At 64.0% G+C, this 53,472-nt stretch carries 51 protein-coding genes and 1 other RNA gene (1 of these 52 only partly in view); 26 read left to right on the top strand and 26 right to left on the bottom strand.

All coding sequences use genetic code 11. The annotated features are described in order from the left end of the window. Positions 1 to 702: 702 nt before the first annotated feature. The 4 genes from MRBLSP13_RS20755 to MRBLSP13_RS20740 all read left to right on the top strand — a co-directional run bounded on the left by MRBLSP13_RS20755 (position 703) and on the right by MRBLSP13_RS20740 (position 1,925). The gene (locus MRBLSP13_RS20755; protein WP_363736967.1) at positions 703 to 906 is read left to right on the top strand and encodes a hypothetical protein; all 204 of its coding nucleotides are present in this window, start codon (positions 703 to 705) and stop codon (positions 904 to 906) included. Continuing rightward, a complete protein-coding gene (locus tag MRBLSP13_RS20750; RefSeq protein WP_363736968.1) occupies positions 896 to 1,123 on the top strand; it encodes a hypothetical protein in 228 nt (75 codons plus the stop codon). Before MRBLSP13_RS20755 ends, MRBLSP13_RS20750 begins: the two co-directional genes overlap by 11 nt. 60 nt (positions 1,124 to 1,183) lie before the next feature. After that, positions 1,184 to 1,498: a hypothetical protein gene (locus tag MRBLSP13_RS20745; RefSeq protein ID WP_363736969.1), complete on the top strand. Its 315-nt coding sequence runs from the start codon at positions 1,184 to 1,186 to the stop codon at positions 1,496 to 1,498. Between the two features lie 76 nt (positions 1,499 to 1,574). Continuing rightward, entirely contained in the window at positions 1,575 to 1,925 is a 351-nt protein-coding gene (locus MRBLSP13_RS20740; RefSeq protein WP_363736971.1) for a glycine zipper domain-containing protein, read from the top strand. A 141-nt stretch (positions 1,926 to 2,066) separates the two neighbouring features. Here MRBLSP13_RS20740 and MRBLSP13_RS20735 read toward each other — a convergent pair whose 3' ends face one another. Next, a complete protein-coding gene (locus MRBLSP13_RS20735) occupies positions 2,067 to 4,367 on the bottom strand; it encodes an arylsulfatase (protein WP_363756419.1) in 2,301 nt (766 codons plus the stop codon). 119 nt (positions 4,368 to 4,486) lie between these two features. On the opposite strand from MRBLSP13_RS20735, the gene MRBLSP13_RS20730 reads away from it, so the two are divergent. Together MRBLSP13_RS20730 and MRBLSP13_RS20725 are read left to right on the top strand one after the other, a co-directional pair. Further along, positions 4,487 to 5,173: a TetR/AcrR family transcriptional regulator gene (locus tag MRBLSP13_RS20730; protein ID WP_363736975.1), complete on the top strand. Its 687-nt coding sequence runs from the start codon at positions 4,487 to 4,489 to the stop codon at positions 5,171 to 5,173. Positions 5,174 to 5,342: 169 nt separating this feature from the next. Beyond that, on the top strand, positions 5,343 to 6,023 hold the full coding sequence (locus tag MRBLSP13_RS20725; RefSeq protein WP_363756417.1) for a peptidylprolyl isomerase: 681 nt from the start codon (positions 5,343 to 5,345) through the stop codon (positions 6,021 to 6,023). A gap of 57 nt (positions 6,024 to 6,080) precedes the next feature. On the opposite strand, the gene MRBLSP13_RS20720 is transcribed toward MRBLSP13_RS20725, so the two are convergent. Continuing rightward, positions 6,081 to 6,776: a hypothetical protein gene (locus MRBLSP13_RS20720; RefSeq protein ID WP_363736978.1), complete on the bottom strand. Its 696-nt coding sequence runs from the start codon at positions 6,774 to 6,776 to the stop codon at positions 6,081 to 6,083. 160 nt (positions 6,777 to 6,936) lie between these two features. Here MRBLSP13_RS20720 and MRBLSP13_RS20715 point away from each other — a divergent pair, with 160 nt between their 5' ends. Together MRBLSP13_RS20715 and rarD are read left to right on the top strand one after the other, a co-directional pair. Beyond that, entirely contained in the window at positions 6,937 to 7,158 is a 222-nt protein-coding gene (locus MRBLSP13_RS20715) for a hypothetical protein (RefSeq protein WP_363736980.1), read from the top strand. Positions 7,159 to 7,184: 26 nt separating this feature from the next. Continuing rightward, entirely contained in the window at positions 7,185 to 8,066 is an 882-nt protein-coding gene (gene rarD / locus MRBLSP13_RS20710) for an EamA family transporter RarD (protein WP_363736982.1), read from the top strand. Here the strand turns inward: rarD and MRBLSP13_RS20705 are convergent. After that, a complete protein-coding gene (locus tag MRBLSP13_RS20705; RefSeq protein ID WP_363736984.1) occupies positions 8,063 to 9,388 on the bottom strand; it encodes a dihydroorotase in 1,326 nt (441 codons plus the stop codon). The two genes, rarD and MRBLSP13_RS20705, sit on opposite strands and share 4 nt — an antisense overlap. A gap of 61 nt (positions 9,389 to 9,449) precedes the next feature. On the opposite strand from MRBLSP13_RS20705, the gene MRBLSP13_RS20700 reads away from it, so the two are divergent. Together MRBLSP13_RS20700 and MRBLSP13_RS20695 are read left to right on the top strand one after the other, a co-directional pair. Then, a complete protein-coding gene (locus tag MRBLSP13_RS20700) occupies positions 9,450 to 10,187 on the top strand; it encodes a YgfZ/GcvT domain-containing protein (protein ID WP_363737429.1) in 738 nt (245 codons plus the stop codon). Then, positions 10,184 to 10,930: a glutaminyl-peptide cyclotransferase gene (locus MRBLSP13_RS20695; RefSeq protein ID WP_363736985.1), complete on the top strand. Its 747-nt coding sequence runs from the start codon at positions 10,184 to 10,186 to the stop codon at positions 10,928 to 10,930. The genes MRBLSP13_RS20700 and MRBLSP13_RS20695 overlap by 4 nt, the downstream gene beginning before the upstream one ends. A 150-nt stretch (positions 10,931 to 11,080) precedes the next feature. Here MRBLSP13_RS20695 and ssrA read toward each other — a convergent pair. Next, positions 11,081 to 11,424: a transfer-messenger RNA gene (ssrA, locus tag MRBLSP13_RS20690) on the bottom strand. Between the two features lie 87 nt (positions 11,425 to 11,511). On the opposite strand from ssrA, the gene MRBLSP13_RS20685 reads away from it, so the two are divergent. From MRBLSP13_RS20685 to glp, 5 genes are all read left to right on the top strand, one after another. Beyond that, entirely contained in the window at positions 11,512 to 12,102 is a 591-nt protein-coding gene (locus MRBLSP13_RS20685) for an anthranilate synthase component II (protein ID WP_363756415.1), read from the top strand. 195 nt (positions 12,103 to 12,297) lie between these two features. Further along, positions 12,298 to 13,290 (top strand): anthranilate phosphoribosyltransferase, encoded by a 993-nt coding sequence (trpD, locus tag MRBLSP13_RS20680; protein WP_363756413.1) that lies wholly within the window; start codon positions 12,298 to 12,300, stop codon positions 13,288 to 13,290. Continuing rightward, positions 13,287 to 14,078: an indole-3-glycerol phosphate synthase TrpC gene (gene trpC / locus MRBLSP13_RS20675; RefSeq protein ID WP_363756411.1), complete on the top strand. Its 792-nt coding sequence runs from the start codon at positions 13,287 to 13,289 to the stop codon at positions 14,076 to 14,078. The genes trpD and trpC overlap by 4 nt, the downstream gene beginning before the upstream one ends. Next, positions 14,075 to 14,560, top strand: a complete 486-nt coding sequence (gene moaC / locus MRBLSP13_RS20670) for a cyclic pyranopterin monophosphate synthase MoaC (protein WP_363756409.1) — start codon at positions 14,075 to 14,077, stop codon at positions 14,558 to 14,560. Before trpC ends, moaC begins: the two co-directional genes overlap by 4 nt. Then, a complete protein-coding gene (gene glp, locus MRBLSP13_RS20665) occupies positions 14,557 to 15,738 on the top strand; it encodes a gephyrin-like molybdotransferase Glp (protein ID WP_363756407.1) in 1,182 nt (393 codons plus the stop codon). The genes moaC and glp overlap by 4 nt, the downstream gene beginning before the upstream one ends. 61 nt (positions 15,739 to 15,799) lie before the next feature. Here glp and MRBLSP13_RS20660 read toward each other — a convergent pair whose 3' ends face one another. Next, positions 15,800 to 15,958 (bottom strand): hypothetical protein, encoded by a 159-nt coding sequence (locus tag MRBLSP13_RS20660; protein ID WP_363736997.1) that lies wholly within the window; start codon positions 15,956 to 15,958, stop codon positions 15,800 to 15,802. Positions 15,959 to 16,112: 154 nt separating this feature from the next. On the opposite strand from MRBLSP13_RS20660, the gene lexA reads away from it, so the two are divergent. Continuing rightward, positions 16,113 to 16,799, top strand: a complete 687-nt coding sequence (gene lexA, locus MRBLSP13_RS20655) for a transcriptional repressor LexA (RefSeq protein WP_133654116.1) — start codon at positions 16,113 to 16,115, stop codon at positions 16,797 to 16,799. On the opposite strand, the gene MRBLSP13_RS20650 is transcribed toward lexA, so the two are convergent. Beyond that, the gene (locus MRBLSP13_RS20650) at positions 16,790 to 18,880 is read right to left on the bottom strand and encodes a ComEC/Rec2 family competence protein (RefSeq protein ID WP_363737000.1); all 2,091 of its coding nucleotides are present in this window, start codon (positions 18,878 to 18,880) and stop codon (positions 16,790 to 16,792) included. The genes lexA and MRBLSP13_RS20650 overlap by 10 nt on opposite strands. 99 nt (positions 18,881 to 18,979) lie before the next feature. Here MRBLSP13_RS20650 and gltX point away from each other — a divergent pair, with 99 nt between their 5' ends. The 4 genes from gltX to MRBLSP13_RS20630 all read left to right on the top strand — a co-directional run bounded on the left by gltX (position 18,980) and on the right by MRBLSP13_RS20630 (position 23,238). Then, complete coding sequence (gltX, locus tag MRBLSP13_RS20645; RefSeq protein WP_363756405.1) at positions 18,980 to 20,434, top strand: glutamate--tRNA ligase; 1,455 nt, start codon at positions 18,980 to 18,982, stop codon at positions 20,432 to 20,434. A gap of 17 nt (positions 20,435 to 20,451) precedes the next feature. Next, the gene (locus MRBLSP13_RS20640) at positions 20,452 to 21,738 is read left to right on the top strand and encodes a citrate synthase (RefSeq protein ID WP_133654114.1); all 1,287 of its coding nucleotides are present in this window, start codon (positions 20,452 to 20,454) and stop codon (positions 21,736 to 21,738) included. A gap of 184 nt (positions 21,739 to 21,922) precedes the next feature. Beyond that, positions 21,923 to 22,378, top strand: a complete 456-nt coding sequence (locus MRBLSP13_RS20635) for a carboxymuconolactone decarboxylase family protein (protein ID WP_363756403.1) — start codon at positions 21,923 to 21,925, stop codon at positions 22,376 to 22,378. Next, complete coding sequence (locus MRBLSP13_RS20630; protein ID WP_363756401.1) at positions 22,378 to 23,238, top strand: sigma-70 family RNA polymerase sigma factor; 861 nt, start codon at positions 22,378 to 22,380, stop codon at positions 23,236 to 23,238. The genes MRBLSP13_RS20635 and MRBLSP13_RS20630 overlap by 1 nt, the downstream gene beginning before the upstream one ends. A gap of 12 nt (positions 23,239 to 23,250) precedes the next feature. On the opposite strand, the gene MRBLSP13_RS20625 is transcribed toward MRBLSP13_RS20630, so the two are convergent. Next, a complete protein-coding gene (locus MRBLSP13_RS20625) occupies positions 23,251 to 24,213 on the bottom strand; it encodes an acyltransferase family protein (RefSeq protein ID WP_363756399.1) in 963 nt (320 codons plus the stop codon). Between the two features lie 68 nt (positions 24,214 to 24,281). Here MRBLSP13_RS20625 and MRBLSP13_RS20620 point away from each other — a divergent pair, with 68 nt between their 5' ends. From MRBLSP13_RS20620 to MRBLSP13_RS20605, 4 genes are all read left to right on the top strand, one after another. Next, positions 24,282 to 24,959 carry an RluA family pseudouridine synthase gene (locus tag MRBLSP13_RS20620; RefSeq protein ID WP_363756397.1) on the top strand — a complete coding sequence of 226 codons (678 nt, stop codon included), beginning with the start codon at positions 24,282 to 24,284 and terminating at the stop codon, positions 24,957 to 24,959. A gap of 5 nt (positions 24,960 to 24,964) precedes the next feature. Further along, complete coding sequence (arfB, locus tag MRBLSP13_RS20615) at positions 24,965 to 25,390, top strand: alternative ribosome rescue aminoacyl-tRNA hydrolase ArfB (protein ID WP_363737011.1); 426 nt, start codon at positions 24,965 to 24,967, stop codon at positions 25,388 to 25,390. 41 nt (positions 25,391 to 25,431) lie between these two features. Then, complete coding sequence (locus MRBLSP13_RS20610) at positions 25,432 to 25,917, top strand: GAF domain-containing protein (protein WP_363737012.1); 486 nt, start codon at positions 25,432 to 25,434, stop codon at positions 25,915 to 25,917. Between the two features lie 216 nt (positions 25,918 to 26,133). Then, complete coding sequence (locus tag MRBLSP13_RS20605) at positions 26,134 to 26,841, top strand: RcnB family protein (RefSeq protein WP_363756395.1); 708 nt, start codon at positions 26,134 to 26,136, stop codon at positions 26,839 to 26,841. Positions 26,842 to 26,972: 131 nt separating this feature from the next. Here the strand turns inward: MRBLSP13_RS20605 and MRBLSP13_RS20600 are convergent, their stop codons facing one another. The 3 genes from MRBLSP13_RS20600 to MRBLSP13_RS20590 form a co-directional block, all read right to left on the bottom strand. After that, on the bottom strand, positions 26,973 to 29,495 hold the full coding sequence (locus MRBLSP13_RS20600) for a sensor domain-containing protein (RefSeq protein WP_363756393.1): 2,523 nt from the start codon (positions 29,493 to 29,495) through the stop codon (positions 26,973 to 26,975). A 172-nt stretch (positions 29,496 to 29,667) separates the two neighbouring features. After that, positions 29,668 to 30,486 carry an arginyltransferase gene (locus MRBLSP13_RS20595; RefSeq protein ID WP_133654106.1) on the bottom strand — a complete coding sequence of 273 codons (819 nt, stop codon included), beginning with the start codon at positions 30,484 to 30,486 and terminating at the stop codon, positions 29,668 to 29,670. A gap of 160 nt (positions 30,487 to 30,646) precedes the next feature. Continuing rightward, on the bottom strand, positions 30,647 to 31,894 hold the full coding sequence (locus tag MRBLSP13_RS20590; RefSeq protein ID WP_363737017.1) for a threonine ammonia-lyase: 1,248 nt from the start codon (positions 31,892 to 31,894) through the stop codon (positions 30,647 to 30,649). A gap of 97 nt (positions 31,895 to 31,991) precedes the next feature. Here MRBLSP13_RS20590 and MRBLSP13_RS20585 point away from each other — a divergent pair, with 97 nt between their 5' ends. Then, on the top strand, positions 31,992 to 32,861 hold the full coding sequence (locus MRBLSP13_RS20585; protein WP_363737019.1) for an NAD(P)-dependent oxidoreductase: 870 nt from the start codon (positions 31,992 to 31,994) through the stop codon (positions 32,859 to 32,861). After that, positions 32,858 to 34,615 (top strand): amidohydrolase, encoded by a 1,758-nt coding sequence (locus tag MRBLSP13_RS20580; protein WP_363737020.1) that lies wholly within the window; start codon positions 32,858 to 32,860, stop codon positions 34,613 to 34,615. Before MRBLSP13_RS20585 ends, MRBLSP13_RS20580 begins: the two co-directional genes overlap by 4 nt. Positions 34,616 to 34,660: 45 nt before the next feature. On the opposite strand, the gene MRBLSP13_RS20575 is transcribed toward MRBLSP13_RS20580, so the two are convergent. From MRBLSP13_RS20575 to MRBLSP13_RS20500, 16 genes are all read right to left on the bottom strand, one after another. After that, positions 34,661 to 36,400, bottom strand: coding sequence for an MFS transporter (locus tag MRBLSP13_RS20575; RefSeq protein WP_363756391.1), 1,740 nt, complete (start codon positions 36,398 to 36,400; stop codon positions 34,661 to 34,663). After that, positions 36,400 to 37,152 carry an FkbM family methyltransferase gene (locus tag MRBLSP13_RS20570; RefSeq protein ID WP_363737024.1) on the bottom strand — a complete coding sequence of 251 codons (753 nt, stop codon included), beginning with the start codon at positions 37,150 to 37,152 and terminating at the stop codon, positions 36,400 to 36,402. The genes MRBLSP13_RS20575 and MRBLSP13_RS20570 overlap by 1 nt, the downstream gene beginning before the upstream one ends. Continuing rightward, a complete protein-coding gene (locus MRBLSP13_RS20565; protein WP_363737026.1) occupies positions 37,149 to 38,288 on the bottom strand; it encodes a glycosyltransferase family 4 protein in 1,140 nt (379 codons plus the stop codon). The genes MRBLSP13_RS20570 and MRBLSP13_RS20565 overlap by 4 nt, the downstream gene beginning before the upstream one ends. Then, complete coding sequence (locus MRBLSP13_RS20560; RefSeq protein ID WP_363737430.1) at positions 38,285 to 39,598, bottom strand: hypothetical protein; 1,314 nt, start codon at positions 39,596 to 39,598, stop codon at positions 38,285 to 38,287. The genes MRBLSP13_RS20565 and MRBLSP13_RS20560 overlap by 4 nt, the downstream gene beginning before the upstream one ends. A 2-nt stretch (positions 39,599 to 39,600) precedes the next feature. Continuing rightward, on the bottom strand, positions 39,601 to 40,353 hold the full coding sequence (locus MRBLSP13_RS20555) for a class I SAM-dependent methyltransferase (RefSeq protein ID WP_363756389.1): 753 nt from the start codon (positions 40,351 to 40,353) through the stop codon (positions 39,601 to 39,603). Between the two features lie 134 nt (positions 40,354 to 40,487). Continuing rightward, a complete protein-coding gene (locus tag MRBLSP13_RS20550) occupies positions 40,488 to 41,621 on the bottom strand; it encodes a glycosyltransferase (RefSeq protein ID WP_363756387.1) in 1,134 nt (377 codons plus the stop codon). Positions 41,622 to 41,636: 15 nt separating this feature from the next. Then, complete coding sequence (locus tag MRBLSP13_RS20545; protein WP_414714734.1) at positions 41,637 to 42,926, bottom strand: sugar transferase; 1,290 nt, start codon at positions 42,924 to 42,926, stop codon at positions 41,637 to 41,639. Positions 42,927 to 43,101: 175 nt separating this feature from the next. Continuing rightward, a complete protein-coding gene (locus tag MRBLSP13_RS20540; protein ID WP_363737032.1) occupies positions 43,102 to 44,997 on the bottom strand; it encodes an XrtA/PEP-CTERM system amidotransferase in 1,896 nt (631 codons plus the stop codon). Positions 44,998 to 45,007: 10 nt separating this feature from the next. Continuing rightward, positions 45,008 to 46,528 (bottom strand): exosortase A, encoded by a 1,521-nt coding sequence (gene xrtA, locus MRBLSP13_RS20535; RefSeq protein ID WP_363756385.1) that lies wholly within the window; start codon positions 46,526 to 46,528, stop codon positions 45,008 to 45,010. Beyond that, the gene (locus MRBLSP13_RS20530) at positions 46,528 to 47,757 is read right to left on the bottom strand and encodes a TIGR03087 family PEP-CTERM/XrtA system glycosyltransferase (protein ID WP_363737034.1); all 1,230 of its coding nucleotides are present in this window, start codon (positions 47,755 to 47,757) and stop codon (positions 46,528 to 46,530) included. Before MRBLSP13_RS20530 ends, xrtA begins: the two co-directional genes overlap by 1 nt. Next, on the bottom strand, positions 47,754 to 48,815 hold the full coding sequence (locus MRBLSP13_RS20525; protein WP_363737035.1) for a FemAB family XrtA/PEP-CTERM system-associated protein: 1,062 nt from the start codon (positions 48,813 to 48,815) through the stop codon (positions 47,754 to 47,756). Before MRBLSP13_RS20525 ends, MRBLSP13_RS20530 begins: the two co-directional genes overlap by 4 nt. Next, on the bottom strand, positions 48,812 to 49,657 hold the full coding sequence (locus MRBLSP13_RS20520) for an XrtA system polysaccharide deacetylase (RefSeq protein WP_363737036.1): 846 nt from the start codon (positions 49,655 to 49,657) through the stop codon (positions 48,812 to 48,814). The genes MRBLSP13_RS20525 and MRBLSP13_RS20520 overlap by 4 nt, the downstream gene beginning before the upstream one ends. Before the next feature lie 8 nt (positions 49,658 to 49,665). After that, positions 49,666 to 50,901 carry an XrtA/PEP-CTERM system-associated ATPase gene (locus MRBLSP13_RS20515; RefSeq protein WP_363756383.1) on the bottom strand — a complete coding sequence of 412 codons (1,236 nt, stop codon included), beginning with the start codon at positions 50,899 to 50,901 and terminating at the stop codon, positions 49,666 to 49,668. Positions 50,902 to 50,931: 30 nt separating this feature from the next. Then, positions 50,932 to 52,518, bottom strand: coding sequence for a hypothetical protein (locus tag MRBLSP13_RS20510; RefSeq protein ID WP_363756381.1), 1,587 nt, complete (start codon positions 52,516 to 52,518; stop codon positions 50,932 to 50,934). After that, on the bottom strand, positions 52,515 to 53,450 hold the full coding sequence (locus tag MRBLSP13_RS20505; protein WP_363756379.1) for a P-loop NTPase: 936 nt from the start codon (positions 53,448 to 53,450) through the stop codon (positions 52,515 to 52,517). The genes MRBLSP13_RS20510 and MRBLSP13_RS20505 overlap by 4 nt, the downstream gene beginning before the upstream one ends. A 13-nt stretch (positions 53,451 to 53,463) precedes the next feature. Then, positions 53,464 to 53,472, bottom strand: partial view of an XrtA system polysaccharide chain length determinant gene (locus MRBLSP13_RS20500; protein WP_363737040.1) — the 3' end only. The gene runs 1,503 nt beyond the window's last position; the window shows 9 of its 1,512 coding nt (coding positions 1,504–1,512); the start codon falls outside the window, past its right edge; the stop codon is at positions 53,464 to 53,466.

Genomic DNA, 53,472 nt, shown 5'->3' with positions numbered 1-53,472 from the left:
TTGATGTCCGATCCTATCCCAGGAGGAATAATCCCAAGATAGAACCGCTCATTTCTAGGAGCCATTCCTGCACAAATCTTACATGGTGTGTAAGGACATTGTGAGTAATGGCTTGCTTTAACCGAATATCCGACGCCCAGAAGCCGCCAGAACCCGGAGCCGCCGCCCACATGTCCCTTCATCAATCTACAATGTCAAAGAACCTCACAACATAAACCGGACAGCTATCCCACCCCGTTCCTTGCGTTCCGGGGGACCAGCGTCCGTCTATGTCGGCGACCGCCGCTTCCGCCGTCCCAGTGGGGCAGCGCCGCGTCGGTGAAGGGGCATCTAGGTGGGCCAGCAGATTCAGGCAACCCTAAAAATGACAGTTTCGAGAAATTTCTGGATTTTTTTGTTTAAAGGTCTGGAAAATATGTGTTTTCTGTTTCCAATGCCCGGACACACGGGCCTTTTCGCCTGATGAGGGACCACGAACCCTCCGACCCAAAGCGAAGGCCCAACTCCGATCCCGGGCTGGATAGCCGCCAGTATCAGACGCCATAAAGCAAGGTAGCCTTCGCACTGCGCTCCCGCTCTGCTTCACGACAAAGCGAAAGCGCGCTTTCCCCCGGCCCTTGAGACGCTGAGCTTCCCGCACTTCGGAGTTGTTGAAAGCCGGCATGGCTGCTTCTATCAGCGATCCATGCGGCGGCGATCTTCATGACGGGCGGTATCCGGGACATTCTCGCCCGTCTGCGCGCGCCCAGCGACAATGTCGTGGCGCGAGCCAGACGCATGGTGGAGGCGCATGTGCCGGAAGAACGGCGCGGCCCAGGATGGGACCGGCATTGGCGGGAGCTGGAGGCCTATCTGGAACTGCCCGGACAATGGCCCTGCGCCGAGGGGAAAGAAAATGACGACTGACAAACTTGTCGACATGATCATTGCCCGGATGGTCCGCGATCATGGACGCAGCAAGCATCACTGGCGCAGGCTGGTAGGGCCGATCCGCCTCTATAGCCGTACCACGCACCCTCATTGCAACTGGTCTGCCGCGCCGACCGGCACATTCCAGGAGATCGCCGCGATCGAGGCCTTGCTGGATGATTGGCGCATGCGTTACCCGCTGCTTTCCAGTTGATCGTGGCTTGAGAAACAGCAAGCGATAAGGCTGCTTCCGTCCCTTCGACGAGCTCCCGGCTTGGATATTGACCGGTGGTGCCAAGGGATTGGCGTCGTCATCCTCGGCCTTCTCTATGCGCTCCAGGGTTCCACCGTCGGCGCGATCCTCATCGCCGCCGGGAAAACCTCTTTCCGGCGGCGTTACGTCGTCGCGTCCTTCCGCCGGATCCTGGGACGATTCGCTGCGCTGTCCGTTCTGCGTGCCGACCTCCTCTATTTGAAGACGGCAAGGTGGGATTTCCGGTCCATATCCATTCCGAAAGGCCGCGGCGCGTTCGCGCTTAACCTGCTTTATCGACACGGCACGGCCAGTTCCGTTCAGCTTAACCGTTGATAACAAAGCGGTTCAGGATCGACGCATGTGCCGCGTGGAATAAGCGGGTCAACGACAAGGTAAGAGGAGACCAGTCATGACCATTCGCAAAACCATGCTCGCCATCGCTGCTGCTGCCGCGACGCTTTCCGCAGCGGTTCCGGCAACGTCCTTCGCCCGCGACGACGGCTGGCATCGCTATGACCGTCACGAGCGGGTCCGCTATTCCGACCGCCGCGATTATCGCGACTACCGCTCCTATCGCGATGACCGCGGCTATCGTTGCCGCAAGTCGGGCGGGACGACGGGCCTGCTGCTGGGCGGTGTCGCCGGGGCTTTGCTGGGCCGCGCGGTCGACACCCACGGTGATCGGGCTCCCGGCACCATCATCGGCGCTGGCGCAGGCGCCCTGGCCGGCCGCGCCATCGACCGCAATTCAAGCTGCTAAGCAGGAATCAGGAAAGGCGGCGGCGATGAAGCTGCCGCCTTTCTTTTGCTGCTTCAATTTTCTGTTTTACTGCTCCTGCCGAGCCGACTGATTCTCTCCATCAGAGTAGAAAACGCCCTCGCCGCGTCCGAAAACCCGGCATCAGCGCAGGTCGATCCGAACATCGCTCAACATCCCGGTGAAGTCGGATGGAAACGGATAGTCGCCGACAGGCGATCCATAATCCGTCCCCACGTCGAGACCTTCATTAAGCGAGAAAATCCCCGGAAGTGTCCGGGGGAGATGGCCGGTCGCCACGACCTGCCCGTCGGCGAGCAGGGTCAGTACGCCCCCGCCACCCCTGACCTGCGGGGCGCCCTCATAATCAAACCGCGCCACCAGCGACTTCGTACCTGCCGCAATCGGAGATTGCGCGACGATGCGGTAATGCGCCGCCAATCCAAGATTATAATCGAAAGCGGGCCGTCCATCGCGCAGATAGAAGGCCCAGCCCCCCGTCATGCCTCCCTGGGTGATGAGCATGCCGTTGTCACGCGCAGTGAAGCTGCCGTCCGCCGCGATGGTCCATGACCGGTTGCGGATATTGGGCGCGATCGTTTCGGGAATGCCGATCGTACCGGGATACAGTTCGAAATGGGTCCGCGAGTCCGGCGGGCGGTTAGCGAGCCTTTCCCCTGCCCGCCAGTCGAGCGGCAGCACATTGTTGCGCTTCGCTTCCTCCCACCACAGTTTCTTGTACTGCTCGAGCCGTTCGGGACAGCGAGCGGCAAGATCATGGGCCTGGGTAAAGTCATGATCCAGATCGTAAAGTTCCCAATGAACCTTATCGGGATCCAACATGGCACGGTTGGCTTCCCACGGGTTTGCGAGCCGGGCCGATGCCATCCAGCCGTGATCATAGATGGCGCGATTGCCGAACACCTCGAAATATTGGCGCTGCCGCACCTCGGGCGCATGGGGCTCCGTCGCCACGGGGAGCAGGTTGACGCCGTCCAGCGGCTTCTGCGCAACGCCGTCGACGCTGGTTGGCGCCGTAACGCCTGCAGCGGCAAGAAGCGTCGGCGCAATGTCCGTCACATCGGTGAACTGGCTTCTGAGCGCACCCTTGTCGGCAATGTGCGCGGGCCACGACATGACCATGGGATTGCGCACCGCGCCAAGATGCGACACCACCTGTTTGTAATAGCGAAAAGGCGTATTGACCGCCCACGCCCAGCCGGCGGGATAATTGTTGTTATAGGCCGGACCGCCCAGGTCCGCCAGTTCGGCGGTCGTCACCTTCTCTTCCAACCCGTTTGCCGGCCCCAGTTCGTTCAGCGTACCATTCGCCCCGCCCTCCGCGCTCGCGCCATTGTCGCCCGCAATATAGACGATCAGCGTGTTCTCACCCCCTGGCATCGCATGGACGGCATCGATCAGCCGGCCCACCTCCGCATCGGTATGGGCGGCAAATCCGGCGAACACCTCCATCTGACGAGCGAAGATGCGCTGCGTTTCAGGTGGCAGGCTGTCCCATGCAGGAATTTCCGCCGGACGCGGGGTCAGCTCGGCATCCTTCGGCACCACGCCAAGCGCCTTCTGCCTTGCAAAGGCGGCGGTCCGATACGCGTCCCAGCCTTTGTCGAACTGACCCTTGAAGCGATCGATCCATGCCTTCGGCGCATGGTGCGGCGCATGCGTCGCACCGGGAGCAAGATAGAGGAAATAGGGCCGGTCGGGGCTGGCGGCCTTCACGCTCCTGATCCAGCCGATGGCGCGATCCGCAAGATCATGGGTGAGGTGATAGTCCGGGTCGCGCACAGGCGGCACGGGCCGGTTATTCTCGAACAGCAACGGCTGATGCTGACTGGTGCCCCAGGCGTTGAAGCCGTAGAAGTAATCGAAGCCAAAGCCGCCCGGCCAGTGATTGAAGGGCCCCGCAGGCCCGGCCTCGGCAGGCGGCGTGTTGTGGTTCTTTCCGAACATGGCGGTGGCATAGCCATTGTCGCGAAGAATGCGGGCAACAGGCACGGTACTCTGCGGAATGATGCCCGTATAGCCGTCATAGCCGGTCGCAAGTTCGGTGACGATACCGACCCCCGCGTTATGCGGATTGCGCCCCGTCAGGAGCGCGGCGCGCGTGGGCGAGCAGATACCGGCCGTATGGAAGCGATTGAAGCGCAAGCCCTCGGCCGCCAGCCGATCCATCGCAGGCGAAGGCACCGCGCCGCCAAAAGTCGCATATTGGCCGAAGCCGGCATCGTCGAGCATGATGACGACGATATTGGGTGCCCCTTTGGGCGCCGCGACAGGCTTGGGAAGCGATGCGGATGACGATTCCCGGAACGTCCGCCCGACCGTGCCGGTGAATGTCCTGTCCGGAAGCGGAAGCGTTGTGCGCGGCTCAGCAGCCAGGGCGGACGCGGCAAGCGACAGAACCAATGATGTGAACACCAATTTCATGCGGCACCTCCCGTGAATTTTTTCGAACCAGCAGATGCGGCATTGCCAACCGTCTCACCAGAATTATAACATGTGTATTAAACTGGACGTGGGCGCGCAAGCGGATATGGTGAAATGCCATGAGCCCTGCCGCTGTCCCCGTGAAACGACCCAAGTCGCGCGCCGTTATCGTCGATGTGGCGGAGCGTTTATGGGGCGAGCGCGGCCTCGACGCCGTGTCGCTTCGAGAGATCAGCGCCGCGGCTGGCTTGTCGAATCCGGCCTCGGTTCAATATCATTTCGGCGGACGCGACGGGTTGGTGAACGCGATCTATACAGGGCGGCTGCCGGCAATCGATGCGCGTCGCAGCGCCCTGCTGGCAGCGGCGCGCGTCAAAGGCAAGGAAGCGGATCTGCGCACTCTGCTCGATTGCCTGTTTCGCCCCCTTCTCGAACAGCAGGACGAGCGGGGCCAACACAGCTACGCCTCCTTCCTGCGGCAGGTCCTGCAATTCGAACCCGCCATTGCCCTGCGCGGCCAGGCCATGAGCTTGACGCCCGTGACGGTCGAGCTTCTCCTGCTGATCGAAAGAGCCATGCCGGACGTTCCACCGCAACTGGTGCAGCATCGGCTCATCGCAACGAACCTATTGATGCTTGACGTGCTGATCAGACACGACCGCGATCCCGAAGCGGAATTGCTGGTGGAAGAGATTTATGCCGATACGCTCGACATACTGGTGGCGGGCATCGCCGCATGCCCGACGACGGGAAATCCGAATGTGCGGCATGCGGCAAAGACGGACGGGGACTCCAACGAAATCTGATTACCTGTTCTGCATGGCCAGGATCGCTTGCGCCGAATGAACTGACTCATGGCGGCGCCTTCTTCTGCGAAGAAGTGTGTGGAACGGGTGCTTGTCACCCGGTTGCGCCGGGCCTGCACAGGCTCTAGCCTGGGGCGGAACTCCTTTCATTGAGCGTGCTTTCCTGTCGATGATCCCTGCTGTCCTGCGCTTTGCCCTCCTGTCGCTTGTCCTGCTTCTTGGCACCCTGCCTTCCGGTTCCGCCCTCGCGCTACCCGCGAACCGGCCCACCCCCGGCCATACCCGCGTAGCGATAGAGACCTCCGTGGGCACCATCGTGGTCGCGACCGACGATCGACGGGCGCCGATAACCTCCACCAATTTCCTTACCTATGTCGATGACGGGCGCTTCGACGGCGTGACCTTCTATCGCGCGGCGCGGCGCAAGAGCGATCCAGGGCTGGGGCTGATCCAGGGCGGGATCGACACCGACGCCCGCCGTTCGCTGCCGCCCATCAGGCATGAGCCGACGACGCAGACCGGGATCAGGCATCTAGACGCCACGCTTTCCATGGCGAGGCCCGACCGCGCCAATTCCGCCATGGGCAATTTCTTCATCACCGTGGGGCCGACGCCGAACATGGACGCGCGGGGCGATTATATCGGCTATGCCGCTTTCGGCCACGTCGTTGGCGGCATGGATGTGGTGAAGCGAATCCTTGCCGTACCGACCTGCTGCGGATCGGGACCGATGCGGGGGCAGATGATCATCAAGCCGATCCGTATCATCCGCGCAAGGCGGCTTGACGGCACGCCTCATCCGACGCGCGGGGTAAAGCCGTGGTTGTTGGGCCTCAGGCGCGAGCCGTGAAATCGGGCGGACGGCCGCTGCGATGCGCAGCTGACCAGTGCGCGGTGCCTCGCGGTCCTACCGGCCGTTATCCGCCAACAGGTCGACGCTCGTCTTGCCGCCCGGCACCTGGGTGAACAGCAGCAGGAAGGCGCTGCCGTCATCCTTGCGCGATCCGCCTAGCACATGGTCGCCGCCCATCACCCTGTGTTCGGCATCAAAGCCCGCGCGGCGAGCCTGGGTATAATAGAAGTCCATCACGCTTTGCCACGGCACCGGCGTGACGAATGTCGCCGCCCGCAGCGTGCAACCGTCCTTTTCCGCGCCCGCAGCTTCCATGAGTTGCGCGCCGGGATAAACGGCAAAGGGTTCAGGCAGGCGGCTGGCCCATTGCGCGCCATGGATCAGTTGCTCACGGCAAAGGGCATTGCCCCCCGGCTTCTTCTGTTCGGCGGCCACGGCAGCCAGCGCGGATTCGGACTCCTTTGCCTCCCCCAGAGCGGGCGCGGGCGTAGCAAGCAGCGACCCGCCAGCCAGCTTCACGGAGGCCGCCAGCGCCGTCGCGGCCTCTCCCTTCAACGCCGGCAGTTTTGCGGCCGCATTGGAGCTGCCTGCAAGCCGGGGATCGACCACGATCTGGTTGGCGAGCGCATCGACCGCATTGTTGGTGAGCTGGGCATCGAGCGCGTTCAGATCATCCTTTTTCTTGCCGCAACCCGCCAGAGGCAGGGCGACAAGCATCGCCAGAACACAGAAAGATCGAACAGGCGTCATCGCTTCACTCCTTCGTAAACAAGGGATGAAGAGTAGAGGTTAATTTTCCGTTAGGGATTTTGGTGAATCGCGAATTTTTTCCGGACGCCGGGCCAGTCTGCATCAACTGGCCCGGCATCTTGCCTTGTTTCGGCCGTTCTCACTCGCCATTTGTGCGGCCATGTTCAACATCCTGTCAGCCCTGATTGGCCTCATCACCCTGATTCTGATGATCCCGGCGGTTTTTCCGCTGCTGGGGGCACTGAACTGGCTGCTGGTGCCCATGGCATTGTTCGGCGCCTTTGTCGGCATGTTCTCCACGAAAAACGGGGGGCGTAATTTTTGCCTGATCGTGGCGGCGTTCGGCGCCCTGCGGCTGTTCATGGGCGGAGGCGTCCTCTGAATAATTTCCACCCATCCGAACAGGCGGTGCGGCAAGGCCTGCTCGCGGCCGTGGCGGCCTATGGCACCTGGGGACTGCTGCCGATCTATTTCAAGCTGCTGCATCATGTGGATGCGGTGGAGATCGTCTGCCAGCGCATTCTGTGGTCGCTGCTGTTGATCCTGACGCTATTGCTGGCGCGACGGAGCCTCCGCGAAGTGGGAGCGATATTGCGCGACCGGCGGCTCCTTTTCGCCCTTTCCGGATCGGCCCTCATGATCGGCATCAACTGGCTGACCTATGTCTGGGCGGTGAACGCGGGGCATGTCATCGCCGCCAGCCTGGGTTATTTCCTCAATCCGCTCGTCAACGTCGGGCTGGGCATGCTGCTGCTCGGCGAGCGGCTGAGGCTGGGACAACTGGCGGCGGTGGCGATCGCCGCAGTCGGCGTCGCCATCATGGCCGCAACGGCGCTGACGACGCTCTGGATCAGCGTGGCGCTGGCATTTTCCTTCGGCTTTTATGGACTGATTCGGAAAATGACGCCGGTTGCCCCCATGGTCGGACTGGGTGTCGAGACCTTTCTGCTGATGCCGCCGGCCATAGCCTATCTGTTCTGGCTGTCGATGCACGGCGGCGCCAGCTTTGGACAGGATGTGCCCACCACCACCCTGCTGATCGCAGCCGGCGCAGTTACGACCTTTCCTTTGGTCCTGTTTGCGATCGCCGCGCATCGATTGCCCATGGCGACGCTTGGCCTGTTGCAATATCTGGCGCCATCCATCCAGTTCCTGTGCGCTATCCTGCTGTTCGGCGAAAAGCTTACGATGGGACAGATGGCGAGCTTCGGATTGATCTGGCTCAGCCTTGTCGTGTTCGCGGCGGACGGCCTGAGCGCCGCCCGCCGCAACCACCTGGCAGCGGTTTAGGCGAACTCGGTCGCTTCGAAACGGACAGACTCACCCACTGCCTCATTCGCCAGTGCATCTTCCCACATGACGCGATGGCCGCGGATGATGGTGCCGACAGCCTTGCCGGTCAGGTCCATCCCCTCAAAAGGCGACCAGTTGCAGCGGGAGGACAGCCAGTCGCCACCCACCGTCCAGCGCTTCTTCAGGTCGACTACGGTGAAATCGGCGTCATAACCGATCGCGATGCGGCCCTTGCCCACCAGGCCGAAGACGCGCTGCGGCCCCGAAGAAGTCAGTTCGATGAAGCGACGGAGCGACAACCGCCCCTCCGCCACGTGATTGAGCAGCAGCGGGACCAGCGTCTGCACGCCCGGCATGCCGCTGGGCGAGGCGGGATAGGATTTCGCCTTCTCCTCGATCGTATGTGGCGCGTGATCGCTGCCCAGAACGTCGGGCACCCCCTGGTTCAGCCAGTGCCACAGCCCGTCGCGATGCGCGCCGGAGCGGATCGGGGGGTTCATCTGCGCATATGTGCCAAGACGCGGATAGGCATCCTCCGCCGCCAGGGTGAGATGCTGGGGCGTGACTTCACAGGTCGCGATATCCTTGTTCCGGCCGATATACTCCAGTTCGGCGGGCGTCGTCACATGCAGGATGTGGATGCGCCGGCGCGCCTTGCGGGCAAGATCGATGATCCGCCTGGTGGCGATCATCGCGCTTTCATCGTCACGCCACACGGGGTGAGACGACGGATCGCCTTCCACCCGCAGATCCTTGCGCGCGTTCATCCGTGCCTCATCCTCGGCATGGATGGCGACGCGGCGGGTGCCGCTGGCGAGGACACGGGACAATGCGTCGTCATCGTCGACCAGCAGGCTGCCGGTGGAGGCACCCATGAAGATCTTGACCCCCGAGGTGCCGGGTATCCGCTCCAGTTCCTTCAACTGCTCGGCATTGTCCGCGGTGGCGCCGACATAGAAGGCATGGTCGCACCACATACGATGATGGGCGCGTTTCAACTTGTCCCGTACCCGCTCGGCGGTGTCGGTGTTGGGATTTGTGTTCGGCATCTCGAACACGGCGGTGATGCCGCCCAGCACGGCGGCGCGGCTGCCCGATTCCAGATCTTCCTTATGCTCCAGCCCGGGCTCGCGAAAATGGACCTGGCTGTCTATGCAGCCCGGCAGCACGTCCAGGCCCGCGCAGTCGATCACTTCGCCCGCATCGCCCAGGGATGCGCCGATGGCGACGATCCTGCCGCCGCTCACGCCCACATCCACACTTTCCGCGCCGCCAGGGGTGTGCACGGTTCCGTTCTTCAGGAGGAGGTCGAAAGTCATGTCGGTCTCGCCAGCTTGGGGTGGGCTTGGATATGATGGGCGTTTGTCCTACCTAAAGCCGATGACCGGCACCACCCTTACCGACCGCGCGCTCCTCAGAATTTCCGGCGAGGATGCGAAAAGCTTCCTGCAGGGCCTGCTCACCCGCGACGTCCTGAAGCTGAAGGAGGGGGAGCCGCGCTGGACCGCGCTGCTGACGCCGCAGGGCAAGGTGCTGTTCGATTTCATCCTCTGGGCAGGGGGTGACGATGTGCTCATCGATTGCGAGGGCGCTCAGGCGGATGCCCTGATGAAGCGACTTACGATCTACCGGCTGCGGCGCAAGGTGGCGATCATGCGGGAGGATGTGCTGGCGGTGCATTGGGCTCTCGAAGCGCCCGGCAAGCCGTTCGATCCGCGCTTGTCGGAACTCGGCCACCGCTGGATCGCAACGCAGGATGAAGGCGATGCATCCGCGGCATTCCGGGCGCACAGATTGTCGCTCGGCATATTCGAAGGCGCGGGCGAACTCGGTCAGGACCAGCTCCTCTGGCTGGAAACCAATGCCGGCGAACTGAGTGGCGTGGATTATGACAAGGGATGCTATGTGGGGCAGGAAAACACCGCGCGCATGCATTATCGCAACAAGGTGAGCCGGCGCCTGGTCGCGGTGCCGATGGCACAGGCCGACGAGAAGCGGCAGAAGGCTGCGCTGACTGATCTTGGCCTCTCCATCGAATTGCGGCGGATGGAGGATATGGATCCCGCCGCCCTGCCAGGCTGGCTTGCCGCGGCCATGGCGGACCAGGCCGCCGAATGAGGCACGTCTTCGTCGCGCTGCTGGGCGCGTGGCTGCTGATCCTTCCCGCGCAGGCGGAGACGCGCTGGAAACTCGTCCGAAGCTATCCGCACGACCCCGGCGCCTTTACCGAGGGGCTCTTCTACCATGATGGCGCCCTGTATGAGAGCACGGGCCTGGAGGGCGAGTCGGAGATTCGGAAGGTCGATCTCAAGAGCGGCAAGGCGCTGGCCCACCGGATCATTCCCCGCCCCTATTTCGGAGAGGGCATCGTCAACTGGAAGGACCGGTTGATCAGCCTGACCTGGCGGCACCGGCAGGGCTTCGTGTGGAAGCTGAACGATTTTTCCCCGGTTTCCCAGTTCCGCTATGAGGGCGAAGGCTGGGGGCTGACGCAGGACGGGCACAGCCTCATCATGAGCGACGGCACTGCGCAGCTTCGCTTTCTGGACCCCGAAAGGCTGACCGAGGAACGCCGGATCACCGTGACGTGGAATGGCCGTCCTGTGGACCGCCTCAATGAACTGGAATATGTGAAGGGCGAAATATGGGCCAATATCTGGTACGATACCCATATCGCCCGGATTGATCCGCGCACCGGCGCGGTGATCGACTGGCTCGACATCGCCCCTCTCCTGCAGGCAAGCGGCGCCAGGGACAGCGAGGCGGTCGCCAATGGCATAGCCTATGACGCGAGGACCGACCGTCTGTTCGTCACGGGGAAGAATTGGGCCAGATTGTTCGAGATAAAGGTCGAGAAATAGGTCGGGCCAGTGAACTTCAGCGCCAGAAGCGCAATTCGCCGGAACCCGCCATGGCAGGGACAACGTCCCTCTCTCAGCGCCCGGAGCATGCCAAATGGATGGGGAGAAAAGGTCCGGAGGGTTCTGTTGCCCGGCCCCTCCGGAGGCCGCTGAATTCCCTTCTGTTGCCCGGTGGGTTCAACCGCGTTCTTTTTGAGTAATGTCAGGCCGTGAGGCCATCAATTACGCAGCAAGAGCAAGAGCCTCGTTATCGTTGGCACTTGTGAGTTTTGAACCTTTTTACGGCGTACTCAGGCCGGGTAAAGGCACCGCTTTTCAACACACGTCGATCCTAGTTCGGCCCCGTCACGCGCCCCGAAAACCGGGGAATGTGGTGGAGCCGCCGGGTACCGCCCCCGGGTCCGCTGCGCCTATTGCACGATACGATTTATCACCATAGCCGGGCGAACCCGGCACCGCCCTATATGGAGAGGCGCATCCGGTTTATCAAGCCGTCGCCGTTCGCAGGTCCAGGACAGTTCTCCCGTCGATCCGGAATCCCGACTCTTCCCCTGCCTCCGATCCGGCGCTAAAGCCGCGGCATGATCCTCGTCATCGACAATTATGACAGCTTCACCTGGAACCTCGTCCATTACCTCATGGAACTGGGCGCGCAGGTTGAGGTCGTCCGCAACGACGCCATTTCCGCCGGCCAGGCCCTTTCCACCGGCGCGCAGGCATTTCTGCTCTCGCCGGGCCCCTGCACACCCAACGAAGCGGGCGTCAGCCTTGATCTCGTCGCCGCCTGCGCCGATGCCGGCGCGCCGCTGTTGGGCGTGTGCCTCGGCCATCAGTCGATCGGCCAGCATTTCGGCGGTCAGGTCGTGCGCGGCGGGCTGATGCACGGAAAGACATCGCCGGTCACGCATGATGGCACCGGGCTGTTCCAGGGGCTGCCTTCGCCCTTTACGGCCACCCGCTATCATTCGCTGATCGTCGAGAACATTCCCGAAAGCCTTGTCGTCAACGCCACCAGCGAAGACGGTTCGGTCATGGGATTCCGGCACCGTGACCTGCCGATTCATTCGGTGCAGTTCCACCCGGAAAGCATCGCCACGGAACATGGCCACGACATGCTGGCGAATTTCATGCGGATCGCCGGCATTCCGGTCCGCGAACGTGTGGCGGGCTGAACCGCTTTCCCCGGCAGTCCGGCCGCCTGTCCTCCTGCTTCCTCAACGCCGGAAAATTGATCACCGTCAGTCCTGCGAATCCGGAAGTAGACGGCGCGATATGGCACCGCCCAGTACCACGCTGTTGCACATCCATAGCGACTTTCGCGTATCCCATCTCGACTCTGGCACCTTCCCATGATTAAGGCAGCGACCATGACCCGCCTGCCCGACCCCTGCCAGCCTCTCGACGCGCAACAGGCCGCAATAGCTTTCGATATGCTGTTCGATGCCGAGTTGCCGGAGGAGGAAATCGCCGGTTTCCTTGTCGCCATGGCCCGGCGGGGCGAGACGGCAACGGAAATCGCCGCCGCTGCCCGCGCCATGCGCAAGCGCATGATCCCGGTCACGGCGCCTGCGGGGACGATCGATGTCTGCGGCACGGGCGGCGACGGGCATCACACCCTCAATGTTTCGACCGCGGTGTCGCTGGTCGTCGCCGCTGCCGGCGTCCCCGTGGCCAAGCACGGCAACCGTGCCGCCTCCTCCAAGGCGGGCGCGGCCGATACGCTGGAGGCGCTCGGCCTGGACCTGGCTCGAGCAGCCGCGACAGCAGAAGCAACGCTGGCCGATCTTGGCATCTGCTTCCTTTTTGCGCAGAATTATCATCCCGCGCTCAAACGGCTTGGTCCCATTCGCAGGGCGATCGGGGAACGCACCATCTTCAACCTGATGGGGCCGCTCGCCAATCCCGCAGGGGTGCGCCGCCAGCTGGTCGGCATCGCCCGCCCTGACTATGTCCCCGTCTATGCGGAGGCGCTGGCGGAACTCGGCGTCGATCACGCGATGATCGTTTCCGGCGACGAGGGACTGGATGAATTGTCGCTGGCCGGCGGCAACGAACTGGCGGAGGTGAAAGGCAGCAGCCTTGTCGCGATGCGTCGCCTGACCGCTGCGGAACTCGGGCTTTCCACCCATCCGGTCGATGCGATCAGAGGGGGCGACCCCGCCTATAACGCTGCCGCCCTGCGCGCCCTGTTGCAGGGCGAAGCTGGTCCCTATCGCGATGCGGTACTGCTGAACGCTGCTGCCGCCCTTGTCGTGGCGGATGCCGTATCCGATTTTCGCGAAGGCGTGGGGGAAGCCGCCGAAACCATCGATCGCGGCCTTGCCAATGCACTCCTCAATTGCTGGATTGCCTATAAATGACGAACAAGCTGATCGAAATCTGCAATATGAAGCGAGAAGAGGTCGCCAGCCGAAAGGTGGCAACCGCCATTTCCGCGCTGCACGCCCGCGCCGCCGAGCAGACGCCGCCGCGCGGCTTTCGCAAGGCGCTGGACGACGCAGCCCGCTCCGGATTCGGCCTGATCGCCGAGGTCAAGAAGGCCAGCCCGTCCAAGGGCCTGATCCGCCCGGACTTTGATCCCCCCGCACATGCCCGCGCCTATGCGGCTGGCGGCGCGGCCTGTCTGTCGGTGCTGACCGACGCACCCTTTTTCCAGGGGCATGACGACTATCTGGTCGCGGCCCGCGCCGCCTGCGCCCTGCCGGTGCTGCGCAAGGATTTCATGATCGATCCCTGGCAGGTGCTGGAAAGCCGCGCATTGGGGGCCGACGCGATCCTGATCATCGTCGCGGCGCTCGATGACAATCAGATGGCGGAGATAGAGGACGCCGCGCTCGGCCTGGGCATGGACGCGCTGGTCGAAGTGCATGACGCGCAGGAACTGGAGCGGGCGATGAAACTCCGCTCACGCCTGATTGGCGTCAACAATCGTGACCTTAGAGACTTCACGGTCGATTTCGCCCGGACATATGAATTGGTCGGCCATGCTCCGGAAGGCTGCACCTTCGTCGCGGAAAGTGGCATAGGCAGCCATGACGACCTGATCGCCATGGCGGATCATGGCGTCCGCTGCTTCCTGGTGGGGGAAACGTTGATGAGACAGGCGGACGTCGAAACGGCCACATGCAAGCTGCTGACCGGCCAATGAGCAAGCTCACCCATCTGGACGAGGAGGGATCGGCCCATATGGTCGATGTTTCCGCCAAGGCGACAACCGCGCGCAAGGCCGTCGCGAGCGGCCGCATCAGCATGAGCGCCGAAGCGGCGGCGGCCATCGCGCAAGGGTTGGTGAAGAAGGGCGATGTGCTGGCCGTCGCCCGCGTCGCCGGTATCATGGCGGCCAAGCGGACCTCCGACCTGATCCCGCTCTGCCACCCCATTGCGCTCAGTTCCGTCAGCGTCGACCTCGACCTGGACGGCACCGGCGTGTCCGTGACGGCGACTGCGAAGACGGCCGGACAGACCGGCGTGGAAATGGAGGCGCTGACCGCCGCCTCGGTCGCGCTGCTGACGGTCTATGACATGGCGAAGGCGCTGGACAAGGGCATGATCATCAGCAACGTGCGGCTGCTGGCCAAGAGCGGCGGCAAGTCCGGCGACTGGACAGCTGGGGAAGAGGGCGCGGCATGAGCCTGCTTCCCGTCGCGGAAGCGCAGAGCCGCCTGATGGCGCTGGCAAGGCCGCTGCCGACGGATCATGCGCCTGTAGCCGCCTGCGCCGGGCGCTGGCTGACGGAAGATGTCGCAGCACTGCGCGAGCAGCCCTGGGCCGACCTTTCCGCGATGGACGGCTATGCCGTTCGCGCCACCGAATCGCCGGGGCCATGGCAGGTGGTTGCCGAAAGCGCGGCGGGTGGGGCGCTTCCTCCGCCGCTCGAGCCCGGCCAGGCTTGCCGCATCTTCACCGGAGCGCCCCTGCCGCCGGGCGCAGACGCCATATTGATCCAGGAAAATGCTGCCCGCGAAGGAAATGAGCTGCGCGGGCTCGAAGAGGCGCTGGCTGCGGGCCGCCATGTCCGCTCGGCCGGCTCCGATTTCCGCAAGGACGATCTCCTGCTGACGGCCGGCAGCGCGCTTGGCCCCGCGCAGATCGCGCTTGCCGTAGTGGCGGGGCATGGCGCACTGCCCGTTTCCCGCCGGGCGCGGGTCGCGTTGATCTCCACCGGCAATGAACTGGTGCCGCCCGGCGCGTCGACGCAGCCAGGCCAGCTTCCGTCATCTAACGCACCCATGCTGGCGGCCCTGCTTGCCAGCCTCCCCTGCGACATCATCGACCTGGGGATCGTGCGAGATGACCTGCCCGGCATGGCCCAGGCCTTTGCCCGCGCCGCCGATGCCGACATCATCGTTTCGACCGGCGGCGCGTCGGTCGGCGACCATGATGTGGTCCGTCCAGCCTTCGCCCAGGCTGGCGGCTCGCTCGATTTCTGGAAAATTCGCATGCGGCCGGGCAAGCCGCTGATGGCGGGGACATTGGATTCCGCCATCTTCCTGGGCCTGCCGGGCAATCCGGTATCGGCCTTCGTAACCGCGACGCTGTTCCTGCTGCCGCTAGTCCGCCACATGATGGGCGCGGCGTCGCCCCTGCCGCGCACCGCGGTCGCGACATTGGCAGCGCAGCTACCCGCCACGGGGGAACGGGACGACTATCTTCGCGCCTTCCGCACCGAAGCCGGCATCGTTTCGGTGACGTCGCAGGACAGTGCCGCCACCGCCGCCCTGGCCATGGCAGACTGCCTCATCCTGCGTCCCGGAGGCTCCGCTCCGGTGGCGGCAGGCGATCCCGTCACGGTGCTTCCCCTAATATAAGGGCCTTGCATAAGGAAAGGGGTCGCCATGCGACCCCTTCCAGTGCGAAGCTGATGAATGTTCAGCGCTGCTGCTTGCCGGGCGACTTGTCCTGACGGCGCTCATCACCCATTTGGCCCTGCCGGTCTTCCTGCTGTTGCTGGCGTCCACCCTGATTGGCACGGTCGCCGCCCTGCTGATCGCGACGTTGATCGCCGCCCTGGTTGTTCTGGTTGGCCATCTTACTCTCCTATTCACCTTCTTCGGCGAAGGCAGGCTTGAAAACGGCCCGGCGGCCGGCACGTTCCCTTAAACGCGGCGAACCGTTAGGCGCTTGACTTGCCCCGTTCCGTTTCCTATGCGTTCCCTATCCGTTCCAAAGAAGGGCAGGCGAAATGTTGACACCCAAGCAACAGGAATTGCTGAGCTTCATTCAGATCCGGCTGGAAGAGGGAGGCGTATCTCCTTCTTTCGAGGAGATGAAGGAAGCGCTGGACCTGCGGTCGAAATCCGGCATCCATCGCCTGATCAATGCGCTGGAGGAGCGCGGCTTCATCCGCCGCCTGCCCAATCGTGCCCGCGCTCTTGAAGTGCTCAAGCTGCCCGATGCCATGCATCGCGCGCCCAGGCTGGTCGTGCCTGCCAAGGCGCCGGTGACAACTGCTCCTGCCTTGAGCAAACCACCGATCGTCGCCAATGACATATTGGAGATTCCCCTGCATGGCCGCATCGCGGCCGGTGTTCCGATAGAGGCATTGGAGGGACAGAATATGCTCTCCGTACCCGCGGCGCTGCTTGGGACCGGGGATCATTATGCGCTGGAAGTCGCAGGGGACTCCATGGTCGAGGCAGGCATACTCGACGGCGATTTCGCGCTTATCCAGCGTACCGAAGTCGCGCGGGAGGGGCAGATTGTCGTCGCTCTGATCGATGAAAATGAAGCGACGCTCAAATATTTCCGGCGAGAGGGGCCCAAAGTCAGACTCGATCCTGCCAATAGTGCCTATGAACCGCAGATCTACGACCCGCGTCAGGTTCGCATTCAGGGCAAGTTGGCCGGGCTGCTGCGACGCTATAACTGACCGCCTCCGGATCGGCGCGGCCAAACGGAAGGTCGCGCAATCCACGGATGCCCGTCGTTCCGCATTTTCGCGCTGCGCACGGTACCATGGTCCAGATCGATGGCCAGCCCCCCGGTCTGAGCGAGGAATCGCCTATCCACCTTCAGCCAGCGAGGACGGCAGGCACCTGGCAGTCTACGGTCGCTGACGACGATATCGGCATTGGCGCAATCCCGCGCCAATATCGCATGGTCGATATTTACATTGCTCCGAGTGAGCAAAAGGTTCCACTTACGTCCCCCGCCCACCAGGCGGACGGCGCAGAGATCAAGCGAACAATGTGCCTGGGGCAACGTCGGCAGTGCTTCCAACGCGCCACCGTAACCAGCGCTTTCCGCCAGCATGTCGCGTGTGTAACTTCCGGCCCGTGCCCGCAGTATCGCCATGCCACTTGCGGTGCGAACCGCGACGTGGCGGCCATCGCTGCTGATCAATATGCCAGGCATCGGGGTCGCGAGGATCATGGTTACGCCTGCGGCAACGGGCATCAGGCCAGCCCAGCGCCAGTGACTCCGCCATAGGAGGCACCACAGCATGCCGAGCATCACGAGGCCGAAAACAGCGCCGGATTGGGCGGGCGTCAACATCACTGCCCAAGGGCTGGATGCTACGCCATGGGCCACCAGCAGCAGCAGATCCAACGCCCGCGCAGCAAGCCACCAGAAGGGCGCGCCCCACCCGCCCAGATCGAACAGCAAGGCCAGCGCTTCCAGCGGCATGACGACCAGAGTGGTAAGAGGTATCGCGACCAGATTGGCGACCGATCCCATCATGCCCGCCTTGTGGAAATGGAACAGAGCGATCGGCGCGAGCACCAGTTCGACCACCAGACCCGTAAGCAACATGCCCGCAAGACTGCGCCCCAGCCGGCGCCATGCCGCCTCGTCGCGCCCGGCTGCAAAGCGTCGGAAAGCGGGATGCTCGCCCAGTGAAACCAGAGCGACCACGGCGGCGAAGCTCATCTGGAAACTCGGTCCCATCAATGCTTCGGGCCATATGGCGAGCACGACCAGCGCCCCGGCCGCGACCAGGCGGAGGGTGATCGCATCCCGCCCCATCGCCAGTCCTCCGAGCACCAGCAGGGCAGCGATGCAGGACCGCACGGTCGGCACTTCGGCGCCGGTCAGGATCGTATAGCCGAGGCCGGCCAAAGCCCCACCGCCCGCCGCAAGGAGCATCAGCGGCCAATCGAGCGCTGCCCGGCGGCTGAGCGCCATCAGCCGCATCAGCAAAAAGATCACCACACCGATCAGTGCCGTCACATGCAGGCCGCTGATCGACAGGAGATGCGCAAGGCCGCTCCGCCGCATCGCCTCCGCATCGGCTTGCATGATCGCGCCCTGATCACCCGTGGCCAGGGCAGCGGCAATGCCGGCCCCCTGGCCGGGAACGCGCGTCAGAATGTGCTCGAACAAACGCGTTCTCAGGCGCGGACCTGTGGTGGCGGGCCGCAGGATCGTGATGGGCGGCAGCGCACGGCCCGTTGCGCCGATACCATCGAAATAGGCCCGGCGCGCAAAATCATAGCCACCCGGCAAGCTGGGCGGCGCTGGCGGCATCAGCCTGGTACGGACGGCCACGACGGCCCCCTCACCCAGTCCAGCCGGCGTCGAGGACTCGTCAAGATTGATGCGTACCAGGGCGGGCAGCGCCGGCATGCCGATCGGCCGGATCAAAAGCCGACTCATGTGCTGAGCAGGCAATCTATGAACGGATTGGACTTCTCCCTTCAGCGTGAGGACGACAGGGCGGGCCAGAGGAGGCGATCCCACCACCATGGCCTTGCCCCAGACCAGCAGGCAACCAGCGCAGGCCAGCAGGCTGCCAGCGACGAGCGCCTGACGCGTCCGGCCACCCGGTGGCAAAAGCAGCGCAGTGAAGGCGACTCCCAGCATCACGCAGCAGAAAGCAAGCCAATCCAGCCGGTTGGACAGAACGAACCAGGCGGCTATGCCCGCCGCCAATGCCACGGGGACCCAAAGCGGCAACCGCTCGCGCTCTTCCTCCAGCCACAGTTCCAGCGGGCGCCAGAGCGGCGCCATCCTCCCTCCAACCCAAGTGGCAACGGAGGTTTGTCGTGGCTCGAAAGCCATGCTAGGGGGCGTCGCGATCATGGATAGGTCGGGTGGATATCTGGGCAAATGTCAGGGAATGAAGCGGTGAGTGCTACGGGATTGAACAAGCAGGTAGTAACCCGTTTTGCGCCTTCGCCCACAGGTTTTCTTCACATTGGCGGCGCGCGCACCGCGCTGTTCAACTGGCTGTTCGCCCGCCACCACGGCGGCAAGTTCCTGCTGCGGATAGAGGATACCGACCGGACCCGTTCGACGGAGGAAGCGGTCGCCGCGATCTTCGATGGCCTGGAATGGCTCGGCCTGAGCGGGGATGAACCAGCAGTCTTCCAATTCGAACGCGCGCCGCGCCATGCCGAAGTGGCGAACCAGATGCTTGCGGCAGGCCATGCCTATCGCTGCTATGCGACGGCCGAGGAATTGGCCGAGCTGCGCGAACAGCAGCGTGCCGCCAGGCAGCCGATGCGCTATGACGGGCGCTGGCGTGACCGCGATCCTTCGGAAGCGCCCGAAGGTGCGCCCTTCGTCATCCGCCTGAAGGCGCCCCGCGAAGGCGAGACGGTGATCGAGGATGCCGTGCAGGGCCGCGTCGTCGTACAGAATGCGGAACTGGACGACATGATCCTGCTACGGTCGGACGGGACGCCCACCTATATGCTGGCCGTCGTGGTCGACGATCATGATATGGGCGTCACCCACGTCATTCGCGGCGACGATCACCTCAACAATGCATTCCGCCAGCTAGGCATCATAAAGGCGATGAATTGGGAAGAACCCGTCTACGCCCATATCCCGCTGATCCACGGTTCCGACGGCGCAAAGCTGTCGAAGCGACATGGTGCGCTGGGCGTGGACGCCTATCGCGACGAGATGGGCATGCTCCCCGAGGCGGTGCTCAACTATCTGCTGAGACTGGGCTGGGGCCATGGCGACGAGGAGATCATCTCCCGCCAACGCGCCGTGGAACTCTTTGATATCACAGGCGTCGGCCGCTCGCCCTCTCGCTTCGACATCAAGAAGCTCGAAAATCTGAACGGCCATTATCTGCGTGAGGCGGACGATGCGCGCCTTGCCGCGCTGGTTGCTCCCAGGGTCGCGGCGAGGCTGAACATGGCTCTGCCCGAGAGCGGAGAGAAGCTGCTCACAGAGGCCATGCCCTCGCTCAAGCCGCGTGCCAGGACGCTTAACGAAATTGCCGAAGGCGCCGAGTTCCTGTTCAAGAATGGCCCGCTGGATTTTGACGAGAAGGCGCTTGCTCTGCTAGACGATTCTGCGCGCGTGCTGCTGGGACAGACAGCCGACGCTCTTGCACCCGTCCAGTCCTGGACGGTCGAAGCGATCGAAGAAGCCATTCGCCGCGTGGCAGAGGATGCCGGCCTCGGGCTTGGAAAGGTCGCGCAGCCATTGCGCGCGGCGCTGACCGGTCGCACGGTTTCGCCGGGAATTTTCGACGTCCTTTTCCTTCTGGGAAAGGCGGAGAGCTTGGAACGATTGGCCGCTGCAAGGCACGCATCGGCCAATTGAAGTATCAGGAGAACACCATGTCGGATAACAATGCCACTTTGAGCGTCGGCGGCGATGCAAAGGACTATGCCATTCTGAACGGCACGGTCGGACCGCAGGTGATCGACGTTCGCAAGCTCTACGCCAACACCGGCATGTTCACCTATGATCCCGGCTTCACCTCGACCGCGAGCTGCGATTCAGGGCTGACCTATATTGACGGCGATGCCGGCGTGCTGCTCCATCGCGGCTATCCGATCGATCAGCTCGCCGAACAGTCGAGCTTCATGGAAGTGTCCTACCTCCTGCTCAACGGCGAACTGCCGTCGAAGAAGACGCTGGAGGATTTCACCCGCACCATCACACGCCACACAATGGTGCATGAACAGCTCACCACCTTCTACCGCGGTTTCCGCCGCGATGCGCACCCCATGGCGATCATGTGCGGCGTGGTGGGTGCGCTGTCGGCCTTCTACCACGATTCGACGGACATCAACGATCCGGAACAGCGCAAGATCGCGAGCCATCGCCTGATCGCCAAGATGCCGACGATCGCGGCCATGGCCTATAAATATTCGGTTGGTCAGCCCTTCGTCTATCCGCGCAACGACCTCAGCTACACCGCCAACTTCCTCAACATGACCTTCTCGGTCCCGGCGGAAGAATATGTGATCGATCCGGTCGTCGTCGACGCGATGGACAAGATCTTCACACTGCACGCCGATCACGAACAGAATGCGTCGACATCGACCGTGCGCCTCGCCGGTTCGTCGGGCGCCAACCCCTTCGCATGCATCGCGGCCGGCATCGCCTGCCTGTGGGGCCCGGCGCATGGCGGTGCGAACGAGGCCGCGCTCAACATGCTGCGCGAGATCGGCACTGTGGATCGCATTCCGGAATATATCGCCCGCGCCAAGAACAAGGACGATCCGTTCCGCCTGATGGGCTTTGGTCACCGGGTCTACAAGAATTACGATCCGCGCGCGACGGTGATGCAGAAGACCGCAAAGGAGGTTCTCGCCAAGCTGGGGGTCGACGATCCGATCTTCGACGTGGCCAAGGAACTGGAGCATATCGCGCTCAACGATCCTTATTTCATCGAAAAGAAGCTCTATCCCAACGTCGATTTCTATTCGGGCGTGATCCTTTCGGCCATTGGTTTCCCGACCGAAATGTTCACCGTGCTTTTCGCCCTTGCCCGCACTGTCGGCTGGGTCGCGCAGTGGAACGAGATGATTTCCGATCCCGCGCAGAAGATCGGCCGTCCGCGCCAGCTTTACACTGGTCCGACGCAGCGGGATTATGTCCCCGTCGAAAAGCGCTGAGCGCCACCCTCGACAGGATATGGATATGGAAACGGCGCCCCGCGGGCGCCGTTTTCGTTTGAGCAGAAGCCCCAAAGGCACGCGACTGTCGCCCCGGTGATCAGCTGTTTTTTTTCCGCATCCATGTCACACCAGCCGGAGCTGGCTCGTCATACAGGCACAATCCAGGAAGAAAGGTGCCGACATGACTGCCAAGCTAGATCCCTTTGCCGCCGCCCCCCAGCTTATGAAGAGCTGGTTTGCCACCTCCAACGCCATTAATGGCAGCCTTGAGCCCAGCCTCACCGAACTGGTGAAGATCCGCGCGTCGCAGATCAACCAGTGCGCCAACTGCCTCAACATGCACACCGCCGATGCCCGCGCGCAGGGCGAAAGCGAACAGCGCATCTATCTGCTCTCCGCCTGGCGCGAGGCGCCTTGCTATACGGCACGCGAACGTGCCGCACTGGAATGGACCGAGGCCTTGACGCGCCTCTCCGAAGGGCACAGCCATGAAGCGGCCCACAAGGCCCTGGCAGCCGAATTTTCGGAGGAGGAGCAGGTGAAACTGACCCTGATGATCAACATCATCAACGGCTGGAACCGCATCGCAGTGGGTTTCGGCCTCTGGTACGATACACCGGCCAAGGCGGCCGCGTGATGGCGCCGGGGATGCACGGGGACGCGGCGGAGAGCTTCGATCCGCTGCGTCCCCGACTTGTCCGCGTCGCCTATCGCATGCTGGGTTCGGTGTCGGATGCCGAGGATGTGGTGCAGGAGGCCTTCATCCGTTGGATGAGCGCGGACCGGGAGGCAGTGCGCGAGCCGGAGGCGTTCCTGCGCCGCACGGTCACGCGGCTGTGCCTGGACCAGCTCAAATCTGCTCGGCACAGGCGTGAAACCTATATTGGCCCCTGGCTGCCCGATCCGTTGGTGGAAGAGGCCGAGGAAGAAGAGGACGTCACGCTGCCACTGATGTTGGCCCTGGAACGATTGTCGCCGCTGGAGCGGGCTGCTTTCCTGCTCCACGACGTTTTCGGCGTCGGCTTTGAGGAAATCGCCGCAACGGTCGAGCGCGACGCGGCGGCCTGCCGCCAACTGGCGGCCCGGGCACGCACCCATGTGCGAGAGGCGAGGCCCCGTTACAAGGTGGAAAGGCAGCGCGGGCTGGAGATCGCCGGAGCCTTCTTCGCCGCCTCGCGAAGCGGCGACATGACGGCGCTGGGTGCCATGCTTGCCCAGGATGTCAGCCTGCACAGCGACGGCGGCGGCAAGCGTCCCGCGGCGATAGTTCCCGTGCTGGGTTTCGGCCAGGTGATGCAGGTTCACAAGGCGCTGGCCGTGCTGTTCGGCAAATATGGATCGACGCTGGTGCATGTGGGCCTGATCAACGGCCTTCCCGGTTTCGTCACTCGGGAGGCGGACGGCGAATTCCAGACCACGGCACTCGACATCGAGGACGGGCACATCACTGGCATCTATGTGATGCGCAATCCCGACAAGCTGCGCCACCTGCACTGAATGGGCTTGAGCCTAAAGAAAAATGCGTCGCGCGGTGGGAACGGACCGGATCAGATAATAGGCGCCCAGCGGCAACAGCAACGCCTGCATCAGCAGCCAAGGCTTGGCCACATAGGGCGAGAGATAGTGGATCACCGCGACGTGGAGATACATGATGACCAACGATGCGCGGCCGATCGCAGCGATCCAACCGGAAAAGGGCGCGATCCGCACCGAAAGACGGAACAGCAGCAGGCTGGTGGCCATGGCCGAGCCAAGGGACAAAAAGGGCCAGCCATAATCAGCCGCCTTCATGTTGAGCGTCGGGATCAGTGTCATCAGCCCGGCCAGCGATAGCGGCACCAGCAACGGAAGCATCCAGCTTCGCCAGCGTACAAGCTGCCATGCCGCCCCTAGCCAGAGGAGGACCAGCGCCATGGGTACGGTCAACACGCCCATCGGCGACAGGCTGGTGAGCCGGCCCGCGCCATAGGCGATCAGCAGCACCGGCAGCATCAGCAACGCCCAACGCCGATCAAGCGGATCGGGCCAGCGGACGAGCGCCATATTGAACAGGATACGCGCCAGCACCAGGCAGGGCACGAACCAGAAGATCGTGAACGGCCCCCGCAACCACGACCCGCCCAGCAGGATCGGCACCAGGTCCAACGGCCAGTCATGGAAGATCGGCCTGCCTCCCTTCATCCTTTCGATGAACTGGTCCGCCAGGATCAACAGGATAAGGAAAGCCGCATAAGGCCGCATCTGGGAGAGAAGCTGGCGACGGGTGAAGCGTCCCGCCGGCTGCGGCCGCGAAAGCAGGCCGGAAAGCAGGAAGAACAGCGGCATGTGAAAGCTATACATGGCATCGCGCAGCCCGCCGCGCGTCCACACATGCCCAACCACCACGGCGACGATCCCGATGCCGCGCGCGACATCGATCCATTCCAGCCGCCCTCCCGCCGGCGGATGCGCCTCATGCCCCCTGTTCTCCATCCCTTCCACGCCCTATAGGAAGCGGCACGCGCGTCAATCGCCAGCCTTCATTCACGGAAAAACGCCTCTTGTCCCTGCTTCATGACCGAGTCCTGTTCATCGATGGCGAGGCCATCATCCTCGACAAGCCGGCGGGCCTGCCGGTCGATGCGCCGCGTGACGGATCTCTTTCGCTGGAAAACCATCTTTCCTCGCTGACCTTCGGCTTTCAACGCTGGCCGCTGCCGGTTCACCGGCTGGACCGCGACACCAGCGGCTGCCTGCTGCTTGCCCGCAATCCCAAGGCGCACAAACGTTTTGCCGCAGCTTTCGAAGCCGGAACGGTCGCAAAGCGCTATGTCGCGGTGGTCGACGGCGTTCCCGCGGAGGACAGCGGCACCATCGAACTGTCGCTCAAGAAGATCAGCACAGCCACTCAGGGCTGGCGAATGATCCCGGCAAAGGCGGGCAAGACAGCGCTCACCGAATGGCGCAAGATCGCAGAGAAAAATGGCCGTGCGCTGATCGTCTTTACTCCCCGCACAGGCCGGACCCATCAGATCCGTACCCATGCGTTGCACGGCCTGGGCTTCGGCATAGCGGGCGACCCCGTCTATGGATCGGGGGAAGGCCCGATGTTGCTGCACAGCCGTTTCCTCAGCATCCCGCGTGGAGAGAAGCCGCCTGCTGAAGCAAGCGCCCCCTTGCCTCCCACCTTCGTGGCGGCGGGATTCGGGCAGGAACTGCTCGAACAGGCCGGGCTCTAGGCCTCTTGCCGCGCATTCCCGTCACCCGGTCGATCTCCATCGACAGCGATGAACTGTCGGAGAGCTTCGTCCGATCGACAGGCGCGGGTGGCCAGCACGTCAACACGACAGACAGCGCGGTGCAACTGCGCTTCGACGTGGCGAACAGCCCGTCGCTGCCCGATGCGGTCAAGTACCGGCTGGCGGCGATCGCCGGACGAAGGATGACGGCGGACGGGGTGCTGATCCTCCGTTCCGAAGGCTCGCGATCGCAGCTTTTGAACCGGCAGGAAGTGTTGGCTCGCCTGATCGAACTCGTCCGGGAGGCCACGGTCGTGCCCAAGGCGCGCAAGGCGACAAAACCCGGCAAAGCCGCCAAGGCGCGTCGCGTCGATGCGAAGAAAGCGCGCAGCTCGGTCAAGGCCGGACGTGGCAAGGTGCGGTTGGATTAGCCGGTCTGGCCTGTACATGCGGCGTCCCCTATATGAAGGCCATGTTCGATTTTTCTCCCGCGGCCAACGCCGACAAAGCCACGCTCTACGATGACCTGCTCTCCGCAGCCGATGCGCTGACGGCAGGGGAACCCGATGCCATCGCCAATATGGCCAATGTCGCGGCACTGATCTGGCAGTTCCTGCCCGACCTCAATTGGGCAGGCTTTTACCGGATGGCAGAAGACGAGCTGGTCCTCGGCCCCTTCCAGGGCAAGACGGCCTGCATTCGCATTCCACTGGGCAAGGGCGTCTGCGGCGCGGCGGCCGCCAGCGGCGAGACGCAACTGGTCGAGGACGTGCACGCTTTTCCGGGCCACATAGCCTGCGATGCCGCCAGCGCTTCGGAAGTCGTGGTGCCGGTGATCATCGAAGGCAGGGTCGTCGCTGTACTCGACCTCGACAGTCCGCTGCCTGCGCGCTTCGACAGGACCGACCAAGAGGGACTGGAAACACTGGTCGAACGGATCGCGGCGCGTCTAGCCTAGGATCAACCCTTCCGGATTTACTGCCCCTTTTCGGGACAGGCATCAGAATGCCGACGCTTGGTCGGCGACTTCGCATCATGCTAAACAAATCCTTAAATATCAGCCGAAAACGGGGATTCGAGCATGCATATCCGGAGCTTCATCCTGGCCGGGACCTTTCTGGCGATCGGGTTGACGACGCCAGCGTCCGCTAATGGCCCGGTCAGGGGTGGAAGCATGGTTTCCCGGTCGGCAGTGCATGCAGGGACCGCAGTTCACCGCTGGGGACCGCGTTATCAAGGCCGCTGGTATGCCGGTTGGTACGCGCCGGGCGGCTGGGCAGCCTATCGTCGGCCGGTGATGGGCTATGTCCTGCCGCGTTACTGGATCAGCCCGGCCTATCAGATCCGCAACTATGGCGCTTACGGCTTGCCGGTGCCGGCCAGCGGCTATGGCTGGTCACGCTATTATGATGACGCGGTGATGACGGACCGGGACGGCCGGGTGCACGACTATCGCAACGGCGTCGCATGGGAGGCGGGCGATGCGCCGCCACCGCCGGGCCTGCGCTATGATGACGAGGTTACAGCGCGGGATGGCGCACCCCTGCCGCCGATGGACTATGAAGGACGCTGGAGCGGTACATGGCGTGACAAGGACGGAAAAACCTTCAGCGGCGATTATGAAGGCCGCTTCGAGGGACAGGTCCACGGTGGACCGGGCGTGGATTTCAGCCCGCCGCCTTATGCGGGTACGCCGGACCGGATGAAGCGGCGTACCGCGCCGGGGGAACCCGTTGTGACCACGACGCAGACGCCGGGTTTCATTTCAGGGGGCTATTATTATCCCGGCACCACGACCACCACGGTCGTTGTCCAGCCTGCCGTCACCACCACCCGGACCTATGTGACCGAAGTTCCGGTGAGAAAGCGCAGAGTGCGGTAAGAGCGCATCAACAGCTTTTCGAAGCGGAGGGAACGGCCCAAAGCTGAACCATGCTTCTGCAAGGGCAGGGACATGTTGCGCTCCAGCACGATGCCAGGGAAGTAGAACGGGTTTCGATCGCCTGGAAACCCCTAAGCTGCGCGGGATCGGATCGCTGCCCAGGGCCGGGGCCTTCCCATCAGATAGCCCTGACCGATTGTGCAGCCGCGCGCGATCAGCATTTCGACCTGGCCGACGGTTTCCACGCCTTCGGCCACCACCTCCATGCCAAGGCTGCTGCCCAATTTCACGATGGCGTCGACGATGACGGCGTCGCCTGGATCCTGTTCGATGTTGCTGATGAAGCTGCGGTCGATCTTGAGCACGTCGACCGGATATTGCTTCAAATGGCTGAGCGATGCGTAGCCAGTGCCGAAATCGTCCAGCGCGATCCGCACGCCCGCCAAGGACAGGCGATGCAGTGCCCGCTCCACCTGCTCGGCGCCGCGGCCCAGGAAAACCGTCTCCGTCACCTCTATCTCGAATCGCTGCGGTGGGATCGCGCAGCGTGCCAGATGGGCGAGGACATAGTCCGCAAAATCATGCTGCATGAAATCGGCGGCGGACGCATTAATGGCTACTCGACCAGGATCCTGGCCGGCCCGGCGCCACCGGTCGACGTCGCGAACGACCTTCGCCAGCATCTTTTCCGTAAGCTCGACAGCCAGTTCCGTATTGTCGAAGGCCGCGGCGATCGTGTCGGGCGCATGTACGCCGGTACGAGGGTGCCGCCAGCGGAGCAGCGCCTCATACCCCAGAACGCGGCCGGTCCGCATATCCACCTTTGGCTGATAATAAGGGACGACAAGATCGTCCACCAACGCCTGGCGGGCCATATGGATCATCGAGCTGCGGTGCTGCGCGTCAGCACGCAGTTGCGACTGGAACAGCGTCAGCCGCCCCCGCCCAGAGGATTTGGAGGCATAGAGCGCCAGGTCCGCCGCCTTCAGCAACTCCGTCGCATCATCGCCATGTTCGCCGAACACCGCGCCACCCATGCTGATCCCATAGTCGAGCGATCGGCCATTATGGACATAGGGCGCCCGCACCCCACCCAGCAATTCGACGCTCCAGTCAGAAAGCGCCGCGCTGCTGGCAAGGGAGGGTGCGATCATGCCAAACTCGTCACCGCCCAGCCGCCCGATCATCGCATCGGCCGGCGCACAGGCGGCAAAGCGTTGCGCAAAGCCGCAGAGAAGCGCGTCGCCCGCGTCATGGCCGAGCGTGTCGTTGGTCCGCTTCAGATCGTCGATATCGACCAGGATCAGACCGAAGCTCTCGCCTGTCCGGCGCGCCTGCTCGGTCATTTCCTCCAATGTCGCCTGCCACAGCGCCCGGTTGGGCATGTGCGTCATGGGATCATGGGTGGCGGCCCAGCGTATGCGTTCCTCGCTGTTCCTTTCCTCCGTCACGTCCTGAAACGTGACGATGACGCGCAGCGGCTTTCCGCAATCCGAAAAACTGCTCCATCCGACGCTCTTGATCCATCGCAGGGCGCCGGTATCCGCCCTGTGCACCCTTAACGTGGCTTCGAAATGGGGCGGCATGTGCTCGCTCGCAACTGCGTCCAGCATCGCGGCAAGGCGCGGACGATCCTCCGGATGGACCAGCCGCAATGCGAGTTCACTCGTCGCCGGCTCAGTGTCGGACAGGCCAAGCATCGTCCGGAATTCCCGCGACCAAGTTCGCGTCCCGGCGACGGCGTCGAAATCCCATATGCCAAGACGCGCCGACTGCACCGCCAGGCGGAATCGCTCCTCGCTGTCGGCCAATTCGCGCTGCGCCATTTTCTGCGCGTGAATATCTTCCAGCGTGCCGTACCAGCGCACGACCCTGCCCTTCGCGTCGCGCCGCGCCGAAGCGCGCGCCCGCATCCAGCGATAGCTTCCGTCGCTCAGGCGCAGCCGATAGTCCACGTCGAGGGGATCGCCAGTATGCAGTCTTTCGGTCCAGACGGCCAATGTCCGCTCGACATCGTCCGGATGCAGCGAGTCGATCCACCCCCGGCCCCGTGCATGCTCCGGCGGCATCCCGGTCAGTTCCTGCCAGCGGGGTCCAACCTCATCGATCTCGCCCGTGACCGTTGCGGTCCAGGGGACCTGCGGACTTAGCTCGACCGACCAGCGGTAATGCTGGCGGCTTTCCGCCAACGCATCCGCGAGCGCCCGCCGTTCACCGTCGTAACGCTCGTCCACATCCTCGATCGTTCCGTACCAGAGCGGCGCTTCGTCAGGTTCCTGGACCAACGTCATGCGCACGAGGCCCGATCGCGTCTCGCCGATACGGGTGTGCATCCGCACCAGGACAGGATCGGGCTGCACGGAGCGGTTGGCCGCTTCCGCCAAGGCCCGCCAGTCGGCCTTGGCCAATATGGCGCGCCAGCCCTTGCCCATGATGTCGCAGGAAAAATGGCGGGCGAAGAGGTTCGACATGATCTCCCGGGACAATATGCGTCCGCGACAGTCAGCGATCCACCGAATCAGCGGCGGCGAGACGCGCCCAAAGACCGGCGAGAACAGGAGTTCATTACGATAGTGAAATCCCTCCCATTCCAGCCCGTTCGGAGCCAGTTCAGAAGCGAATTCGCCAAATCTGCGATCAGCAAAACGGTCCATCTACCGATCCTGACCCATCGCCATTTCCGCAATCCATCAGCGATCAGTACCGGAAAAAGTTAAATAAGCTTTCCAACGCCGTAACGCATGATGATCCACAATGGCATGACCCTCCACCGATCAGAGAAGGGCGCAACCCGCCCTTATGATCCAAGGCGGAATCGACGCGGCCTTATTTGCGGAAGATCGCCGCCAGTTCGCGAGGCAAGGCCGGTTCGTCCCGGCTCTCTGCCTGCCGGGTTGCCTGCACCTGCTGCTCCGGATCGAAACGGGTCCAGCCGTTGCGGCTCAACCGTTCCAGCGGGCGATAGCGGATCTTGTACTGCATCCGCTGCGATCCTTCGACCCAATATCCCAGATAGACATAGGGCAGGCCGGCCTTGGCCGCACGCAGGATATGGTCCATGATGATGAAATTGCCCAGCCCCTTGCGATGCTCCAGTTCCGTATCGAAGAAGCTGTAGATCATGGAGAGACCGTCACCCTGCCGATCGGTGAGGCAGGCGCCGATCAGCTTGCCGGGTCGACCATTTTTTCCAGGCTCGCGATATTCGATGACATGGCTTTCGACCGGGGTCTGTTCGACCATGTCCGCGAAATCCATCTCGTCCATTTCGGTCATGCCGCCGCCAGGATGGCGGGCACGCAAATAGCGCTGAAGCAATTCGAACTGCTCCTCTGTCGACCACGGCTTGCAAGCCGTGATGACCAGGTCTTCATTCCGCCGCAGCAACTTGCGCTGGGTAGCGTTGGGTTCGAATTCGCCAGCGACCACACGTACCGATACGCAGGCGGAACAATCCGCGCAACTGGGGCGATAAGCAACGTTCTGGCTGCGGCGGAAACCGATCCTGCCAAGGGCGTCGTTCAGTTCGGACGCATTGTCGCCGTTCAGTTCGGTAAATACCTTCCGCTCGTTTTTGCCGGGCAGATAGGGACAGGGACTGGGATTGGTGACGAAAAAACGCGGAAAGCGGAAAGGCGCACTCACAACCGCATCTCCCCCACAGCGTTGCCCGACCCCTGATTCATGAGGCGACTATGCCGTTCGCGGGCCGCTGTGAAAAGTTTATTTACCACGAAAATTGGTTAAGCGGCAGATAAGAGGCAGAGGCTCCACGGGATGGCCCGGAAATGGCCGATGTCGGACGTCAGGCGACCTCGATTGGCGCGACCTCATAGCCCACTTCGCGCAGGGCCGCGATCAGGCGTTCCAGATGGGCGCCATCCCGCGTCTCGCATTCCACGTCCAGACTGAGTCCCTTGGCCGGCAGATTGGTGAAGATCCGCTGGTGCGACAGTTCGAGAATATTGACCGCTTCCTGATCGAAGATGCGCGCCACATGGAACAATGCGCCCGGCCGATCCTGAAGGATGATGCGCAGCCGCGCCAGCCGCCCCGACCGCGCCAGATCGCGCAGCAGCACATTGGCCAGCAGTCGCGTGTCGATATTGCCCCCGGTCAGGATCAGCCCGACGCTGCGCCCCGCGAACAACTCCTTGTGGGTCAGCAGCGCCGCGAGACCAGCGGCGCCCGCACCCTCCACCACCGTCTTCTCGATCTGCAGCAGCAGGCTGACGGCTTCCTCCAAATGGCGCTCACTCACCAGCAGGACGTCATCAGCCAGCCGCTCGACGAAGCGGCGCGTGAGTTCGCCCGGTTCCTTGACGGCAATGCCCTCCGCCAGCGTATCGCCGTCGCAGGGCAGGTTCGCACCCTTGATATGGTCGTACATCGACGGATAAAGTTCCGCCTGCACACCATAGATCCTGATATCCGCCTTCATCGCCTTGGCCGCCGTCGCCACGCCTGAAAACAGGCCGCCGCCGCCGATGGGCACGATCAGCGTGTCAATCTCCGGCACATCTTCCAGCATTTCCAGCGCGACCGTCCCCTGTCCGGCCATGATGTCCGGCTCGTCGAAGGGATGGATGAAGGTCAGGCCCTGCTCCACCTCAAGCAGCCGGGCATGGGCATAGGCATCATCGAACTTCTCGCCAAATTGGACGACCGTAGCGCCATGACCCTGCGTCTGCGTGACCTTCACCGTGGGCGTCGTGTTGGGCATGACGATGGTGACCGGCACGCCCAGCCGCTTGCCATGATAGGCAAGACCCTGCGCATGATTACCCGCAGAGGCAGCAATCACGCCCTTCTTCTTCGCCGCCTCGTCCAACTGCAGCAGCCGGTTGAGCGCGCCCCGTTCCTTATAGGCGGCGGTGAACTGGAGATTTTCGAACTTCAGATACACCTTGCAGCCGAACATGGCCGACAGCGTCTGGCTGATCAACGTCGGCGTGTGCACGACGGAACCGGAAATTCGCACCCGCGCCGCGAGGATGTCGTCGACGGAAATGGGCAGCGGCACGGCGTTCTCGATCTTGGTCAGCGTGTTCATGGCGCGCCACCTAGCTTAAAATTGCTTCGGAAGGAACTGGCACTGACCGAAAACTCTGCTTATGGCTTGCGGGCGCGCATACAATTGATCGAGGCATATGGCTAAAATCGCGTTTATCGGCCTGGGCGTCATGGGCGGCCCGATTGCTGGGCATCTGGCGAAGGCGGGGCATGAGCTCACTGTCTATAACCGTTCCATCGGCAAGGCGAAGCGCTGGGCCGAGGCCTTTGGCGGGGCGGTCGCGATCAACCCAGCCAAGGCGGCCGAGGATGCGGAGATCGTCATCAGCTGCGTCGGCACCGATGATGATCTTAGCCAGATCACCCTGGGCCGGGATGGCGCCTTTCGTTCCATGAAGCCGGGCGGCCTGTTCATCGATCATACGACGGTTTCGGCACGGATCGCCCGGCAATTATTCGTGGAGGGGGAGAGCCGGGGGCTGCATTGCGTCGATGCACCGGTCACGGGCGGCCAGGCGGGGGCCGAAAGCGGCCGCCTGGCCATCATGTGCGGCGGCAGCGAGCCGGCAGTGGCTGCGGCGAAGATCGTGATGCAGGCCTATACCACCCGCATCGTCCATGTCGGGCGCGCGGGCGCCGGGCAGACCGCCAAGATGGTGAACCAGATCTGCATTGCCGGCGTTGTGCAGGGCCTGGCCGAGGCGCTGCGGTTCGCGCAGGCGGCGGAACTCGACTTGGACAAGCTGTTCGAAGCGATTTCCGGCGGGGCGGCGCAAAGCTGGCAGATGGACAAGCATTGGAAGACGATGGCGGCGGACAGTTTCGATTTCGGCTTTGCAGTGGATTGGATGCGCAAGGATCTGGGGCTGGCGCTGGAGGAAGCGCGGGCCAATGGCGCCACCCTGCCGGTGACCGCGCTGATTGACCAATTCTACGCTGATGTGCAGGCGATGGGCGGCCATCGTCAGGACACCAGCGCGCTCGTGCGGCGGATCACGCGGGCATGACCGGCAACGTTGCCGGCTCTGCGCCTGCCCCCAGAAAAAAACGACCCGGCGCCAAGCGACCCGGCATCGCTATCGCTGTTGCCCTGGCCCTGCCCTTCCCTGCCCTGGCCTCCGGCATCATCGACAATGTCAACGGCATCGCGCTGGATGCCAATGGCCATGTCGTCCGCTTCAGGGCGCTTACCATCGACGATGAGGGCAAGGTGGATAAGCTGCTGCCCGACCGCTATCAGGAACCGGAGCAGCCGCGCCCCCGGAAGCGGAAGAAGAACGAGCCGGAGCAGCCCCAGCCCAGTCGTCCCGACTTCAAGCTGGATGCCGGCGGGAAGACGCTGATCCCCGGCCTGATCGACGCGCATGGGCATGTGATGGGTTACGGCCTGTCGCTGATCACCCTGGACTTGTCAGACATGAAATCACTCGCGGAGGCGCAGGCGAAGATCAGGGCCTATGCCGCCGCCAATAGCGGCCGGAAATGGATCATCGGCACGGGCTGGAATCAGGAACTTTGGGGCCTGGGCCGCTTTCCGACGGCGGCAGAGCTGGACGCCGCCGTCAGCGACGTTCCGGTCTGGCTGGAACGGATAGACGGACATGCGGGCTGGGCCAATTCACTGGCGATCAAGGCGGCGGCCGTCTCCGCCGCGACCAAGGAGCCCGCCGGCGGGCGGATCGAAATGGCCGCAGGGAAGCCGGCGGGCGTGTTCGTCGACAAGGCGATGGACCTGATCACGCGGGTCGTGCCTCCCCCGGCGCCCAAGGACCGCGACATCGCGCTGGAAAAGGCGCAGCAGGCGTTGCTGCGGCAGGGCATCACCAGCGTTGCCGACATGGGCACCGGCATCGACGACTGGCAGGCCTTTCGCCGTTCGGCGGACCGCGGCGCATTGCGGGTACGGATCATGTCCTATGCGCTCGGCCTTGAGAATATGGTGCTGATCGCCGGACCGGAGCCGACGCCCTGGCTCTATGATGACCATCTGCGCATGGGCGGGATCAAGCTGATCCTGGATGGCGCGCTCGGATCGCGGGGGGCCTGGCTCAAGGCCGACTATGCCGATGCGCCGGGGCAGCGTGGCCTGCCGATGATCCCGTCAACCCAGCTTCGCAACATCATGAGCCGGGCGGCGATGGACAATTTCCAGATCGCAGTCCACGCCATCGGCGACGCGGCCAACAGCGAAGTGCTGGATGCGGTGCAGGAACTCAGCGAAACCTACAAGGGCGACCGGCGCTGGCGCATCGAACATGCGCAGATCGTCGATCCGGCCGAACTGCCGCGCTTCGGCCAATATGGCATTGTCGCATCGATGCAGCCGATCCATCAGACCTCCGACTGGCGCATGGCCACGGCGCGACTGGGAGAGGCGCGGTTGAAAGGCGCCTATGCCTGGAAAGCGATGCTGGACAATCGCGTGCCGCTTGCCTTCGGGTCGGACGTCCCGGTGGAAAGTCCCAATCCCTTCCCCGGCATCGCCGCCGCCATGACTCGGGAGGATGCGTCGGGCCAGCCAGCGGGCGGCTGGATGCCGGAGCAGCGGGTGAGCTTCGAGGCGGCGTTGGACGGGTTCACCAGGACGGCGGCCTATGCGGGCTTTGCGGAAAAGCGCTTCGGCAGTCTGGTGCCGGGACAGCGGGCGGACTTCCTGCTGATCGACCGGGATATCTCTACGTCCAGTCCGGCTGAAATTCGTGGAACACAGGTGCTTGAAACCTGGATCGGCGGCAAGCGGGTCTATGTGAAGGGACAGTAGCCTGCCGTTGCAAACAGCGCGCCCGGCCACGGGCACGCATCGCCCTTACAACACATCTCCCGCCGCGTTGAACGCCTCATCCTCCGTCTCCGGCAGAGGCGGCTGCACCGGCTTGTCGCACCCCTCTTCCTTCATGTGCGCGCGCAGCGCGTCCATGCGTCCGAGATTCCAGCGCGCCAACGGCACGCCAAGCGGCCGAAACTCAGCGCGATCGAACAACTCCACCACATAATTCCTGCAGAGACTGTCGACCTGCTCAAGCGTCAGCATGCCCAGGTTCATCACCATCGGCTTGCCCGGTACGCCATTGCGTCCTCGCACCAGGTCGGTCACATAAAGCCCGCCGCGCGGATCGACCAACACGACGTCGGCCCTGGATGCGTCGATCATCCTGTGGCTTGCCGCATAGGGCGCAACGAAGCTGTGCGTCCGCCACACCAGAAAAGCGCTGCTGAGCAAGGCCAAGGCCGTTCCCACGAATATGGGTCGCAGGGCGCCAGTGCGGAAACGCGCCCAGCCAAGGCCCGCCAACAGGCAGAAAGGCCCGATGAAGCCGTGGGCATAGCGATAGCCCCAGCCATAGCCCTGCGCCAGGGCGAGCGCGCATCCCGCGAAGCAGCCCAGCGCCAACGGCAGCGCGATCTCCTGCCCCCGGATCGCCTTGCGCCAGCGCATTGCGAACACGCCCAGAGTGGCGAGCGGCACCATCAATATATTGTTCCAGGCGGCGAAACGGCTGAGATTCACCAGCGGCTGCCAGCGGTCGCCCAGCCGTTCGAACAGGCTGCCCACCTTGTCCGCCACGCCCGCAGAAGGGCGCACGTCGGTGGGTTGCCCCAACACATGGGTCAGGAAGGCGGGCCAGAGCTTCGCCCAGACGATAACGATGGCCGCCAACACAAGGATGTGGAATATCGCGACCTTCCACCGCTTGCCCAGCAGCATCCAGAGAATGAAGGGCGCGATGAAGATCGGCGGGAAGTGCCATTGATGCAGGCCGGCCGCGATCAGCGCGATCGCGCCCGCGCTCAGATGACCGATCGGCCCACCGCGCAGCACCAGCGCCAGCCAGACCATGTTGAGTGCGAAATGCCCGGTCATGGCGTAGGGCGTCATCGCCGTGACCCATAGCTGAGCCGACGACAGCGCCAGCAGCATCGTCACCCAGACCGCATCGGGCCTGTCCGGGAAGAGGTGCAGCGCCACCCGCCACAGCGCGAACAGCCCGGCCATCAGCAGCACCGGCCCGGCCAGATTGGGGTCGCCCAACTGCCAAAACAACGCCTGGATCGCGCTGTTCACCGGCAGATAGGCTGCCGTCCAATAATCCGCCGCGCCAAAGGGAGAGAAGAATTCGGGCATGATCGCCCGGCGATAGGCCTCCCACTCCATCGGGATCGGGCGGGCCAGGAAACCCTCCCGCATGTAAGCGGCGGCGAAGCGGGCGACCTCCTCGTCGCGGGAAATGGAATAGTCCTGGAACAGCCAGTAATGGCCCGCCCATGCCACCAGACCGAATACCAGCACCAGCGGCACCATTGTCCGGGCGCGCGGCAGTGGCAGGCGCCAGCCCAGACCCTCCGCAAAGGGCGCGGCCAGCGTCAGGAGCAGCAACGCGCCAAGAAGCGCCGGAAAATCCTGGTCGAGGAACAGGATAACCGCCAGGCTGATCCCCTGCCTGTAGGTCACATGCCAGAGGAAGGTTGCGCCCAGCCAAAGCGTCAGCCCGATCGCCCCCGCAAGGAGCAGGCGAGTGGCACTGACCGGGCGCGCGGGAACGACCATCAGCCTTCCCGCGGCAACAGCGCCTGGTTGACGAAAATCCCGTCCATCTCGACCAGAAGGGGAAAATGCCCCTTGTTGTTGGCGAAGAAGGCGGAGGGGAGGAAGCCGCGCTCGGCCACCCAGTCGATCATCGCGCGATAGCTGGTGCCACCCTCATAGATCGGCCGGACGCCGAGTTCCGTCTGCACGCCAGCCATGTCGCGAAGCACTTCGCCCGCACCTTCACAGACGGACAGGTCATGCCCCTGGGTATCCATCTTCAGAAAGGGTCGGGCAAAGCCATGGGCGCGTTTCAGTTCCGGCAGCAGGCTTTCCAACCGGCGGCATTGCATGTCGACCGTGCGCGTCACCCTGTTGCGGTCGGCGAAAATGGCGTCCTGTTCCCCCGCCGGCTTCCTGAGCGAACTGAACTGGTCGGCCGCCATGATGTTGAAGCTGGCCATGCCATCGAAATCCGACAGGGCCATGTTGAACACATGCCATTGTCGGTCGGATGACGCATTCCGCTCCAGTTCGGAAAATATCTCGGGATTGGGCTCAAAGGACAATATCGTGCCACCGAAGCCCGCATCCTTGCGCAGCATCGTGGCATATTGACCGCGATTGGCGCCCACGTCGAACACGCAATCCACGGCAAAGGCGCCCAGGAAACGGCGCAGCGCCTGAATTTCCGGATATTGATGCACCCGCCCTGCCAGCGCCAGCCGCACCGCCAGCGCCCGATCACGCAGTTCCCGGATATAGCGGCTCATTTCCCGGTCACGCTGCGGTAGATGGCGATGGTGGCCAGGGCCATGTCCTTCCAATTGCCCATTGAATCTCCATAGGTCTGCGCCTGCGCGCCCAAAGCCTGCCTGATGGTCGCGCTTTCTACGAGGGGCAAGAGGGCTTGCGCAAGGGCGTGCGCATTGCCGGCCGGGCTTCTGACGGCCACTTCCTCCGGCAAGCTGGCGAACATGCCGACGTCGGACGTGACCATCGCCTTGCCATGGTGCAGGGCCGACAGGAAAGCGCCGCTGCTGTCGATATGTCGATAGGGGAAGACCAATATGTCCGCCTTTTTCATATGCGCGTCGAGCCGCTGTTCGGCAAGAAAGCCGAGATCGAGGATCAGTCGGTCGCCAAAGCCCGCAGCGTGGACGCTGTCCAGCAATGGGGCGATGTCCATGAAGGGCTTGCCCGCCAGCACCAGTTCGAAACCATGCCCTGCGCGCCAGAGCGACAGGCACGCCTCCAGCAGCAGGTCGACGCCTTTATACGGCCGGATAGTCCCGAAAAAGAGCAGGCGCGGCAGAACCGGGTCCGGTACTTGCGCCAGATCCTGCGGCCCGGCCGTTGCCAGTCGCATCGGCGGGTGCGGCGTCATATGGATGCGTCGGGGATCGACACCTTGACGTTCCAGCGCCTCCCTGGTCGTTCCCCCGTGCACGATCAGTGCATCGAACATGTCGAGCAGGCCGTGATACCCCCTGCCCTGCACCCCGGCATCGGCATGATAGGCATCGGCATTATGCACGGTGTGAACCAGTGCCGTGCCACCCTTCAACCGCCGCAGCATGATCCGGTCGGCAGGCGCGAGCGGCAGCCATTGCATATGCGCGACATCCGCACGCGTCAGCGGCGTCAGGTCGTCCAGCATGCAGCTCAGCCCATATTCCGCCGCCTTGAGCAGGCGGAAGGCCCGCCCTTCCCCCATGCGCAGGCGCAGAGCTTCGCTCCGACGGAAAAAGCGCGGCTCGTAACGATAGCCGTTCGGCGCAATCGCATCCGTGGCCCGCATCGGACGGCCAAGGAGGGCTACGTCCATGCCAGCCGCCGCCAGCGCCGCGCAAAGACTGTCGTCATAGCGTCCAGTGAAAAGCGACGGATCGCACATCGCGACCTTCATGCGCGCTTCCCTACCAGATGCCGCAGGGAAAGGCCGTGGATGAACGCGGCGACAAACAGGGTCAGCGTGTAGAGGATCAGGAACAGCAGGTCGAGCCGTTCCGGCGCGAATATCCTGGCCAGCGGCACGCTGAGCAGCGAACCGGCGAGGAAGGGCAAGGACCGGCCAAGCAGCAGCGTGAACCGTCCCAGCGCGCCTTGCACATAGACAGACACGCAGATCAGGGCGAGCGCCAGCAGCGCGCCGCCGATCAGCAGCAGTTCGACCCGGTCGATCGACGCGCGGCCATCGAACAACTTTGCGAACAACCATTCGCCCAGCAGGAGCAAGGCCGCCGAAGCACCGAACGCAAAGAAGAATGCCACCCCGAGCGCCCGCACCATCAACTGTCGCAGGCGACCTGTCTCCCCCGCATGAAAGGCGCGGGTGATGCGAGGTAATGCGGCCTCCACGGTCGCCCTGACCAGCATGGAAAGGGAACGCGACATCTTGAAGAAGAAGTCGAAGACCAGCATCGGCCGTGCATCAAGGGTTGCGGCGGCGATGGTGAAATAAGGCGCGTTATAGGCGAGGATTTCGGAAATGGTGAAGGCGGCCGAGGCGCCGATGTCCCGCAGATAATGGCGCCTGACATGGCCGCCACCGACCCCGAAGGACAGCCAGTGCCGCGTCTCCATGCCGAGGCGTCGATGCACCAGGGCGATGGCATAGCCGATCACCACCATACTGACGCAAAGTTGCAGAGCGACAGAGGCACGCGGGTCCAGTCCTTGCAGGATGAACAGCAGCAGCGCGATGGTCATCACCCGGCGCAGGCAATCCAGCGCTTCCCAGAGGAAATTGCCGTCCACCGCCGCAAGCGCCCTTTTGGCGAGCAGCGCGGGCAGGTTGAGACAGGCCGACAGGAAGAAGAGCAGGAAAAGCAGCGGCATGCCCGTGTGCAATCCGCCGATCGCCAGCGCGACCAGCAAAATCGCGAAACCGCCGAGGATCAGCAGGCCGAGGAAAAGGAACAGGACGCCCATTTCCTCCACGCGGAAGCCCCCCGCCTCATCCTGACCCAAGCCCAGCCAATGCCGGCGCAGGCGGGCATAGATGATGCTGGTGAGGCCGAACTCGGCGGAAATGGTGAAATTGCCGAACGCGACCAGCAGCAGGAAGGACTGGAACTCACGCAGAGGCAGGGCGCGCACGAAGACATAGGTGACGGCAAAGCCCCAGACCAGCGTCAGCCCGACATTGGCCAGCTTGATAAGGGCAAGGATGCGCGCCGACCCCTCCATCCGGGCGAGCGCGCTGCCGGGCGGCATGCTCACCGGGCGCCGGGCGCGAGCGGCTTGCGGGCGCGGAACAGCCGGTCGTCCAGTGCATAAAAATGCCGCGTATCAGCATCGATGGCGCTGGCGTCGATCTCCTCCAGATCAAAGCCCGCCGCCCGGATGCGGTCGGCAAAATCCAGGCCATATTGCCGCACATGGTCCCACTGGCCAAAACGCCGCTCGCGATCGCGCGGCGGCATGTCGAAGCTGCCGTCCTCGGTCGGCCTGTCCCATAATGGCACGATCAACCAGGCTTCTCCACCGGGCTTCAGCGCGCGATGGATGTTGCGCAGCACGGCATGATCGTCGGGAACATGCTCCATCACATGGCTGGCGTAGAAGAGGTCGTAGCGATCGCTGGCATCAAGCGCCATCAGGTCGACGCGCTGCATGTTCGGCACATGGTAGCGGCCGGGATCGAGATCCGCCGGCGTATAATCGGCGGCGGTGGAAAAGCGGCGCACCAGACTGCCTTCATTCGGCGCCATGTGCAGCACAGCGCCCTGTTCCGGCACGGTCAGCACATGGCCCGCGATCAGATGGTTCATCAGCCGTTCGCGCGGGGAAGCGCCGCAGTTCGGACATCCCCATTCGGCATTGTCACCATAACGGAAAAATCCCACCACCGCCTGCCCGCAGGCCGGGCAGCCCCGGTTCGCCCGCGCGCCCAGAGCCCTGCGCACGGCCAACAGGCTGCGGGTCAGATGCTTGCCGGCGGCTTTCGCCACCCGCTGGAAAGTGATCACGCCTTGGCTCCAAAAAGCAGTTGGCACCGGCCTATACAATATGCCGCCATTTTGGCGAGCGATTCATTCCGTGCGCTGCTGATCCTTTGGCCCGTCGTCCAGGCAGGGCGCACCAATGGGCGGGGAAGCACCGATCAGCGCGACTTGGCTGGATTCCAGATCGTCACGGTACGCCCCGTCATCGCCTTCACGACGCCCTGCAATGTCGCGAAATAGGCGATCACGATGTCCACTATCGCCGCGAACGGCCCGCCCCTGGAACGCAGCCCCCGCCACAGGATGAACACGCCAGCCAGACCGCAGACCATGTAGAGCGTCGGCGAAATCCGCATCGCCAACGTTCCCGCCGCAACGATGCCCGTCAGGATAAAGATCCCGCCAAACCACCGCACGATCTTGCGCGAGGCATATTTGAACCTGTCGATCGCGCGCATCCGTCGTAATTGCGGCCGCAAATGGCTGTGGGTATGCCAGGCGCGGGCAGCGATGCGGACCTTGCGGCGATATTCGTCACCGCGCGCCGCCACCAGCCTTTCGCGGGCGATCACGTCCTTCGCTTTCACCAGCCGCTTGCCCGCGAAGACGACCGCCATCGACACGGTCAGATCGTCCAGCACGCTGTCAGGGAATTCCGGATAAAGCGCGCGCCTGATGGAGAAGATCGAGCCGTCGGCCCCCAGCACATTGCCGGTGCGCGATTCCTCGTCTTTCAACCGTTCCTCGATCCGCCAGTAGAGCGACCCGACCGAAGCTGTGGCGCTGTCCCCATCGCCCATATAGTGCAGCGACCCCAGCACGCCACCGATCTCCGGATCGGAATAACGCGCCAGCAGATTCTCAATCGCATCGGCGTCCAGCGTCACATTGGCGTCGGTGAAGATCAGCACATCGCCCTCCGCCCGCGCCGCCAGCAGCTTCATGCCATGCGCCTTGCCGCTGCGGCCCGGACCGCGCAGCAACGTCACCAGATCGCCCTGCGCCGCGATCAGCGCGGCAGTCTCATCCGAGGAGCCATCGTCGAAGGCGAGAATTTCAAGCTTTGGGTAGCGCGCCTTCAGCATCGCCAGATTGGCCAGCTTTTCCGGCATCGCCCCTGCCTCATTATAGGCGCAGAAAAGCAGCGAGGCGGACGGCGCCGGCCCTGCCACCGGCTTTTCCGGCCGGGTGGGCAGCAGGCGCAGAACCAGCGGATAGAAGAGGAACGGCCATGCCACCGCCGTCAGAGACAACAGCAGCGCCAGGGTCGCGATCAGATCGGTCCGGTCCATCAATAGGCCCACCTCTCAATAAGCCTTGTGATGCACGAGCACGCCAATGGTCGCGACGATGATGCGCAGGTCACGCCAGATCGACCATTTGGTGACATATTCCAGGTCCGACTGAAGCCGGTCGATCAGATCCTGATGATCATCGGTAGAACCGCGATGACCGCGCACCTGCGCCAGCCCGGTCATGCCCGGCTTGATGCAATGCCGCTCCCAATAGCGCTCGTCCACTTCCCAATAGAGGCTGTCACCGGCCTTGGCGGCGGCGGCGTGAGGGCGCGGGCCGACGATGCTCATGTCGCCGCGCAGGACATTGAACAGTTGCGGCAGCTCATCGATGCTGGTCTTGCGCAGAAAACGGCCCACGGCCGTCACCCTATCGTCGTCGCGCGTGGTCAACTTGTCGGCCTTCCGGTCACTCGCCTCCGTCCGCATCGAACGGAATTTGTAGATGTTGAACGGCCGGGCATCCCGCCCGATCCGCGGCTGGCGGAAGATGACCGGACCGGGACTGGTCAGTTTCACGGCCAGCGCAGCGGCGATCAGCACCGGGGACAGCGCAATGGTTGCCGCCGTCGCGACGATGATGTCGAAGAATCGTTTGATGAGGCGGTCGCGAAACTGGAACGGCCCGCCCGCGACGATGATCGTCGGCTGGCCGTCGAACTCGTCCACCCGCGCGGGGGCGAAACGCAGCAGTTCCGGCACCACTATCTCGCCCCGCGCGGACAGGGACTTCAGGGCCACCGACCAGTCGTCCATCCGATCCATCGGGCAGGCGACGATCACCCGTTCCGCCATGCCGACGGCGGCGGCCAGCCTGGCGGCCATTTCGGCATCATGCCCCTTTGGATGCAGGCCGGCAGCGGCGGCCTCTATCAAATGCATGTGCGGACCGGTATCGATCGTCACCCCGTCCATGATGACCACGGTCAGATGCGGCACCTCACCCAGCAGGTGGGCGCTCAGCCGCCCGATGGCGAGCCGCACGGTCGCCACGCCGGCCGCCGAAATCCCCAACCCGACGATGAAGGTCAGACGCGAAAGCTGCTCCGCGATCTTGCCCAGATAGACGATCAGCAGCATCAGCATCGCCGCCTGCGCCAAGGCCATCAACCCCTGGAAGATGCCCCGCCGCAGGTTTTCCAGCATATGGATGCCATAGGCGCCGCCCTGCACCCCCAGCAGCACATAGATCGGCGCGATCATCGCGAACATGACGATGCCGTGCGGCTTGCCCGGTTCGCCCAGCCATGCGCCCAGCACCAGATAATTGGCGAGCAGGAAGGACAGGAAAAGTCCCGCCATGTCCCCCAGCAGACACAGCAGGTACAGGCGCACCCGCAATATTTCCTTGGAGACTGTCACTTATGGACCCTGATCAGCTTGGCGTGTCCGTCCCGTTGGCACTGCTTCGCACGGCTTGCAAGGATTTGATCGGCCACCCGCCCGGCGCGCAGCCCCGTCATAGGGCGATCCCGCATCAGAGGCTGAACAATCGCGTCAAAGCCTTGTCCAGCATCAGCAATTGCCACAGCAGCCGCCCATGATCGGCCAGCCCTGATTTATGGTCCGCCGCCGCCTTCCCCAGCACCCGCGGATCGAACCACCCCGTCCGGGCCAGAGCGGAGCCGCCCGCGATCGCCGTCGCTTCACCCGCCAGCGGGCCGCGAAACCATGCGCTGATCGGGGTCACGAAGCCCATTTTCGGGCGATAGAGTATGTCCTGCGGCAGGAACGGCTCCATCGCCTTCTTCATCAGATATTTGCCGCTGTTCCCGCGAATCCTTTGCGCCACGGGCAGGCGGGCGGCGAACTCGACCAGCCGGTGATCCAGCAGGGGCTCCCGCGCTTCCAGGCTGACGGCCATGCTCATCCGGTCGGTCTTGGTCAGGATGTCGCCGGGCAGCCAGATGCGCATGTCCGCATATTGCGCGCGGTCGAGCGGATCGCGTGCCGGCGCCTGCGCCATCGTCCTGATATAGCGATCCTCCGCCCGATAGGCGCCGAGGCGGGTCTTCATATCCTGGCTGAACAGTCGCTGCCGCAAGGCATGGGGCGTTACCCCGACTGACGCGGCATAGGCTTCCCCGCCCTCCCCCGCCAGTTCGAGCAGGGTCGATTTGGCCCGCAGGGGCCGGGGAGCCCAGTCCGCCTTGGGATACCAGCGCCCCAGGGTTCCGAACAAGGGCTGCCGCACCGAAGCGGGGATCAGACCGCGCAGTCGCTCCCCCTGCATCTGGAAACGATGCCGCCGATAGCCGGCAAAGGCCTCATCCGCACCATCTCCGGAAAGGGCCACCGTCACCTTCTCTCGCGCCAGTTCACACACCCGATAGGTCGGCAGCGCCGAGGCATCGGCGAAGGGTTCGTCGAAATGGAGCGCCAATATGTCGATCAGCCCATAATCGTCCGGCGACACGATGCGGGTGCGATGATCGGTGGCAAAGCGCCGCGCAACCCTGTCGGCATAGGCGGTTTCATCCAGTTCCTTGACGTCGAAGCCGATGGTGCAGGTCCTGACCGCCTGTTTCGACGCCTCCGCCATCAGCGCGACGACGCTGCTGCTGTCCACCCCACCCGAGAGGAAGGCGCCCAGCGGCACGTCCGCCACCATGCGGGATCGCACCGCCTGCCGCATCAGCGCGACCAGTTCCTCCTCCAGCGCCTCTGGCTTCGCGCTGCTGCGATCGGCAAAGCTGACGTCCCAGTAGCGCTGCGGTTGCGGCAGGGGCCGACCACGCACGATGCGGAGCGTCTCGCCCGCGCCCAGCTTCCGCACGCCGGCCACCATGCAGGCGTCATCGGGCACATAGCCAAAAGCAAGATAATCCTCGACCGCAGACAGGTCCGGAGCGCGCCGCAAAAGCGGATGGGCGAGCAGGCTCTTGAGTTCCGATCCGAAGATCAGGCTGCCGTCCGACAGCAGCGCATAATGGAGCGGCTTCACGCCAAGCCTGTCGCGCACCAGCCAGAGCGCCTGCGCCCGCGCATCGAACAGGGCGAAGGCGAACATGCCATTGAACTTCTCGACGCAGGCCTCGCCCCATTGGCGATAGCCGTGCAGGATGACTTCCGTATCGCTATGCGTGCGGAAGACATGGCCCTTGGCCTCCAGTTCGGCGCGCACCTCCCGGAAATTGTAGATTTCGCCGTTGAAGACGACGGCCAGGCTGTCATCCTCCGTCAGCATAGGTTGCGCGCCGCTGCCCAGGTCGATGATCGAGAGGCGCAGATGGCCCAGCCCAATGCCCGGCGCGGTCCAGATGCCGCTGTCGTCCGGTCCGCGCCAGGGCATGGCATCCAGCATCAGCCCGACCCGCGCCGGATCGACCGGCTTGGCCGTTTCAAGGTGGAAAATGCCCGCTATTCCGCACATTCGACGGGTCTTAGCGGGTTCGGAGGCTGCGGTCAGCCAAATCCTTCACATCGCCCAAATCATGAAGGAAGGTTGCGATGGCGGCATTCGAAGGGCGCCCGGCTCGTTCCTCCGCCGAAACCAGCACCGCGGCGGCGCGCTGGTCGCGACCCAGGATGCGCGCCTTCATCGTCTCCAGCTTGACCAGATGAGCGCTTCCCGTGGGCTGGCCGTTGCCCACGACATAGAAGCTGACCACATGGCGCACCATCCGGCCGGGCCCGGTGATCCGCTCACCCCGCGCGCCGTCGGGCGCCGCGGCAGGTTGCGACCAGGTCCATCCGCTATCTGCTCCGGCGGCGCCCTGACCGAAACCGACCAGTTCGCGCCCCTCATCCTGCCGGTCGAAGGTCGCAATGGCGAGATCGACGACCTGCCCTGCCGCGTTGCCATATCTTGCCATCGCCAGATAATCGGCGCCATCGAAGCGCGGCCGCCATGAAGAAAGCGGCGGCTCATCGACCCGCGTCCAGCCCTTCACGTCCGGCATGACGGGCGGACTGGCAAGCGGCGCGCCGGCCATGCCGCTCGTCGCCAGCCATAGCGGCGCGGCCACGATCATGGCCAGCGCGCCGCAGGCGAGGATGCCGGGCGAAGAATGGCCTTCACCGCGCAATCGTTCGGGATCGAACCAGGGATCGCCGGGCTGCCGGTCGAAAAATGGCCAGGCGGCTGCCATCACGATCGTCATGATGATGGCGAAGAACAGCCAGCCATAAACCACATGATCGAAACCGGCCGCCGCATCGATGGTGGTCACTTCAGCGACGAAGATGGTGGCGAAGGCACGCACCCCGTTAGCCAATATGGACAGGGAGAGCGCGCCCGCCATGAAAATGATCCGTCGCCGCCAGCTGGTGAAGCAGACATTGCAGACCAATAGGCCATAGGCCGTCATGGCGATCACGAATTTCGCGCCGGAGCAGGCCTCCGCCACCTCGAAATAGCCGTTGGGCGTGGTAATGAAGATGCCCTGCATCTGCGCCGGAACGCCGGTCAGATGGAGCAGGACCATGCTGATATGCGCGGTCAGCAATTGGAGAGGGGCGACGATTTCCTCACCGAAGGGGACCATGAAAAAGGCGTAGAACAGCGGAAAGAGCAACGCCCGCGTCACGGCGGGGCCCAGCAAGGCGATCACCGAACCCTGCAACATCAGGATCAGCGCGCCGTGGCGCACCACGGCCACGCCCGCCGCAGCGCCCAGCATCCAGGAAAATACGCCCAGCCCCAGCCAGAGCAGCCCCGGCGCCCAGGCCGACGGCTCCAGCCGGCGCAGGCCCGGCAAACGCTGCTGCACCAGCCATGCGACCAGGATGGGGATGAACAGGCAATGCCCGTAGGTCGATGCGGTCCACCAGATCGCCATCATGCCCAGCAGGTCGCGGTGGAACAACGCCAGGATCGTGCCGGCAATGATGGCAAGCGCGGTCAGATGACCACGCCAGCCTGACAGCTTTACCTCCCGCCGTATTTGAAGCGCGTCTTCCATCACGCGGCCCTCGCGTCGTCGGCATCCGACGATCCGAACAGAAGGTTCGGCAGATTCGCCAGCGTCGCGGACCAGCGGTAGCGCTCCTCCATCCGCGATCGTGCCGCACGGCCGAGGCGCGCGGCATGGGCCGGATCGGCGAGCAGAGCAAGGATTTTCCCCGCCTCCTGCGCGGGGTCAGCGGCAATCAGCAGATGCTCGCCATCGCGGGCGTCAATCCCTTCGGCAGCCTGGGGCGACGCGAGGACGGGCCGCGCCATGGCCATCGCCTCCAGCACCTTGTTCTGGATACCCCGCGCGATCCGCAGCGGCGCCACCACCACGTCAGCCGCCGCCAGCCAGCCGCGAACATCAGGCACGGCGCCGGTCACGATCACGCCGGGCAAAGCCGCCAGCGCCTGCACCGATTTCGTCGGATTGCGGCCGACAATGACGAAAATCGCTTCCGGACAGCGGGCACGGATCGCGGGCAGGGTTTCGCGGGCGAAGCTCTCCACCGCCTCCACATTGGGACGATAGTCCATCTGGCCGGTGAAGACGAGCAGCCGCCCCTCGGGCCGATCGACGGCGGGGAAATCCGCTGCGGGATCGAAGAAATCCAGCGCGACGCCATTATCGATGCCGACGATGCGATCCGGCCCCAGACCGCTTGCACGCCGGAACAGCTCCGCCTCCGCCTCGCTCACAAAGGCGCAGAGGTCGGCGCGCTCCGCCACCTGCCGCTCGAAGTTCAGCAGCATGCGTCCTTCGCGCCGGTTGATCCACGCCATGGGACCGGAGCCTTGCGCGCCATAAGCGGCATATTTGGCCGAATCGAGATCCACGAAATCCATGACGAAGCGCACGCCGTCCGCCAGCACCGGCACGAAATGCGCCATCTGCGCCGAATAGGTAACCACCGCCGCGATGGGTCGCTCCGCCAGCGTCTTCGCGACCCAGCGATGCAGGTCGGGATGATCGAACAATGAAACCAGCAGGGGCTGGCGCTGCACCAGCCCCTTGAGGCCCGCCAGGATGCGCGAGTGGTCGCGCGTCAGCACGCATTGGCTGGCGGTGATCTTCGCCATGTCGGCGGCAAAGCCCATGTCCCGCGCATCGTCGGCAAAGCAGCCGACGTGGACGGGCGCGATCTCCGCCATCCGCTTCAGCAGATGACAGGACCGAATCTTGTCGCCCCGGTCCGGCGGAAAGGGGATGCGATGGCAGAGGAACAGAATGTCTCCCCTCATCCCAACCCTCGCGCGATAAGCGGCCCGATGAGGTTGGCGACCGGCAAGGGCAGCTTCTTCCAGAGGTCGATCCGCCGCTGATAGTGCGGGCTGTTGGGATTGATGTCCCGCCGCTCGCCCGTGGACGACCAGCTATGATAGGAAAGCGGAACGGGGTCGAAGCCGAAGCTCCTCTTCCAGGCCGCCTGGCCGCTGCCCGCCTTGGAACGGCCGAAGTCGAAGATGCGCATGCCCCGCGCGCGGCCATGACCCATCAGTCGGTAATACATGAGTTCGTTCGATCGCAGCCGCCGCGCGTCCGCGATACCCCCGCCCCAGAAGGGCATGACCCGCCCCTGATGATAGAGGGTCAGCACCGCCGAAACCGGCCGATCGCCATCATAGACGACCAATATATCGGCATCCTCGCCAAAGACCGCCAGCACCTCGCGGAACAGCCGCGCCGGGAAGACCGGCGTGCCGAGATTGCGCACGCTTTCCGAATAGACCCGGTAATGCGCCTGCCGATGTCGCGCTTCCCGCCCGATCTCGACGCGCAGCGCATCGTTGGCGAGCGCCTTGCGTAGTTCCGCCCGATGCTTGCGCGGCACGGCGAGCAGCTCCGCCTCATCATCCGCAGCGATAGGCCGCGCAAAGCCAAGATGGCTGTCCTCATGCAGCGTCCAGTCACTGCCCGGCACCGGCCCGCCGCGAATTTCGACCGAGGCGATGCCGCCGTCCCGCGCCATGCCCTCGCAGGCCGCCGCCAGCGCAGGCACTGCCGCCGGATCGCTGGCGAGAATCCCGCCATCGACGGCAAAGCCCGAAGACACCAGGGCCTGGCCGAACAGGGCGCTCTTCACATGATGCAGCGGCAGCAGCCCGACCACCTCCCCGGAAGGAGCCACGGCGGCCAGCATATGTGCCCGATTGCCCGTCCCCCGCTCCACGCCCGTCAACCAGGCGGGCCGGTGAAAGGGCGTCCCCGCCGGATGCGCCATGACGAAATCATCCGCTGCCGCCCGCTGCGCCGGATCGGCGAGATTCAACGTCGTGACGAGCATCTCCCCCGCCATCATGCTGCCCGCTCCACTTCCTGCGCCGCCAGCGCATCCACGCGGGTCCAGGAAAAGTCCCGCGTCAGGCGGCGCAGCTTGGCTGCCATGACCGACAGATTGCTGTAATGCCGCACCCGCGAGCGCAAGGGCGCGCCGTCGACGCGCGGCTGGTCAGGGTCGATTTCCCAGGGATGGAAATAGATGATCGCCGGTCGCCCTTCCCGCTGGTTCACCTGCCGGATAGCCCAGCGCGAAAAACCATAGGGTAGCAGCCGGAAGAAGCCGCCGCCGCCAGCCGCCAGCGTCCGACCGGCAAACTTCGCGGTGGTCACGGGCAATTCGACGAGCGGCGATCCCTTGACCGGCCTCCAGGCGAAGCGGGGCGATTCGGGCCAGCCATAATGATCATGCCGGATCGGCGCGACGCTGCTGGAATAGGCATAGCCTTCCTCCGCCAGCACCTCATGGGCCCAGGGGTTGCGCCGGTCGATGGAAAAGCTGGGCGCGCGATAACCGGTCACCGCCTGGCCGGTCGCATCCTCCAATATCGCCCGCGACCTGCGCAGATCAGCGCGGAATTGCGCTCCGTCGAAGGTGAAGACCCGCTTATGGTCATAGCCATGGCTGGCGACCTCATGCCCCGCCGTGACAATGCGCCGCATCAGCGCCGGATAGCGCTCCGCCACCCAGCCGAGCGTGAAGAAGGTCGCGTGGACCCCTGCCTCCTCGAACAGCGCCAGCACCGCATCGGTATTGCGCTCGACGCGATGGGCCAGACTGGTCCAATCCTCGCGCCGGATCGTATGCTCAAAGGCGCCAACCTGGAACCAGTCCTCGACGTCGACGGATAGGGCGTTCCGCATGAGTCCGGTCAGGCGGCGGCGCTTTGCTGCGCCTCGCCCAGCCTTTCCTCGCGCTCGACCCACTCGACGAGCAGCGTCAGTACCCGGCGCAGTGCCGTGTCCTGTTCCGTCACCCGGAATTCCAGCGTGGAAAGCCGTTCCTCGACGAGGGCGAAGCAATCCTTGAGCGCTTCGGGATCGACGCTCGGCGCGCTGCGGGCAAAGTCGTTCTCAGCCCGAAGCGTGTCGATCTCGGCTCGCAGAGAGGCGATCTCGTCCAGCAGGTGCATGGACGGATCGGGCCGGGCGGCGCGCAGCGCGTCGACCTCTGCGCGCAAGGCCGCGACCTCCTCGGACACGATCGGATCGGCTGCAACAGGCGCAGCGGCAGGTATGTCCGCCAGCTCCTCCGCCTCGTCCAGCACGTTGCGCGCCATCGGTTCGGGGGTCACGTCCGTGTCCGCACCCATGTCATTCACCACCGCATATACCACCTCGGCATCGATCACCGAAAGCTGGTCGAGCGCGCCCAGCAGCAAAACGCGGCTGACCAGCACGTTGATCCGGCGAGGCACGCCGCCCGTTGCGGCATAGATGGCGGCGAAAGCCTCCGCCGTGAATTGCGGGTCGCCCTGCCATCCGGCCAGCGACAGGCGATGCAGGATATAGGGTTCGACCTCCCGCCGCATCATCGGTTCCAGATGATGGGTGGCGATCACGCGCTGGCGAAGCTGCTCCAGTTCCGGTGATTTCAGCAGATCGCGAAATTCCGGCTGGCCCAGCAGGAAAATCTGCAACAGCGACTGCCCACCCAATTGGAAATTGGAGAGCATCCGCAATTCCTCAATGGCCGAGATTGGCAGATTCTGCGCTTCGTCCACGATCAGCAGCGACCGCTTGCCGGCCCGCGCCTGCGCATGGAGAAAAGCCTCGATCTGCCTCAGGATCTGCGCCTTGGGCATGCCGTCCACGCCCAGGCCGAAGCTCTGCGCGGCAAGGCGCAGCATGTCGTCGCCCTCCACCTGGGTAGAAACAACCTTCACCGCCGTCAGCCGCGAAGGATCGATGGTGTTCATGAGGTGACCGACCAGCGTCGTCTTGCCCGCGCCGATATCGCCGGTGATGACGATGAAGCCCTCCCCCTGGGCCAAGCCATAGCCCAGATAGGACAGCGCCTTGCGGTGCGTCGCGCTCTCGAAATAGAAATGCGGGTCCGGCGTCAGCTGGAACGGGCGTCCCTGCAATCCGTAGAACTGATCGTACATATCTATCTCTCCACCCGACGGGGCATTGGCTTAAAATGTGTATCGAAGGCCAAGCTGGCCCATGGCGTTGATGACGGCGTCCAGCTTGTCCGCCTTGGCACTGTCCACGCCGACGGAGGCGGACGCCTGAAGATTGCGCGTGACGAGCCGGTAATAGCTGGCGAAGGCGCCCAGGTTCAGCACATCCAGCCGGTTGCCGCTGGCGTCGAAATAATTGGCGTAGACGGCCGTATCGATACTGGAATGGCTGTCCATCCGGTAGGTGAGAGAGGCGTTGCCGTACCAGTTCTGGTCCCTCGTACCGCGCACCAGCACGGTTTCGCCGGAAGGCGTCACGAATTTGCGTTGCGAATAGCCAAGGCCCACGCCCAAGCCCCAGGGTCCGCGTTCCGCGGCGAACTGCGCGGCGACGCCGCGATAGCGGAAATTGGCGCCGGTGATACCCGCCAGCGCGTCGTTGAAGCACTGGCCGCCGCCAGTGGTCGAGAAAGCGCAGCCAGTGAAATCGCCCGTGAAGGGATTGCGTACGACATTGAGGTTGCTGCCCGAGAGCGCCGCCACATCGGAGGTGATGACCCGTCCGAAGCTGTCGATGCCGTCGAACACCACCAGGGCAAAGGACTTGTCGCGTCCCTGCCAGATGAAGCTGCCGGAATAGGTCATGCCGCCGTAGCGTTCGCCCACGCGCGCGGTCAGCGACGTGCGGTGGCTGGGCCGCCAGAGGACGCCGACATCCCAGATGATGTCGTCGAAATCATAGATGAGCTGGCGGGGCGAACTGCCGTCCGTGACATAGCGGCCGCCGGAGGAAATCACCGGCAGGCCGTTGGCGTCCAGCAAGGGCGAACGCTGGCTTATCTCCATCTTCTCATAGCCGACGCCGCCAATCAGGGCGAGCGTGGGCGACACCGGCAGGGTCGCGTCAAGCCGCGCCCATTTGTCCTCGAACCGCTGGTCGAGCTGGCTCGCATCCTCCCGGCTGTAGCCGGCGCTGGCGACAAGGCCCAGCGGCATCCACACCCCCGGCCCGACGCCGACAGAACCCATCAGGTCATGGGTGGTCGATTCCGCAAATCCTCTGCCCAGTGGCGCGCCGGGGAAGTCGACATTCACGTCGTCCTCGACCCGCGCATAGCCCAGCCGGTAGGAGGCGCTGACGTCCAGATCGCCCAGCCGCGTGACATAGGACGGGCCGACATAGCCGGCATAGACCTGGCTGCTATAGCCGTTATTGCGCACCGAAGCGCCGGAAAACCCGTCCGTACGGACCCGCGTCGCCAATCCACCTGCATTCAGCGTCAGCCCGCGCGCCAGTCCATATTGGCCACTGACGATACCGCTGATGATGTCCTGATCGCTGAGGTTTTCGCCCCAGCCGAAGCTGTGCGCATATTGCACGTCCGCCGCTGCTTCCAGCCGCCGGGTCTGCACGCTGGCCGTCACACCCGCGGTGACGTTGGTATAGGTCAGCACGTCGCCGCCGCCCTGGATCGGCGCGACCACGACCTGGTCGACACCCAGATAGGGGGAGACGTCGACCTTGCGCTCCTCATCGCGTGCAAGCGCGGGCGAGGCCAGGGCCATCCCCGCGAGAAGAAGGGCAATGCGGGAGATCATGAGCCCCCATGCTCCGCATCATGGCCATATGCGTGATAGCTACCGAAACGCCGTCCGCCGCTGGCGAAGTTCACACCGTTCAGGAGCAGCTTCACCTGGGACGCGCCCTTGAGCAGACCGGCCGCGTCGCGCAGCGCGCTTTCGGTCGTCCTGTCCGCGCGCACGACCAGCAGCGCGATGGCGGCGTGGCTCGCCAGCACCGCCGCCGGGGATGCGGCCAGCAAAGGGGGCGAATCGAACAGGATGATGCGGTCGGGGCGTCCCTCGGTCAGCCGGTTGAGCAGCATTTCCGTCCGCGCGGAAGCGAGATATTCGGTGTCGTTATTGCTCCGCTGCCCGGCAGGAAGCACGGACAGGGACGGGATATCGGTGCGCAGCACGATATCCTCTATGGCGATGGCCGGATCGGCCAGCGCGTCCATCAGGCCCGGCCCCGCCGTCAGACCCAGCGCCTCAGGGATGGCAGGCTTGCCGAAATCGGCGTCGACCAACAGGATCTCGCGCTCCTTCTCCGCAGCGAGGCTGAGCGCCAGATTGATCGCGCAGAAGCTCTTGCCTTCGCCACTATGCGCGGAGCAGATCAGCACCCGGTTTCCGCGGTTGTTGCCCGCCAGTTCCGCCAGCAGGTCACGCTTGAGCAGCCGGAATTCCTCGCTCATCGCGGTAACCGGACCGTCGGGCAGCAGATAGCCCGCCTCGACCAGCGCGATGCGGTCGATCGGCTGGACCGGCCCGGTCCAGTCCGGCGCGCGATGGCCGGGGACAGGCGTGTCCACGGCAAGGGCCGCAGGTTGTGCGACCTCCACCACCGGTTCGCCCGCCGGAACCTCGACCGCTGGCGCCGCGCGCCCACGCAGGGCCGCACTGAAATCATAGATCTCGGTCGCCCGCTCGATCAGCGATCCGCCGGAAAGGGACTTGTGCTTGTTCATTTCCAGTCCCTCCTCAGGCCAG

The sequence above is a fragment of the Sphingobium sp. LSP13-1-1.1 genome (assembly GCF_040676415.1).
GTDB lineage: Bacteria > Pseudomonadota > Alphaproteobacteria > Sphingomonadales > Sphingomonadaceae > Sphingobium.
The sequence above is the reverse complement of the archived record's forward strand: the minus strand, read 5'-3'. Positions and strand labels throughout refer to the sequence as shown.

Coding starts and splice junctions, on each gene's coding strand:
- gltX (WP_363756405.1), top strand. CDS start 18,980: ATGTCAGGGAATGAAGCGGTGAGTGCTACGGGATTGAACAAGCAGGTA.
- MRBLSP13_RS20630 (WP_363756401.1), top strand. CDS start 22,378: ATGGCGCCGGGGATGCACGGGGACGCGGCGGAGAGCTTCGATCCGCTG.
- MRBLSP13_RS20705 (WP_363736984.1), bottom strand. CDS start 9,388: ATGACTTTCGACCTCCTCCTGAAGAACGGAACCGTGCACACCCCTGGC.
- xrtA (WP_363756385.1), bottom strand. CDS start 46,528: ATGGAAGACGCGCTTCAAATACGGCGGGAGGTAAAGCTGTCAGGCTGG.
- MRBLSP13_RS20530 (WP_363737034.1), bottom strand. CDS start 47,757: ATGAGGGGAGACATTCTGTTCCTCTGCCATCGCATCCCCTTTCCGCCG.
- MRBLSP13_RS20565 (WP_363737026.1), bottom strand. CDS start 38,288: ATGAAGGTCGCGATGTGCGATCCGTCGCTTTTCACTGGACGCTATGAC.
- MRBLSP13_RS20740 (WP_363736971.1), top strand. CDS start 1,575: ATGACCATTCGCAAAACCATGCTCGCCATCGCTGCTGCTGCCGCGACG.
- MRBLSP13_RS20695 (WP_363736985.1), top strand. CDS start 10,184: ATGAGGCACGTCTTCGTCGCGCTGCTGGGCGCGTGGCTGCTGATCCTT.
- MRBLSP13_RS20640 (WP_133654114.1), top strand. CDS start 20,452: ATGTCGGATAACAATGCCACTTTGAGCGTCGGCGGCGATGCAAAGGAC.
- MRBLSP13_RS20755 (WP_363736967.1), top strand. CDS start 703: ATGACGGGCGGTATCCGGGACATTCTCGCCCGTCTGCGCGCGCCCAGC.
- MRBLSP13_RS20650 (WP_363737000.1), bottom strand. CDS start 18,880: ATGGCGCCGCTCTGGCGCCCGCTGGAACTGTGGCTGGAGGAAGAGCGC.
- lexA (WP_133654116.1), top strand. CDS start 16,113: ATGTTGACACCCAAGCAACAGGAATTGCTGAGCTTCATTCAGATCCGG.
- MRBLSP13_RS20750 (WP_363736968.1), top strand. CDS start 896: ATGACGACTGACAAACTTGTCGACATGATCATTGCCCGGATGGTCCGC.
- trpC (WP_363756411.1), top strand. CDS start 13,287: ATGACGAACAAGCTGATCGAAATCTGCAATATGAAGCGAGAAGAGGTC.
- MRBLSP13_RS20605 (WP_363756395.1), top strand. CDS start 26,134: ATGGTTTCCCGGTCGGCAGTGCATGCAGGGACCGCAGTTCACCGCTGG.
- MRBLSP13_RS20625 (WP_363756399.1), bottom strand. CDS start 24,213: ATGGAGAACAGGGGGCATGAGGCGCATCCGCCGGCGGGAGGGCGGCTG.
- MRBLSP13_RS20600 (WP_363756393.1), bottom strand. CDS start 29,495: ATGGACCGTTTTGCTGATCGCAGATTTGGCGAATTCGCTTCTGAACTG.
- MRBLSP13_RS20515 (WP_363756383.1), bottom strand. CDS start 50,901: ATGTACGATCAGTTCTACGGATTGCAGGGACGCCCGTTCCAGCTGACG.
- MRBLSP13_RS20735 (WP_363756419.1), bottom strand. CDS start 4,367: ATGAAATTGGTGTTCACATCATTGGTTCTGTCGCTTGCCGCGTCCGCC.
- MRBLSP13_RS20575 (WP_363756391.1), bottom strand. CDS start 36,400: ATGGTCGTTCCCGCGCGCCCGGTCAGTGCCACTCGCCTGCTCCTTGCG.
- MRBLSP13_RS20635 (WP_363756403.1), top strand. CDS start 21,923: ATGACTGCCAAGCTAGATCCCTTTGCCGCCGCCCCCCAGCTTATGAAG.
- MRBLSP13_RS20545 (WP_414714734.1), bottom strand. CDS start 42,926: ATGGCGGGACTTTTCCTGTCCTTCCTGCTCGCCAATTATCTGGTGCTG.
- MRBLSP13_RS20550 (WP_363756387.1), bottom strand. CDS start 41,621: ATGGACCGGACCGATCTGATCGCGACCCTGGCGCTGCTGTTGTCTCTG.
- MRBLSP13_RS20520 (WP_363737036.1), bottom strand. CDS start 49,657: ATGCGGAACGCCCTATCCGTCGACGTCGAGGACTGGTTCCAGGTTGGC.
- MRBLSP13_RS20525 (WP_363737035.1), bottom strand. CDS start 48,815: ATGATGGCGGGGGAGATGCTCGTCACGACGTTGAATCTCGCCGATCCG.
- MRBLSP13_RS20590 (WP_363737017.1), bottom strand. CDS start 31,894: ATGAACACGCTGACCAAGATCGAGAACGCCGTGCCGCTGCCCATTTCC.
- MRBLSP13_RS20700 (WP_363737429.1), top strand. CDS start 9,450: ATGACCGGCACCACCCTTACCGACCGCGCGCTCCTCAGAATTTCCGGC.
- MRBLSP13_RS20505 (WP_363756379.1), bottom strand. CDS start 53,450: ATGAACAAGCACAAGTCCCTTTCCGGCGGATCGCTGATCGAGCGGGCG.
- MRBLSP13_RS20720 (WP_363736978.1), bottom strand. CDS start 6,776: ATGACGCCTGTTCGATCTTTCTGTGTTCTGGCGATGCTTGTCGCCCTG.
- MRBLSP13_RS20725 (WP_363756417.1), top strand. CDS start 5,343: ATGATCCCTGCTGTCCTGCGCTTTGCCCTCCTGTCGCTTGTCCTGCTT.
- trpD (WP_363756413.1), top strand. CDS start 12,298: ATGACCCGCCTGCCCGACCCCTGCCAGCCTCTCGACGCGCAACAGGCC.
- MRBLSP13_RS20585 (WP_363737019.1), top strand. CDS start 31,992: ATGGCTAAAATCGCGTTTATCGGCCTGGGCGTCATGGGCGGCCCGATT.
- MRBLSP13_RS20540 (WP_363737032.1), bottom strand. CDS start 44,997: ATGTGCGGAATAGCGGGCATTTTCCACCTTGAAACGGCCAAGCCGGTC.
- MRBLSP13_RS20510 (WP_363756381.1), bottom strand. CDS start 52,518: ATGATCTCCCGCATTGCCCTTCTTCTCGCGGGGATGGCCCTGGCCTCG.
- moaC (WP_363756409.1), top strand. CDS start 14,075: ATGAGCAAGCTCACCCATCTGGACGAGGAGGGATCGGCCCATATGGTC.
- MRBLSP13_RS20660 (WP_363736997.1), bottom strand. CDS start 15,958: ATGGCCAACCAGAACAACCAGGGCGGCGATCAACGTCGCGATCAGCAG.
- MRBLSP13_RS20570 (WP_363737024.1), bottom strand. CDS start 37,152: ATGAGCCGCTATATCCGGGAACTGCGTGATCGGGCGCTGGCGGTGCGG.
- MRBLSP13_RS20685 (WP_363756415.1), top strand. CDS start 11,512: ATGATCCTCGTCATCGACAATTATGACAGCTTCACCTGGAACCTCGTC.
- MRBLSP13_RS20580 (WP_363737020.1), top strand. CDS start 32,858: ATGACCGGCAACGTTGCCGGCTCTGCGCCTGCCCCCAGAAAAAAACGA.
- MRBLSP13_RS20560 (WP_363737430.1), bottom strand. CDS start 39,598: ATGCCGCCCGGCAGCGCGCTCGCCCGGATGGAGGGGTCGGCGCGCATC.
- MRBLSP13_RS20610 (WP_363737012.1), top strand. CDS start 25,432: ATGTTCGATTTTTCTCCCGCGGCCAACGCCGACAAAGCCACGCTCTAC.
- MRBLSP13_RS20715 (WP_363736980.1), top strand. CDS start 6,937: ATGTTCAACATCCTGTCAGCCCTGATTGGCCTCATCACCCTGATTCTG.
- glp (WP_363756407.1), top strand. CDS start 14,557: ATGAGCCTGCTTCCCGTCGCGGAAGCGCAGAGCCGCCTGATGGCGCTG.
- MRBLSP13_RS20730 (WP_363736975.1), top strand. CDS start 4,487: ATGAGCCCTGCCGCTGTCCCCGTGAAACGACCCAAGTCGCGCGCCGTT.